General features: G+C 67.0%; 54 protein-coding genes and 1 pseudogene (2 of these 55 running past the window's edge). 30 read left to right on the top strand and 25 right to left on the bottom strand.

What is annotated here, in order from left to right:
* The 3 genes in view from QCD75_RS08765 to QCD75_RS08755 are tightly spaced (each overlapping or abutting the next) and all read left to right on the top strand, a layout consistent with a single transcriptional unit that may run on beyond the window.
* Positions 1–355 carry the 3' portion of a universal stress protein gene (locus QCD75_RS08765; protein ID WP_301227680.1) on the top strand. Its footprint begins 209 nt before the window's first position, so the window shows 355 of its 564 coding nt (coding positions 210–564); its start codon lies beyond the left edge, outside the window; the stop codon is at positions 353–355.
* Positions 355–981 carry a fluoride efflux transporter FluC gene (locus QCD75_RS08760; protein WP_301227678.1) on the top strand — a complete coding sequence of 209 codons (627 nt, stop codon included), beginning with the start codon at positions 355–357 and terminating at the stop codon, positions 979–981. The genes QCD75_RS08765 and QCD75_RS08760 overlap by 1 nt, the downstream gene beginning before the upstream one ends.
* On the top strand, positions 978–1,355 hold the full coding sequence (locus QCD75_RS08755; protein ID WP_301227676.1) for a fluoride efflux transporter FluC: 378 nt from the start codon (positions 978–980) through the stop codon (positions 1,353–1,355). Before QCD75_RS08760 ends, QCD75_RS08755 begins: the two co-directional genes overlap by 4 nt.
* A gap of 73 nt (positions 1,356–1,428) precedes the next feature.
* On the opposite strand, the gene QCD75_RS08750 is transcribed toward QCD75_RS08755, so the two are convergent.
* From QCD75_RS08750 to QCD75_RS08740, 3 genes are all read right to left on the bottom strand, one after another.
* A complete protein-coding gene (locus QCD75_RS08750; RefSeq protein ID WP_301227674.1) occupies positions 1,429–2,193 on the bottom strand; it encodes a sulfite exporter TauE/SafE family protein in 765 nt (254 codons plus the stop codon).
* The gene (locus tag QCD75_RS08745) at positions 2,190–2,795 is read right to left on the bottom strand and encodes a rhodanese-like domain-containing protein (protein ID WP_301227672.1); all 606 of its coding nucleotides are present in this window, start codon (positions 2,793–2,795) and stop codon (positions 2,190–2,192) included. Before QCD75_RS08745 ends, QCD75_RS08750 begins: the two co-directional genes overlap by 4 nt.
* Before the next feature lie 179 nt (positions 2,796–2,974).
* Positions 2,975–3,277: a rhodanese-like domain-containing protein gene (locus QCD75_RS08740; RefSeq protein ID WP_301227670.1), complete on the bottom strand. Its 303-nt coding sequence runs from the start codon at positions 3,275–3,277 to the stop codon at positions 2,975–2,977.
* Between the two features lie 152 nt (positions 3,278–3,429).
* Between QCD75_RS08740 and trxA the strand changes: the two genes are divergently transcribed.
* From trxA to QCD75_RS08710, 6 genes are all read left to right on the top strand, one after another.
* Entirely contained in the window at positions 3,430–3,795 is a 366-nt protein-coding gene (gene trxA / locus QCD75_RS08735; RefSeq protein ID WP_301227668.1) for a thioredoxin, read from the top strand.
* 70 nt (positions 3,796–3,865) lie between these two features.
* On the top strand, positions 3,866–4,366 hold the full coding sequence (locus QCD75_RS08730; protein WP_301227666.1) for an OsmC family protein: 501 nt from the start codon (positions 3,866–3,868) through the stop codon (positions 4,364–4,366).
* A 395-nt stretch (positions 4,367–4,761) separates the two neighbouring features.
* Positions 4,762–7,275 (top strand): molybdopterin oxidoreductase family protein, encoded by a 2,514-nt coding sequence (locus QCD75_RS08725; RefSeq protein ID WP_301227664.1) that lies wholly within the window; start codon positions 4,762–4,764, stop codon positions 7,273–7,275.
* Entirely contained in the window at positions 7,272–7,763 is a 492-nt protein-coding gene (locus QCD75_RS08720) for a hypothetical protein (protein WP_301227663.1), read from the top strand. The genes QCD75_RS08725 and QCD75_RS08720 overlap by 4 nt, the downstream gene beginning before the upstream one ends.
* A gap of 195 nt (positions 7,764–7,958) precedes the next feature.
* A complete protein-coding gene (locus QCD75_RS08715; RefSeq protein ID WP_301227662.1) occupies positions 7,959–8,216 on the top strand; it encodes a hypothetical protein in 258 nt (85 codons plus the stop codon).
* A 53-nt stretch (positions 8,217–8,269) separates the two neighbouring features.
* Positions 8,270–9,403 carry a phytase gene (locus tag QCD75_RS08710; RefSeq protein WP_301227660.1) on the top strand — a complete coding sequence of 378 codons (1,134 nt, stop codon included), beginning with the start codon at positions 8,270–8,272 and terminating at the stop codon, positions 9,401–9,403.
* A gap of 40 nt (positions 9,404–9,443) precedes the next feature.
* Here the strand turns inward: QCD75_RS08710 and QCD75_RS08705 are convergent, their stop codons facing one another.
* Complete coding sequence (locus QCD75_RS08705; protein WP_301227658.1) at positions 9,444–11,624, bottom strand: elongation factor G-like protein EF-G2; 2,181 nt, start codon at positions 11,622–11,624, stop codon at positions 9,444–9,446.
* A gap of 187 nt (positions 11,625–11,811) precedes the next feature.
* Here QCD75_RS08705 and QCD75_RS08700 point away from each other — a divergent pair, with 187 nt between their 5' ends.
* Positions 11,812–12,249, top strand: coding sequence for a DUF3054 domain-containing protein (locus tag QCD75_RS08700; protein WP_301227656.1), 438 nt, complete (start codon positions 11,812–11,814; stop codon positions 12,247–12,249).
* A gap of 99 nt (positions 12,250–12,348) precedes the next feature.
* Complete coding sequence (locus QCD75_RS08695; protein ID WP_024368097.1) at positions 12,349–12,630, top strand: Lrp/AsnC family transcriptional regulator; 282 nt, start codon at positions 12,349–12,351, stop codon at positions 12,628–12,630.
* 93 nt (positions 12,631–12,723) lie between these two features.
* Here QCD75_RS08695 and trpD read toward each other — a convergent pair whose 3' ends face one another.
* Complete coding sequence (gene trpD, locus QCD75_RS08690; RefSeq protein WP_301227652.1) at positions 12,724–13,782, bottom strand: anthranilate phosphoribosyltransferase; 1,059 nt, start codon at positions 13,780–13,782, stop codon at positions 12,724–12,726.
* Positions 13,783–13,894: 112 nt separating this feature from the next.
* Between trpD and ctaE the strand changes: the two genes are divergently transcribed.
* The 4 genes from ctaE (at position 13,895) to qcrB (ending at position 18,268) form a co-directional block, all read left to right on the top strand.
* Entirely contained in the window at positions 13,895–14,569 is a 675-nt protein-coding gene (gene ctaE / locus QCD75_RS08685; RefSeq protein ID WP_441005454.1) for an aa3-type cytochrome oxidase subunit III, read from the top strand.
* Between the two features lie 86 nt (positions 14,570–14,655).
* Positions 14,656–15,441, top strand: a complete 786-nt coding sequence (qcrC, locus tag QCD75_RS08680; protein ID WP_301227648.1) for a cytochrome bc1 complex diheme cytochrome c subunit — start codon at positions 14,656–14,658, stop codon at positions 15,439–15,441.
* A gap of 102 nt (positions 15,442–15,543) precedes the next feature.
* The gene (gene qcrA / locus QCD75_RS08675; RefSeq protein WP_301227646.1) at positions 15,544–16,614 is read left to right on the top strand and encodes a cytochrome bc1 complex Rieske iron-sulfur subunit; all 1,071 of its coding nucleotides are present in this window, start codon (positions 15,544–15,546) and stop codon (positions 16,612–16,614) included.
* Positions 16,592–18,268: a cytochrome bc1 complex cytochrome b subunit gene (gene qcrB, locus QCD75_RS08670; RefSeq protein WP_301227644.1), complete on the top strand. Its 1,677-nt coding sequence runs from the start codon at positions 16,592–16,594 to the stop codon at positions 18,266–18,268. The genes qcrA and qcrB overlap by 23 nt, the downstream gene beginning before the upstream one ends.
* A gap of 139 nt (positions 18,269–18,407) precedes the next feature.
* Here the strand turns inward: qcrB and QCD75_RS08665 are convergent, their stop codons facing one another.
* Entirely contained in the window at positions 18,408–19,175 is a 768-nt protein-coding gene (locus QCD75_RS08665; protein ID WP_301227709.1) for a GntR family transcriptional regulator, read from the bottom strand.
* A 188-nt stretch (positions 19,176–19,363) separates the two neighbouring features.
* Between QCD75_RS08665 and QCD75_RS08660 the strand changes: the two genes are divergently transcribed.
* Positions 19,364–19,657 (top strand): HPr family phosphocarrier protein, encoded by a 294-nt coding sequence (locus QCD75_RS08660; protein ID WP_301227642.1) that lies wholly within the window; start codon positions 19,364–19,366, stop codon positions 19,655–19,657.
* Positions 19,658–19,799: 142 nt separating this feature from the next.
* Here the strand turns inward: QCD75_RS08660 and QCD75_RS08655 are convergent, their stop codons facing one another.
* The 5 genes from QCD75_RS08655 to QCD75_RS08635 all read right to left on the bottom strand — a co-directional run bounded on the left by QCD75_RS08655 (position 19,800) and on the right by QCD75_RS08635 (position 24,998).
* Complete coding sequence (locus tag QCD75_RS08655; protein ID WP_301227640.1) at positions 19,800–20,201, bottom strand: cytochrome c oxidase subunit 4; 402 nt, start codon at positions 20,199–20,201, stop codon at positions 19,800–19,802.
* The gene (gene ctaD, locus QCD75_RS08650) at positions 20,198–21,922 is read right to left on the bottom strand and encodes an aa3-type cytochrome oxidase subunit I (protein ID WP_301227638.1); all 1,725 of its coding nucleotides are present in this window, start codon (positions 21,920–21,922) and stop codon (positions 20,198–20,200) included. The genes QCD75_RS08655 and ctaD overlap by 4 nt, the downstream gene beginning before the upstream one ends.
* A 10-nt stretch (positions 21,923–21,932) precedes the next feature.
* Entirely contained in the window at positions 21,933–22,805 is an 873-nt protein-coding gene (ctaC, locus tag QCD75_RS08645; protein WP_301227636.1) for an aa3-type cytochrome oxidase subunit II, read from the bottom strand.
* A 200-nt stretch (positions 22,806–23,005) separates the two neighbouring features.
* A complete protein-coding gene (locus QCD75_RS08640; RefSeq protein WP_024368088.1) occupies positions 23,006–23,395 on the bottom strand; it encodes a HesB/IscA family protein in 390 nt (129 codons plus the stop codon).
* Positions 23,396–23,567: 172 nt separating this feature from the next.
* Complete coding sequence (locus QCD75_RS08635) at positions 23,568–24,998, bottom strand: dipeptidase (protein WP_301227633.1); 1,431 nt, start codon at positions 24,996–24,998, stop codon at positions 23,568–23,570.
* A 106-nt stretch (positions 24,999–25,104) separates the two neighbouring features.
* Here QCD75_RS08635 and QCD75_RS08630 point away from each other — a divergent pair, with 106 nt between their 5' ends.
* Positions 25,105–25,704, top strand: coding sequence for a DUF3043 domain-containing protein (locus QCD75_RS08630; protein WP_301227631.1), 600 nt, complete (start codon positions 25,105–25,107; stop codon positions 25,702–25,704).
* 93 nt (positions 25,705–25,797) lie between these two features.
* Here the strand turns inward: QCD75_RS08630 and QCD75_RS08625 are convergent, their stop codons facing one another.
* The gene (locus QCD75_RS08625; protein WP_301227629.1) at positions 25,798–26,871 is read right to left on the bottom strand and encodes a quinone-dependent dihydroorotate dehydrogenase; all 1,074 of its coding nucleotides are present in this window, start codon (positions 26,869–26,871) and stop codon (positions 25,798–25,800) included.
* A gap of 67 nt (positions 26,872–26,938) precedes the next feature.
* On the opposite strand from QCD75_RS08625, the gene QCD75_RS08620 reads away from it, so the two are divergent.
* From QCD75_RS08620 to QCD75_RS08610, 3 genes are read left to right on the top strand one after another with little or no spacing between them, the layout of a single operon-like run.
* Positions 26,939–28,636: an FAD-binding dehydrogenase gene (locus tag QCD75_RS08620; RefSeq protein ID WP_301227627.1), complete on the top strand. Its 1,698-nt coding sequence runs from the start codon at positions 26,939–26,941 to the stop codon at positions 28,634–28,636.
* Between the two features lie 9 nt (positions 28,637–28,645).
* Positions 28,646–29,638: an alpha/beta hydrolase gene (locus QCD75_RS08615; RefSeq protein WP_301227606.1), complete on the top strand. Its 993-nt coding sequence runs from the start codon at positions 28,646–28,648 to the stop codon at positions 29,636–29,638.
* Complete coding sequence (locus QCD75_RS08610; protein WP_301227604.1) at positions 29,635–30,672, top strand: alpha/beta hydrolase; 1,038 nt, start codon at positions 29,635–29,637, stop codon at positions 30,670–30,672. The genes QCD75_RS08615 and QCD75_RS08610 overlap by 4 nt, the downstream gene beginning before the upstream one ends.
* A gap of 115 nt (positions 30,673–30,787) precedes the next feature.
* Here the strand turns inward: QCD75_RS08610 and QCD75_RS08605 are convergent, their stop codons facing one another.
* From QCD75_RS08605 to leuA, 3 genes are all read right to left on the bottom strand, one after another.
* Positions 30,788–31,615: an isoprenyl transferase gene (locus QCD75_RS08605; protein WP_301227602.1), complete on the bottom strand. Its 828-nt coding sequence runs from the start codon at positions 31,613–31,615 to the stop codon at positions 30,788–30,790.
* Positions 31,616–31,617: 2 nt separating this feature from the next.
* A complete protein-coding gene (recO, locus tag QCD75_RS08600; protein WP_301227600.1) occupies positions 31,618–32,373 on the bottom strand; it encodes a DNA repair protein RecO in 756 nt (251 codons plus the stop codon).
* A 92-nt stretch (positions 32,374–32,465) separates the two neighbouring features.
* A complete protein-coding gene (gene leuA / locus QCD75_RS08595; RefSeq protein ID WP_301227598.1) occupies positions 32,466–34,205 on the bottom strand; it encodes a 2-isopropylmalate synthase in 1,740 nt (579 codons plus the stop codon).
* 252 nt (positions 34,206–34,457) lie between these two features.
* Between leuA and QCD75_RS08590 the strand changes: the two genes are divergently transcribed.
* Complete coding sequence (locus QCD75_RS08590; RefSeq protein ID WP_301227596.1) at positions 34,458–36,410, top strand: M13 family metallopeptidase; 1,953 nt, start codon at positions 34,458–34,460, stop codon at positions 36,408–36,410.
* A 129-nt stretch (positions 36,411–36,539) separates the two neighbouring features.
* On the opposite strand, the gene QCD75_RS08585 is transcribed toward QCD75_RS08590, so the two are convergent.
* From QCD75_RS08585 to QCD75_RS08565, 5 genes are all read right to left on the bottom strand, one after another.
* Positions 36,540–38,120, bottom strand: coding sequence for an LCP family protein (locus QCD75_RS08585; protein ID WP_301227594.1), 1,581 nt, complete (start codon positions 38,118–38,120; stop codon positions 36,540–36,542).
* Between the two features lie 116 nt (positions 38,121–38,236).
* Complete coding sequence (era, locus tag QCD75_RS08580; RefSeq protein ID WP_301227592.1) at positions 38,237–39,196, bottom strand: GTPase Era; 960 nt, start codon at positions 39,194–39,196, stop codon at positions 38,237–38,239.
* On the bottom strand, positions 39,180–40,511 hold the full coding sequence (locus QCD75_RS08575; protein WP_301227590.1) for a hemolysin family protein: 1,332 nt from the start codon (positions 40,509–40,511) through the stop codon (positions 39,180–39,182). Before QCD75_RS08575 ends, era begins: the two co-directional genes overlap by 17 nt.
* On the bottom strand, positions 40,508–40,981 hold the full coding sequence (gene ybeY, locus QCD75_RS08570; RefSeq protein WP_301227588.1) for an rRNA maturation RNase YbeY: 474 nt from the start codon (positions 40,979–40,981) through the stop codon (positions 40,508–40,510). The genes QCD75_RS08575 and ybeY overlap by 4 nt, the downstream gene beginning before the upstream one ends.
* On the bottom strand, positions 40,978–42,066 hold the full coding sequence (locus tag QCD75_RS08565) for a PhoH family protein (protein ID WP_301227586.1): 1,089 nt from the start codon (positions 42,064–42,066) through the stop codon (positions 40,978–40,980). The genes ybeY and QCD75_RS08565 overlap by 4 nt, the downstream gene beginning before the upstream one ends.
* Positions 42,067–42,345: 279 nt before the next feature.
* On the opposite strand from QCD75_RS08565, the gene QCD75_RS08560 reads away from it, so the two are divergent.
* Positions 42,346–43,374: a GerMN domain-containing protein gene (locus QCD75_RS08560; protein ID WP_301227584.1), complete on the top strand. Its 1,029-nt coding sequence runs from the start codon at positions 42,346–42,348 to the stop codon at positions 43,372–43,374.
* 51 nt (positions 43,375–43,425) lie between these two features.
* Here the strand turns inward: QCD75_RS08560 and QCD75_RS08555 are convergent, their stop codons facing one another.
* From QCD75_RS08555 to hrcA, 3 genes are all read right to left on the bottom strand, one after another.
* Positions 43,426–44,205 (bottom strand): 16S rRNA (uracil(1498)-N(3))-methyltransferase, encoded by a 780-nt coding sequence (locus QCD75_RS08555; RefSeq protein WP_301227582.1) that lies wholly within the window; start codon positions 44,203–44,205, stop codon positions 43,426–43,428.
* 2 nt (positions 44,206–44,207) lie between these two features.
* Entirely contained in the window at positions 44,208–45,335 is a 1,128-nt protein-coding gene (gene dnaJ / locus QCD75_RS08550) for a molecular chaperone DnaJ (protein ID WP_301227580.1), read from the bottom strand.
* 104 nt (positions 45,336–45,439) lie between these two features.
* On the bottom strand, positions 45,440–46,453 hold the full coding sequence (gene hrcA, locus QCD75_RS08545; RefSeq protein WP_301227578.1) for a heat-inducible transcriptional repressor HrcA: 1,014 nt from the start codon (positions 46,451–46,453) through the stop codon (positions 45,440–45,442).
* 213 nt (positions 46,454–46,666) lie between these two features.
* Here hrcA and QCD75_RS08540 point away from each other — a divergent pair, with 213 nt between their 5' ends.
* The 4 genes from QCD75_RS08540 to QCD75_RS08525 all read left to right on the top strand — a co-directional run bounded on the left by QCD75_RS08540 (position 46,667) and on the right by QCD75_RS08525 (position 51,038).
* Positions 46,667–47,515 carry a DUF3097 domain-containing protein gene (locus QCD75_RS08540; RefSeq protein WP_301227576.1) on the top strand — a complete coding sequence of 283 codons (849 nt, stop codon included), beginning with the start codon at positions 46,667–46,669 and terminating at the stop codon, positions 47,513–47,515.
* A 144-nt stretch (positions 47,516–47,659) separates the two neighbouring features.
* Positions 47,660–48,079 carry a DUF4870 domain-containing protein gene (locus tag QCD75_RS08535; protein WP_226761841.1) on the top strand — a complete coding sequence of 140 codons (420 nt, stop codon included), beginning with the start codon at positions 47,660–47,662 and terminating at the stop codon, positions 48,077–48,079.
* A gap of 241 nt (positions 48,080–48,320) precedes the next feature.
* Positions 48,321–49,394: a DNA polymerase IV gene (locus QCD75_RS08530; RefSeq protein WP_441005453.1), complete on the top strand. Its 1,074-nt coding sequence runs from the start codon at positions 48,321–48,323 to the stop codon at positions 49,392–49,394.
* A gap of 960 nt (positions 49,395–50,354) precedes the next feature.
* A complete protein-coding gene (locus QCD75_RS08525; RefSeq protein WP_301227573.1) occupies positions 50,355–51,038 on the top strand; it encodes a DUF4166 domain-containing protein in 684 nt (227 codons plus the stop codon).
* A gap of 238 nt (positions 51,039–51,276) precedes the next feature.
* On the opposite strand, the pseudogene QCD75_RS08520 reads toward QCD75_RS08525, so the two are convergent.
* Positions 51,277–52,414: pseudogene (locus QCD75_RS08520) on the bottom strand (transposase).
* Positions 52,415–52,473: 59 nt separating this feature from the next.
* Between QCD75_RS08520 and QCD75_RS08515 the strand changes: the two are divergent.
* On the top strand, positions 52,474–53,055 hold the full coding sequence (locus tag QCD75_RS08515) for a dihydrofolate reductase family protein (protein WP_301227571.1): 582 nt from the start codon (positions 52,474–52,476) through the stop codon (positions 53,053–53,055).
* A 238-nt stretch (positions 53,056–53,293) separates the two neighbouring features.
* Positions 53,294–55,048 (top strand): HNH endonuclease signature motif containing protein, encoded by a 1,755-nt coding sequence (locus QCD75_RS08510; protein WP_301227569.1) that lies wholly within the window; start codon positions 53,294–53,296, stop codon positions 55,046–55,048.
* 85 nt (positions 55,049–55,133) lie between these two features.
* Here QCD75_RS08510 and QCD75_RS08505 read toward each other — a convergent pair whose 3' ends face one another.
* Positions 55,134–55,853 (bottom strand): IclR family transcriptional regulator, encoded by a 720-nt coding sequence (locus QCD75_RS08505; RefSeq protein ID WP_056426387.1) that lies wholly within the window; start codon positions 55,851–55,853, stop codon positions 55,134–55,136.
* A 124-nt stretch (positions 55,854–55,977) separates the two neighbouring features.
* Between QCD75_RS08505 and leuC the strand changes: the two genes are divergently transcribed.
* Both leuC and leuD read left to right on the top strand, forming a co-directional pair.
* Positions 55,978–57,417, top strand: coding sequence for a 3-isopropylmalate dehydratase large subunit (gene leuC, locus QCD75_RS08500; RefSeq protein WP_301227566.1), 1,440 nt, complete (start codon positions 55,978–55,980; stop codon positions 57,415–57,417).
* 42 nt (positions 57,418–57,459) lie between these two features.
* Positions 57,460–57,545, top strand: partial view of a 3-isopropylmalate dehydratase small subunit gene (leuD, locus tag QCD75_RS08495; RefSeq protein WP_301227564.1) — the beginning only. The gene runs 517 nt beyond the window's last position; the window shows 86 of its 603 coding nt (coding positions 1–86); it begins with the start codon at positions 57,460–57,462; the stop codon falls past the right edge of the window.

Raw genomic sequence — 57,545 nt, 5'->3', positions numbered from 1 at the left:
AGAGCCGGACGGCCGGGCCGGAGCACTGCCGATTGATCCGGACGGGATCGACGACGACATCGAAGGGATCAGCGCAGGCATCAAAGAACGCCTGCAGGATGCCCTGGACGGAAGCGGGGTCCACTGGTCCTTCGTGACACTCGCCGGGGATCCGGCCCGGGCCCTCGGACAGCTGGCAGAGTCCGCCGACGCTTCCGTGATTGTGGTGGGCACCCGCGAACGCGGACTCGGAGCCCGGCTGGAGGAAATGCTCGTCGGCTCCGTGGCGGTCCACCTTACCCACCGCCAGCACCGGCCGGTCCTGGTCGTCCCGCTCGCCCCGCACCGCAAACAACATCGGCAGGAGGGCAGCTGATGGAACCGCCCTCCCCCGAGTCCACAGCCACCGCCCGTCCTTCCGAGACCCGTCCTTCCGAAAAGTCCGGCACGGCAGGCGCCGGAAGGCCGCCCGCCGACGCTGATGCGGCGCCGACCGGCAGTGCCGAAACGGATGCGGGCACCCTGGGCGAGGCCCGTGCCCATCGCCCAGTGCACCTGCACCCCGGCTTCGTGCTGGTCGTGATCACCGGAGGGGTGTTTGGCGCCCTGGCCCGGTATGGTCTCAGCATCGTCCTGCCGTCCCCGGGAGGCTGGCCGCTGCCGACCCTGATCATCAACCTGGCCGGGGCATTCCTCCTCGGCGTTCTGCTGGAGGCACTGGTCCGGCGCGGTCCGGACGCCGGACGGCTGAGAGCGATCCGCCTGCTCGCCGGCACCGGCTTTATGGGGGCCTTCACCACTTACAGCACCCTGGCTCTGGAAACGAATACCCTGCTCGGGGCAGGACGCCCTGCCGACGCCCTGGTCTATCTCGGCGCCACGCTGCTCGGCGGCGCCGTTGCAACAGTGGCCGGTATCCGGGTCGCCGTCGGGCATCACCGCGGGAACGCCAGACGCCGGGAAGCGGCCGTCCGCTCCGGGAGTGCGGAGGGCAGCCGGTGAGCGTCCTGACCATAGTTTTGCTCGGCATCGCCGGCGGCCTCGGCGCCGGAACCCGCTTTGTCGTCGACGGTCTGGTCCGTTCCAGAGTCCGCACGGCACTGCCCATCGGAACCATCGCCATCAACGTCACCGGCTCCTTCCTGCTTGGCTTGGTCGCCGGGGCCGTGATTGTCCACGCGGCACCCGTCGAGCTGCAGGCCATCGCCGGCACCGGCTTCCTGGGCGGTTACACGACCTTCAGTACCTCCAGCTTCGAGACCGTTCGGCTCATCCAGTCCCGCCGCACCGGGCTGGCGCTCCTGAACGGAATCGGCACCGCCGTCGCCGCCGTGGGCGCCGCAGCCGCAGGCCTGGCCCTGGCAACCCTGCTGTAGGTGCAGCCCGCGTCCCGCCGGTCCGCGGCGCCCGTCCGGCCCCGGTGTTTTCCTCATCCCCTCACGGGCGCCGTCAGGACAGGAGTGCCTGCACTGCGACGTAGGCGGCGATGACGAGGACGAGGATGCCGAAGCCGCGTTTGAGTGTCTTGTCCGGGATGCGGGTGCCGATCCGCCCGGCCGCGAGGGAGGTGGCCATCGCGGCCCCGGCGAAGGCTGCGGTGACGGCCCAGTCGATCTGCAGGTCGCCCAGGTGGGCGGCGAAGCCGGCGGCGGAGTTGATGACGATGATCACCAGGGAGGTCCCGACGGTCACCGCCATAGGGAGCCCCAGGACCAGGGTCAGTGCGGGGACGATCAGGAAGCCGCCGCCGACGCCGAGCAGGCCGGTGAGGAACCCGACCACGGCGCCGGTGGCGATCGCCTTGGGCAGGCAGCTGCGCCAGTTGACCCCGCCGCCGGGCAGCGCGCAGGAGCCGCCGGCGGAGGTGGAGGGCAGCAGCATCCGGATGCCGGCGAAGACCATGATCGCGGCGAAGGCCAGGAGCAGGATCTTCGGGTCCAGGAGCCGGTTGACCATCGCGCCGAGGTAGGCGGTGGCGGTTCCTGCGGCGCCGATGATCAGCGCGAGCCGCCAGTTCACCCCGGCACGCAGCCGGGGCAGCACCGCGACGGCGGAGGACGCGCCGACGACGACCAGCGACGTCGGGATGGCCGCGGCCAGCGGCAGCCCCACGCCGTAGACCAGGGCGGGGACGGCGAGGATGGATCCGCCGCCTCCGACCAGGCCCAGCAGGCCGCCGACGATCAGCCCGAACGCCGCCGCGGTGAGGATCATGCCCGGGCGTCCAGGTTCTGCAGGGCCTGGTGCGCGGTGGGCTCGTTCGCGGAGCGGTTCCACGGCATCTTGGAGAGGACCTGGCCCATGGCGCAGCTGTTGGTGGCGGCGGAGAACGTCAGCCCGGCGCCGATGCCCCCGGCGACCAGTCCCAGCTTCGGTGAGAGAAATTTCGCGGCGACGATGCTGGCGAGGACCAGGGAGCCTGCGGTCATCCGGACCTGGCGCTCCAGGGCCCAGGGTCCGCGGCCGCGGACCACGGTGCCGCCGGCGGCGGCGTAGGCGGGGACTCCCCCGGTCAGGACGCTGGCACTGGCCAGGCCCACGGAGTCCAGGTGTTTGCGGGCCTGCTCGGCACGGTTGCCGGACTGGCAGACCAGGACCACGCGGGTGCCCATTTTTGCCGCGAATTCCTCGGTGTGCTCACTGAGCATGGGAAGGGGCACATGGTAGGAACCCTTGATGTGCAGGGAATCGAATTCCGCGCCGCCGCGCACGTCGATGATCATCAGATCATCGTGGTTGTCTTCCCAGGCCTTCAGGGTCGAGGCATCGATGGACTGCGGGGCGGATTCAACGGGGGTGGTCGTCAAGGAAGTCATAATCTCTTTCGGTATATCCTGGAACATTTTCGGTATATCTTGGAGCATTTCTGCTGGCGGCCCCGCGTTTGCGGGGAGCCGGCGTCCACTGCCCGGGTCCCCGTGTCAGGGACCGGGTCCGGGCAGGTGGAAGCCCGGGCGGCAACTGGGGGGCATGCCGCCCGGGAACTCTGGTGGGCTCAGCTGACGGGGAAGCCCGCAGCCGTCCAATCAAGCATTCCGCCGGGCACGGTGTAGGCGGTGAAGCCTGCGGCCGTGAGCTGGTCCGCGGCCGCAGCGCTGCGCCGTCCGCTGCGGCAAATGGCGATGACGGGCCGGGCCTTGTCCAGGTCATCGAGGCGCCCGGCCAGTTCGCCCAGGGCAATGTGCCTCGCGCCGGGGATCATGCCCTCGGCAACTTCCGCTGTTTCGCGGACATCGACGATCTGGGCATCGCTGCCGCTCTTGAGCTGCTCCGCGAGCTGCTGCGGGGTGATTTCCATGTACTGGACCTTTCGGTAGGACGGGGCAGATGTTCTGGAAGAAAGTACTAACGGACCCCTTCCATCATGATACCCCAGGGGGTATTAATGCAAACTGGCGCGGAGCCGACCGCCCTGTTGCTCCAATACCCCTAGGGGTATATTGTTTCACTATGGCAACCATCGACATTTCCGAAAAGACTTTCAACGACACCATCACCGGCAATGACATCGTCCTGGTGGACTTCTGGGCAGCCTGGTGCGGGCCCTGCCGGATGTTCGCCCCCACCTTCAGCAAAGCCTCCGAGAACCACACGGACGTCGTCTTCGCGAAGGTGGACACCGAGGCTGAACCCGGCCTCTCCGCTGCCGCCCGCATCAGCTCCATCCCCACCCTGATGGCCTTCCGGGAAGGGATCCTGGTCTTCTCCCAGCCGGGGGCGATGAACGCAACCGGACTGGAACAGCTCATCACGGGCATCAAAGAGCTGGACATGGAAGAGGTCCGGGCGAAAATGGCAGCCACCCCGGCCTCCTAAGAAGTCACCCGGACCCCAGCTCCAGCCCGGGGCCCCCGGGGCACGCCCCACCGACGGATCGAGAAACACCTTGAGCAGCGAACCAGTCATCACAGCCGCAGGCAGTGCCACGGCCGCCGGAGGCCCCGCGTCCGGGGGAAGCCAGCCGGTCCGGGTCGCGCACCTGGGCGGTGACCGCTTCGACATCAACATCCGCGGCCACCTCATCCGCACCGACCAGCCGGCCGGCGACGGCGGGGAGGACACCGGCCCCACCCCCACGGAACTGTTCATCGCAAGCCTCGCCGGCTGCGTCGCATTCTACGCCCGCCGCTACCTGGAACGGCACGCCCTGCCCACCCAGGGCCTGGCCGTGGAGGCCGATTTCCGCATGGGCTCACGCCCCGCCCGCATCGCCCGCATCGAGGTGCACCTCACCATCCCCGACGGCGTGCCCGCCGAACGCCGCGAAGCCCTGCTCGCCGTCGCCTCCCACTGCACCGTGCACAACTCACTGACAACACCCCCCGAAATCTCGGTCGCCTTCGCCGGCGACTCCGGACAGCCGGGCAATCCGGGCAATCCGGGGTAACGCCTGGATGATGGAGCCGGCATTCGCCGAGTGGGCGCCGCACGCTGACCGACAAGGGCTCCGCATCTGACTTTCGCAGGTCGGTCCGGCATATCCGCTGCCTCTGCTGGCCACTCATTTTCTTCCTCCGCGGGAGAGCCTTCCCCGGCAGGTACTCCCCCGCCGGAATCCGCCTGGCCGACGCGGCCGGCACGGAGCGCCGCCAATTTTTCGCGATACGGAAGGGTCCGCCTCTAGGGCCCAAGCTGCTCATCCGACCCAACTTCCGCACCCGCTTCCTATGGACTATTGGTAAGCATGCTGATATTTCTAGTGCTGTCAGGCCCGGCACGAAGCGCCATCAGCGTCCACTCCCCCGGGGCGCCAAACCCGCCGGCGGGTGCTTAGTAAGGAGGATGACCGTGGTTGACCGGATCGCCGATATTTGGGGCACCAGGACCCCGTATCCGAAGGACGGGCTGTGGCCGGTCCGGGTGGACCAAGCCCTGCAGGAGGGCGTCACCGAGGCCGACGTCGACCGCTGGGTGCAGTCCGCCTGTGTGCTGTGCAGCAACGGCTGCGCGTGCGACATCGCGGTGAAGGATGGAGCCATGGTCGGCATCCGCGGCCGGGCCGGCGATCTGGTCAATCACGGCCGGATGGGGCCCAAGGGCCTCTTCGCCAGCTGGCAGGGCGTGTCCAGCGGGGAACGGCTCCAGCGACCGCTAATCCGGGAGCACGGCCGGCTCGTCGAATGCGACTGGGACACCGCCATGGACCGGATCACGGAACGGAGCCGGCAGCTGCTGCACGACCGCGGGCCGCTCAGCCACGGCTTCTATACCAGCGGCCAGCTCTTCCTCGAGGAGTACTACGCCCTGGCTGTCATCGGGAAGGCCGGGATCGGCACGCCGCATATGGACGGGAACACCCGTCTCTGCACCGCGACGGCAGCGGCGGCACTAAAGGAATCATTCGGAGCTGACGGGCAGCCCGGCGACTACACCGACATCGACAGCTGCGACGCGATCTTCCTTTACGGACACAACATGGCCGAAACCCAGACTGTGCTGTGGTCACGGGTGCTGGACCGCATCGCCGGACCGGACCGGCCCAGACTCGTCTGTGTCGATCCGCGCGATACGGAGGTCGCCCGCTACGCGGACGTCCACCTGGCCGTCCGGCCAGGGACCAACCTCGCCCTGATGAATGCCCTGGTCCGCGAGATCCTGGCGAACGGCTGGCTCGACGAGGCGTACGTCCGGGACCATACACTCGGGCTGGATGAACTCAGGGCGACGGTCGAGCCGTGGACGGCGGAAGCTGCCGCGGCGATCTGCGACGTCCCCGCCGCCGACATCAGGGAAGCGGCCCGGATCTTCGGCACCTCCGGACGGGTGCTCTCCACGGTACTGCAGGGCTTCTACCAGTCCGCCCAGGCCACCGCATCGTCCTGCCAGGTGAACAACCTGCACCTGCTGCGCGGGCTGCTGGGGCGGCCCGGCTGCGGAATTCTGCAGATGAACGGCCAGCCGACCGCCCAGAACAACCGCGAATGCGGCGCCGACGGCGACCTTCCGGGCTTCCGCAACTGGGAAAATCCGGAACACATCGACGAGCTCGCAAGGCTCTGGAACGTGGACCCCCTGACCATCCCACACTGGTCGCCGCCCACCCATGCAATGCAGATCTTCCGCTACGCCGAACAGGGTTCCATCGAATTCCTGTGGATTTCGGCAACCAACCCGGCTGTTTCGATGCCCGATCTCCCCCGCATCCGGAACATCCTGGCCACGCCTGGCCTTTTCCTGGTGGTTCAGGACCTTTACCTCACCGAGACGGCGCTAGCCGCCGACGTCGTGCTGCCGGCAGCGGGGTGGGGTGAAAAGACCGGGACCTTCACGAACGTCAACCGGACCGTCCACCTCTCTGACAAAGCGGTCGAACCGCCCGGGGAGGCGCGCAGTGACCTGGAGATCTTCCTCGATTACGCGCGCAGGATGGAGTTCACCACACTGGAGGGCGGACCCCTGCTGTCCTGGGCCGGTCCTGAGGACGGCTTTGAGGCGTGGAAAGAATGCTCCCGCGGCCGTCCGTGCGACTACACCGGCGTCAGCTATGAGCGGCTCCGCGGCGGGAGCGGCATTCCGTGGCCCTGCAACGACGAGAACCCGGATGGCAGGGTGAGGCTCTACGGGGACGGGGTGTTCCCCACTGACCCGGAGTACTGCGAGAGCTACGGTCACGATCTGCTGACCGGGGCCACGGTGGGACCGGAGGCTTTCCGCGCCCGCGCCCCGAGCGGGCGCGCCATCCTGAAGGCCGCGGACTACCATCCCCCGCACGAGGAGCCCGACCGCGAATACCCGCTGCGGTACACCACCGGCCGCACGGCCTACCACTTCCACACCCGGACCAAGACCGGGAGATCACGCCCGCTGACGCGCGCCGCACCCAGCGCCTGGGTCGAGCTCTCCCCGCACGACGCCGGGCGGCTGGGGATCGGGGAAGGCGACCTTGTCCGGGTGACGTCGCGGCGCGGCCGGATCGAGGTCCCGGCCCGCATCAGTGATATCCGAAGCGGCACCATTTTCGCACCGTTCCACTACGGCTACTGGGACCGGGACGGCTCACCCGGCGAACAACCGACGGCCGCCAACGAACTGACCATCACGGAATGGGACCCGGTTTCCAAGCAGCCCGTCTTCAAGAATGCCGCCGTGAAAGTGGAAAAGATCGGCGACGCCACCGGTCCCGCCCCGGCGCCCAGCACCACTGCGTCCCGGCCGTCGGCCGCAGCAGCAGGGCCGCGGTCCGTACAGCCCACAGCCGGCGGGAGGCAAGGTCAAGCCACGGAATGGGTCGGCGCGGCCCCGCCGCCCCGCTTCCCCGAAGCCATCGGCCGCAGCGGACAGGACGGCAGGCCATGAGCCTGAACATATATCTCGGCATGCTCCATCAGGCCGAACAAACCCTGGCTGAATCATTCCGCCAGGTGGCGGAGGGCCACGCAGCCGAACCCGACGTCCACCATCTGTGCCACGCGCTGGCACAGCAGTGCGACGAGCACAGCCGCGTGCTGCTCCCCGTTGTTCAGCGGTACGGCGAGGACCGTTCCGACGGCGAACCCGAACGGCTCCACGCGGAAGGCCTTTCCACCACACGCCAGGGCCCGGTGGGGCTCCTGCGGGACCTGCAGGATCTCTACCTCCTGGCGAGCTTCGTCGACGTCACCTGGACCATGGTCAAACAAGCCGGCTCGGCCCTGCGCGACCGCGGACTGCTCGACGTCGTCACCCGGTGTGACGGCGAAACCGCCACTCAGTTGCGCTGGCTTCAGACCCGGATGAAACAGGCAGCCCCGCAGGCGCTGGTCGCAGCCTGCGCCTCGCCGGCAGCGGACCGGGCTGCCCCCTAGACAGCCCTGATGCCCGGCATTAGGTTGGGCCTCCTGACCGGATGAATCGCGCGGGCCTTGAGCACCGTGCCGGGCAGGCGCAAGAATGGTCAAGAGCTTTTGGCGCACTTCCGGCACCGGTATCTGCATCCTTGAAGGCCGTCGCCGGGCCGGTCCGGGATTCCTGGCTTCCGGTCATCCCCAATTGGAGGAACAGTGAGCAATCCGATCTTAGAGAACCTGTGGGACGAGCTGGATTCCACGACCCAGGAATGGCTGCGCGCCAATCCTGGCAGTGTCATCCTTCCACGCAGTTTGACCGAGGCGCTCGTTCGGGCGAGCGGCCCGGACGGCAGCCTGGGAGAAGTGGACCGAAAGGGCCAGCTCACCCTCGCCCCCCAGGATCAGGCCTTCATCAAATCAGTGGCCGCTGCTGCGCCGGTCGGCCATCCGGTGGCCCCGGGGACGCCTTGACCGTGCGGAGGCGGGCGTCCGGTCTCCGGCCCACCTCCCTCCGGTCATCGGCGATGTTGCTCGCGGTGGCTGCACTGGCCGTCCCGGCCCTGGTCGGTTGCGGATCCACGCGCCCTTCCTCCACGACGCCGCCCTCCCCACCCGCCTCCACTGCTCCACAGACGCCGGTCACAACCGCAGCCCCCGCGCCCGCGCAACCCGCCACACCCGCGCTGACTGTTCCGAGTGCTTTGCCCGCTCTTGAGACGGAGGAATTTTCGGGTTCGGGCGACATCTCAGATGACTCTGCGATTTGGGTTGATCCGGCCGCCCCCGCCAACAGCGTTGTCATAGCTGACGACAAGGCGAACTCGGGCGGGGGCATCGGTGTCTTCGATATGAACGGCAAACTCCTCCAGTTCAGACCGGACGGAAAGATCGGCAACGTGGACCTGAGGTCGGGTTTCCCGCTGTCCGGGAAATCCACGGTCCTGGTCGGTGCCAACAACAGGTCAGACAACACGCTGGCATTGTGGACACTGGATACAACCACCAGAACCCTGTCACCAGTGGCGGCACGCAGCATCGCCACCTTCGCCCCCAACTACGGCTTCTGCAGTTACCACAGCAAGGGGAGCGGAAAGTTCTACGCTTTCGTGACGCCCAACGGGCCCGGGTCGGTACAACAATTCGAACTCTCCGACAACGGAGCCGGAAAAGTGGACGCCACCCTCGTGCGAACACTGCCGATAGACAGCATCAGCGAAAGCTGCGTCGCTGACGATGAGCTTGGACACCTGTACCTCGGCCAGGAGGACGTCGGTATCTGGAAATACGGCGCCGAACCTGACGCCGGCGCCGACCGGAGTTCAGTGGATACGGTGGGGGCGGGCCATCTGGAAGCCGACATCGAGGGGATGAGCATCGCCTACGGCGCAGACGGTGCCGGTTACCTCTTCGTATCCAGCCAGGGCAACTCCACCATCGCCATCTACGACCGGTCCGGCAACAACACTTTCCGCAAAAGCTTCTCCGTGGGGGCCGGCGGGGCAGTCGATGCCGCGACAGGCACGGACGGGCTGGACGTGACCACCAACAACGCCGGCCCGGGGTTCGAGCAGGGCCTTCTGGTGGTCCACGACGAGTCCAACTCCGGCGGCAACGCATCCAACCTGAAGTACGTCCCCCTCAGCTCCGTCCTCAAATAGGACGCCCCGGGAAGTGCGGCCACGCGCCCCGGACTTGCCGTCAGCCCTTCGCAGCGGCGCGGGCGGCGGCCGCCGGCACGGGCTCATGACGAAGGTATCGCCTGACGAACCGGCCACTGCCCGAGGTCAGTGCGCGCAGCTCGATCGCATAGCGCAGGAGTTCCTGGTCGGGCACTTCTGCAGTGATTTCGGTCAGGTCTCCCCCGGCCGACGTCGTTCCGGTCAGTCGCGCCCGGCGCGAGGAGAGGTCGCTCATCACCGCACCCACGTGCTCGTCGGAAACACTGATTGTCACGGCCGAGACAGGCTCCAGCAGTTGGATGCGCCCGGCTGCTGCGGCCTCCCGCAAAGCCAGTGCCCCGGCAGCCTGAAAGGCGGCGTCCGAAGAGTCCACGCTGTGTGCCTTGCCACCAAACAGGGTCACCCGGATATCCACCACCGGGAAGCCGGCGGAGACGCCCTTCTGCATCTGTGCCCGCACACCCTTCTCCACCGAGGTGATGAAGGGCCCCGGGATGACTCCGCCGACGGTCTTGTCGACAAATTCGAATCCGCTGCCACGCGCCAGCGGTTCAACCTCGATGTCGCAGACGGCGTATTGGCCGTGGCCTCCTGATTGTTTGACATGCCGGCCGTGGCCCGCCGCGGGCGCCGCGAACGTCTCCCGCAGCGGCGTGACCACATCGACCGTCTGCAGCTTGACGCCCTGCTCGCGCAGCCTGCCGAGGACAACGTCCGCGTGGGCCTCACCCATGCACCAGAGGATCAGTTGATGGGTTTCGGCGTTCCGTTCCACGCGGAGCGCCGGGTCCCCGGCCGCAACCTTTCCCAGGCTCCGGGCCAGCACATCCTCGTCGCCGTGCGAGGCAGCCTCGATCGCGACAGGCAACAGCGGATCCGGCATCTCCCACGGCTGGATCAGCAGCGGCAGCTCCCTGGCCGACACCGTGTCCCCGGTCTCGGCGGGCCCGAGCTTGGTGAGGGCGCAGATGTCGCCAGCCACGCTGTACGGCACCGGCCGTAAGCCGGCGCCCAGCGGGGAAAACAGGTGGGTGACCCGCTCGTCACTGTCGTGGTCGGCATGTCCCCGGTCCGCCAGGCCGCGGCCGGCCACATGGACGGACGAGTCCTCCCGCAAAGTGCCGGAGAAGAGGCGGACGAGGCAGACCCGGCCCAGAAACGGGTCGATCGTAGTGCGCACCACCTCGCCAAGCAGCGGCCCCGCCGGGTCGCAGTCAGGGATCGTGGCGGGGGTTCCGTCGAGGTGGGAGACCGCTGGCCGCCGGCCCTTGTTTGGCGGCGGGAAGGCCCGTGTCAGCGTTTCCAGGAGTTCCGCCATCCCAACCCCGGTCTCGGCTGAGGTCGCAATCACCGGGTGGAAGGATCCCCTGGCGACTGCCGTCTCCAAATCGCTGACCAGGACCTCAAAGGGGATTTCCTCTCCGTCCAGATACCGCTCCATCAGCGTTTCATCCTCGCTCTCAGCGATGATGCCTTCGATCAGCGCACCCCGTGCGGCCTCCGAGGAGGCGCGTTCGACGTCGTTGGCGTCCCGATACGCGGGCTGTGCGCCATCCGTAAGTTGCTCGGAAACGGTGCCCGAGAGAAGCCCCAGCAATCCGCCGCCCCCGGCCACGAACCCGACCGGCAGGTAGAGCGGCAGGACGGTGTCGCCGAAAGCCCGCTGGCACCTCGCCAGGGCGGCATCGAAGTCCGCCCGGGGGTGGTCCAGCCGGCTGAACGCCACCGCACGGGGCACCCCGACGCGCTGGCACTCAGCCCAGAGGGCCGTCGTGGCAGCATCGATATCGTCAACCGCAGAGACGACGAACAGCGCCGCATCGGCCGCGCGCAGCCCGGCGCGCAGTTCGCCGACGAAGTCCGGGTAGCCCGGCGTATCGAACAGATTCACCTTGATGCCGCCGGCCAGCACGGGCACCACCGAGAGAGCGACGGAGCGCTGCTGGTGGACCGCGGCCGGCTCCGAGTCACTGACGGTGGTGCCGTCGGCGATCGAGCCCATCCTCGAAATTGCGCCGGTTGCGGCCAGCAGCGCCTCGGCCAGCATTGTCTTTCCCGCTCCGGAATGACCAACCAGTGCCACGTTCCGGATCTGGTCCGGCTGTTCGGGCGGCAGTGCTTCGGCGGCGTCGGCCCGCCGGAGTTCAGCCGCTCCCCGGGCGGCGGTCTTCGCCGGAACCTTGGCATCTTTCGCAGGCATGTGGACCTCCCGGTAGGCATCCGCCGGTCTGCATAACCCGCCGGCCTCAGGCGGGCGTGCGGCCGTCTATTTGGATTTGACACCCTGCGACGAACTGACGGCAAGATGCAACGCCCAAACTCCGCCTCACGCTCCCGGCAGGTCGGGCACGACCGCCCCCGCTCCCTGCGCGGCTAGGCTTGGAGGTATGCCTTCTTCAACGCCACTTCCCCGCCCCGTATCAACCGGATCTGCGGAAACGACGGCGGCCAGGCGGACCACCGTGTTCGCCCTCTGCGCCGACGCCGCCCTGATTCTGGTTTTTGCCGCCATAGGCCGCGACGCCCATCAGCGCGGGGACGTAATCACCGGCGTTCTTGCCACTGCCTGGCCGTTCCTCGCCGGCGCGGCACTGTCTTGGCTGGTGCTGCGGCTGTGGCGCTCACCCCTGTCCCTCTGGCCCGCCGGAGTCAGTGTCTGGCTCGGCGCGGTCACCGGTGGCATGCTCCTGCGGGCGGTCACCGGACAGACCGTGGTTCTGCCGTTCGTCATCGTGGCCCTGCTCAGCCTGGGACTCTTCCTGCTCGGATATCGTCTTCTGGCCGCGGTTCTCCGGCGGCGCAAGTCACGCCGCCGCGGGGCTTGATGGACTAGGCTTGCAGGGACATGGCCAAGGCCCCCTGGAGTACCACCAGGGCGGCTCTGCTTGGCCGGCAACGGCGCAACAGATCCGGAAAGGTCACACGTGGTCACCGCATTCGTCCTGATTAAGACAGACGCTTCCCGCATCCCGGAGACCGCGGAAGAAATCTCCGCCATTCAGGGCATCAGCGAGGTCTACTCCGTGACCGGCGAGTGGGACCTCATTGCGATCGCACGGGTCCCCAAGCATGAAGATCTCGCGGACGTCATCGCGGACAAGCTTTCCAAGGTACCCGGCGTTGTCCACACCACCACGCAGATTGCTTTCCGCGCATATTCCCAGCACGACCTGGACGCGGCCTTCGCCCTCGGCTTCGAACAGTAGCGTTCAGCCGCAGGGTTCAGGAATAGGGATCAGCCGTCGGTCTCAGGGCTCAGCGGGCGGCCCGGCTGTGGCAGCGTCACGCTGCCGCGGCATTCAGCTGCGCGAAAGCGCGACCCAGCGGTCGAGCACGGCCGCGGCCGACCCCGACTCGATGGACTCTTCCGCACGCTTGAACGCGGCGGCCATCCGTTCACGCAACGGGCCGACCGCATCCAGGTCAAACGCAACGAGTCCGGCCGCCGCGTTCAGCAGGGCGGCATCGCGGGCGGAACCCCGTCCGCCGGCCAGTACGGACCGGACGACGGCGGCGTTGGCCGCAGCGTCCCCGCCGCGCAGCTCTTCCAGGGTGGCCCGGCGGATGCCCAGATCGCCCGGGTCGAACATTTCCTCGTTCACCGCGCCGTTCCGGATTTCCCACACGCGGGACGGACCCGTCGTCGTCAGTTCATCAAGTCCGTCTTCCCCTCGGAACACCAGCCCGCGGCTGCCGCGTTTGGCCAGCACCCCGGCCACGAGCGGAGCCATCCGCTCATTGGCGACACCCACCGCCGAGGCCTGCACGTGCGCCGGGTTGATCATCGGACCCAGGAAGTTGAAGGCCGTCGGTACGCCCAGTTCACGGCGGGCGACAGCGGCGTGGCGCATCGAGGGATGGAACACCTGCGCGAAGCAGAACGTGATGCCCGCCTCTTCCGCGTTGAGGGCCACACGCGGCACGGGCAGGTCCAGCCGGACCCCCAGGGCCTCGAGAACGTCCGCGGAACCGGAGGTGGAGGAAGCTGCGCGGTTGCCGTGCTTCACCACCTTGGCGCCGGCGCCGGCGGCGATCAGCGCGGCCATGGTGGAAATGTTGACCGTGTTCTGCTGGTCGCCGCCGGTTCCGACGATGTCCAGTTTCTGGCCTGCTATCTCAATGGGGCTCGCGTTTTCGATCATTGCCGCGACGAGTCCGACAAGTTCGTCCACGGTCTCGCCTTTGGACCGCAGTGCCACGAGGAAACCGGCAACCTGGACGGGCGTGGCCTCACCAGACATGATCGAGTTCATCGCCCACTCCGTATTGCCGGTGGTGAGATCCGTACCGTTAATGAGTGCGTTGATGAGCCGCGGCCAGGTGTTGCCTGCCGCCTGTGCAGATGCCTGAGAAGTCACCTTCTGATGCTATCGAGGTGCGCAGTGCAATGACCAATGTGAACGGGGCCGGGAACTTTTCCGCGCGAATTCGCGTCTTTGTAGAAAAAGTCCCCCAAAAACGCGGTTTGCGTTGGGCACCGGCGAGTTTTATAGACATAATGTCTATGTGACATCTGCGACCCATGCCCCCAGTACCCCGGCGCACCCGACGCTGAATCGCCCGAACATGGTTTCTGTTGGAACCGTAGTCTGGCTGTCCAGTGAGTTGATGTTCTTCGCCGGTCTCTTTGCCATGTACTTCACACTCCGTTCGACTTCCGGACAGATGTGGGCCGAAGAGACAGCCAAGCTCAACTTTCCCTTTGCGCTCGTAAACACGATCGTCCTCGTGGCAAGTTCCTTTACTTGCCAGATGGGCGTCTTCGCTGCTGAGCGGCTTCAGCCGCGTCGAAGCGGCGGCCGCCTCAGCTTCACCCGCTGGGGAATGAACGAATGGTTCACCCTGACTTTCATCATGGGTTCCTTCTTCGTGGCCGGCCAGGCGACTGAGTACACCATGCTCGTTTCCGAGCATGTCTCGCTCTCCTCCAACGCCTATGGTTCGGCGTTCTACATCACCACCGGCTTCCACGGCCTGCACGTTATAGGTGGTCTGGTTGCCTTCCTCCTCATCATGGGCCGATCCTTCGCAGCAAAGAAGTTCGGCCACTTTGAAGCAACTTCAGCGATTGTCACCTCGTACTACTGGCACTTCGTCGACGTCGTCTGGATCGGCCTCTTCCTGGTCATCTACGTCCTCAAGTAGCAAGACTTGACTCTTTTTCTACAAGAGGCAGAATTTCAAGAAGCGGCTCCCGGAGCCAACGCAGGATCGAAAAAAGGAACCACCACGTGAAGGCACTCTCGCAGAAGCGACGTCACCCTCTGGCAGCAATTGCGCTGCTGCTGATGGGCCTCCTGGTCACTGGTGGGCTGTACGCCGTTGCCAGCACCGTCAACCAGGCCAAAGCCACCACCAGCACCAACGCAAATGACGCAGAGGAAGGCGGCAAACTCTTTGCTGCCAACTGCGCCACCTGCCACGGCATGGGCGCCAGCGGCTCCCAGTCCGGCCCCTCCCTGGTTGGCGTCGGCGCCGCTGCCGTTGACTTCCAGGTCGGCACCGGCCGCATGCCGATGCAGATGAACGGCCCGCAGGCCTACAAGAAGCCGGCACAGTTCAACGAGGAGCAGACGCGCCAGCTCGCAGCCTACGTTGCTTCGCTCGGCCCCGGCCCGTCCATCCCCGAGGCAGGTCTTCTCGACGAGAAGGGCGACGCCGCTGCCGGTGGCGAGCTGTTCCGCACGAACTGCGCCATGTGCCACAACGCTGCCGCTGCCGGCGGTGCGCTGACCCGGGGTAAATTTGCTCCGGCGCTGGCGGGCGTGTCCGGCCAGCACATCTATGAAGCGATGGTTACCGGACCGCAGAACATGCCGGTCTTCAGCGACGCCAACATTTCCCCCGAGGGCAAGCGCGACATCATCACTTTCCTGAAGCAGATCGAAGCCAACGGTTCACCCGGCGGCGCGGATCTGGGCTCCCTGGGCCCGGTCTCCGAAGGTCTGTTCATCTGGATCGCCGGCTTGGGCGTCATCATTGCCTTCACCATCTGGCTTACGTCCCGGACGTCCTAAGCCCACCTGCTGCACCTGTAAAAGTTTTCTGCTGACCCGTCAGCAGTCTGAATTGAAAGCTAACTCGGCACTCGCCGAGACGAGAGAGGGATGAGGCGAATTATGGGCAACCATAGTGACGGCAGTCCGAACCACTCGGGCACCGTAGCTACGGCTGGTCAGAATGAGGTGGAGAAGTTCCAGGATCCTGGAATTCCCCCGCATCGTTTGCGCCTGGCTGACACGGACCCGAAGGCCGCAAAGCGAGCAGAACGGCAGGTAGCCCTTCTTTTCGGGAGCTCGGTCGTTGGCACGCTGATATTCCTGGTGGCGTACTTTGCCATCGATCTGGGGGATGACACGTCGATCGCGACGATCCGGCTGCAGAATGCGCTGCTGGGCATCGGCACCGCGTTCGCCATGCTTGGGATCGGCACCGGAATCGTGCACTGGGCCAAGGCCCTCATGCCGGACCATGAAGTCTCGGAAGAGCGCCATGCCATCCGCACCGAGGAAGACCGTCTGGCCGCTGTCCGGATCGTCGACGACATCGTCGAGGAAACCGGCATCAAGCGCCGGCCGCTGATCCGCAACACCCTTCTGGGCGCCGTGGCGCTGGCTCCCCTGCCGGCCCTCGCCGTCTTCGGAGACTTGGGTCCGCGTCCAGACAACACACTGGCACACACCATGTGGGCACCCCAGGACGGCAAGCTCAAGCGGCTCACCCGTGACCCTGACGGCACCCCCATCAAGGCCGCCGATGTCACCATCGGCTCAGCTTTCCACGTTATTCCGGAAGGCCTGAACGAGTTGCACGAAGGCAAGTTGAACGAAAAGGCCAAGGCCGTCGTTCTGCTGATGCGCCTCAACCCCGAGTCCCTCAACCCGTCCCCCGGCCGCGAAAACTGGGGCTACAACGGAATTGTCGCGTACTCGAAAATCTGTACCCATGTTGGTTGCCCTGTTGCCCTGTACGAGCAGCAGACCCACCACCTGCTGTGCCCGTGCCACCAGTCAACCTTCGATCTGACCCAGGAATGCAAGGTCATCTTTGGCCCGGCCAGCCGGCCTCTCCCCCAGCTGCCAATCGCAGTTGATTCCGAGGGCTACCTGGTCGCCACGAGCGACTTCAAAGAACCTGTAGGACCTAGCTATTGGGAGCGTGATGAGCATGAGCGCAACCGCAACGCCTGATGCCCCCGCCTTCGTCGCCAAGACCAAGGGCGGCCGCATTACCAACTTCGTTGACGAGCGTGTAGGCGGCTCCGGGATCCTCCGTGAATTTGGCCGCAAGGTCTTCCCGGACCACTGGTCGTTCATGTTCGGTGAAGTGGCCCTGTATTCCTTCGTCATCCTGCTGCTCTCGGGCACGTTCCTGACCTTCTTCTTTGATCCCTCCATGGCGGAGACGCGTTACGCGGGCTCCTACATGCCCCTGAAGAACGTTGAAATGTCCGTGGCCTACAGCTCCTCGCTGAACATCTCCTTCGATGTCCGCGGCGGTCTGTTCATGCGCCAGGTCCACCACTGGTCGGCCCTGCTGTTCGTGGCTTCGGTGTCCGTGCACATGCTCCGTGTGTTCTTCACCGGCGCTTTCCGCAAGCCCCGCGAAATGAACTGGGTGGTGGGCGGCGTGCTGCTCATCCTCTCGATGGCTGCCGGCTTCACCGGCTACTCCCTCCCCGATGACCTGCTCTCCGGCAACGGCCTGCGCATCATCGACGGCGTGATCAAGTCCATCCCGGTGATCGGAACGTACATCTCGTTCTTCCTCTTCGGTGGGGAATTCCCCGGCACGGCCATCATCGGCCGCCTGTACATGCTCCACATCCTGCTGGTTCCCGCGCTCATCCTCCTGATGATCGTGATGCACCTCTTTATGGTGGTCGTGCACAAGCACACCCAGTACCCCGGTCCGGGACGCAACGACGGCAACGTCGTCGGCTACCCCCTCGGCCCGGTTTACGCGGCCAAGGCCGGCGGCTTCTTCTTCATCGTGTTCGGTGTCATCGCCCTCATGGCGGGCTTCTTCACCATCAACCCGATCTGGAACTACGGCCCCTACGACCCCTCCCCCGTTTCGGCGGGCACCCAGCCTGACTGGTACATCGGTTTCGTGGACGGCGCCCTGCGCCTGATGCCGGGCATCATCGGTGACTGGAAAGTCGAACAGATCTGGTTCGGGCATGTCTTCACCTTCAACGTGCTGCTCCCGGCCCTGGTCCCTGCGGGCATCATCTTCACCGTTCTCTTCACCTACCCGTGGATCGAACGCTGGATCACCAAGGACACCCGCGAGCACCACGTGCTGGACCGTCCGCGGAACGCGCCGACCCGGACCGCCATCGGCATGGCCGGCTTCGTCTGGTACTGCGTGATGTGGGCAGCTGCCGGCTCGGACCTTATCGCCACGCACTTCCACGTGTCGCTGAACGATGTGACGTACTGGCTTCGTGCACTGTTCTTCGTCGGCCCGGTCATCGCGTTCGTCGTCACGAAGCGCATCGCCTTGGCCCTGCAGCGCAAGGACCGCGAAATTGCACTGCACGGCCGCGAAACCGGCCGCATCGTGCGGCTGCCGCACGGTGAATTCATCGAGGTCCACGCCCCGCTCGACGAGTACAAGCGCTACAAGCTCGTCGGCTTTGAATCGCCGTCTCCGCTGCCTGCAGAGCCGAACGCCAATGGCGTCGTCGACAGCAAGGAAAAGCGCCGTGCGAAGCTTTCCCGGTGGTTCTTCGAGGACCGGGTTGCGCCGGCAACGCCCGCGGAGCTCGCGGCGGCCCATGGCCACGGCGACCACGAGGCTATTGAATCTGGCGAGACCCAGAAGACGCTCAGCCACTAACCGGCTGCAGTAGACACCAGAAAGGCCCGGTCCCTTAGGACCGGGCCTTTCTGCATCCCCTGGCACGACACACCAACGCGGGGTCACATCGCGCCCATCGGAGATTCCGGGATGGGCGCGATGTGACCCCGCGTTGGTGTCAGGGGCGGTATCCGGAGGCGTAGTTTCGTGTCGGGCGGACGCCGGGCCGCTGCAGGGGCACCCAGAGCTTGTACCGGTCGGCCCGGTAATAGGACACCGAATAGTCCACCATGGCCCGGGCGACGAAGGCGTGGCGCTGGATCTTCAGCAGCGGCGACCCCACCTCGACGTTGAGCAGGCGCGCCGTCGACGGCGACGCAGCGGTCGCCTCGATCATGTCCTCGCCCCACTCCATCACCAGCCCGAACCGTTCGCTCAGGACGTTGTAGAGCGACGTCGGCGGCTCACCATCGAGCAGCCCGGGCACCCGGTGGGCGGGGATGAAGTTCTCGTCCACACTCATGGGTTCGTTGTCCGCCAGCAGGAGGCGGCGGAACCGCACCAGCGGCGTCCCCTCCTCCAGCTGGAGTTCCCGGGCCAGGAAAGCGCTGGCACCGATCTGCTCGAAGCTCAGGACTTTGGCGGCCGGGACCATGCCGCGGCGCTGCATTTCCTCGCTGTAGGAGGTCAGCTTGACCTGCAGATCGAGTTTGGGTTTGCGGACGAACGTCCCCAGGCCCACTACGCGCTCGATGACCTCTTCGCCGACGAGCGCATCGATGGCCTGGCGCACCGTCATCCGGGCCAGCCCGAACCGCTCGGCGAGGTCCCGCTCCGAGGGCAGCGCCGAGCCCGGCGGGCACGCACTCGCAATGTGGGCCCGGAGGATTTCCCTCAATTGGATGTAGATGGGCGTCCCGTTGTGCCGGTCGATTTCGCCCGCCATGGCTGCCGCGTCAGAGGGCGCCACTGCGCTGCCTTCCGGAATGAGTCATATCTCTAGGTTAAGCCACGCGGCGGAGAGGTCTAGACCACGCGGCCGTCCTGGTTCGCACGTGAACGCGGGCCCGGCTAGGCTTAAATCTGCCGGTGTCCCGCCGGCAGTCGAACCCCATGAGAGACGAGGGAGTCCCGTTGCCAGTTCGGAACGCAATCGTGCAGGCCGCCATCGGGCTGCACGCACGGCCTGCGGCACTGTTTGTCCGCGCCGTCCATGAAACCGGGCTGCCCGTCACGATCAGCAAGGACGGCCAGCAGGGTGTGGACGCCCGCTCCCTGCTCGAGGTCATGACCGAGGACTTCCACTTCGGCTGCGTGGTGAAACTCGCCGTCGCCCCCGAGGCCGTCCCGGCCCGCTACAGCCCTGACGACGTCGAGAACGCCCTGGACGGACTGAGAGACCTGCTGGAGTCCGCCCGCTCCCGTTGAGCGCCCTCCGGGTGCTCTGGTGCGGTGGCCGCCCGCTCCCCGACAGACGTTTGCACCACTCCCTGCAGCAGCAACGACGGCGGGCCCCACCATTTGGTGGGGCCCGCCGTCGTTGCTGACTCGTCTTGTGTCCTTGCAGACGTTAGTGCGCGTGGTCTCCGCGGCTGTATTCGTATACCCAGCCGACCAAGCCGACGACGGCAAGACCGCCCGCGATGTAGACGATCCAGAATCCTATGGCCAGGCCGAGGAATCCGGCCGCGCAGGCCAGTCCGAGGACCAGCGGCCACCAGCTCCAGGGGCTGAAATGGCCCTGCTCGCCGGCGCCCTCGTGGATCTCCGCATCGCTGCGGTCCTCCGGGCGCATTCCGACGCGCTTCGCCGTGAAGGCGAGGTAGGCGCCAACCATGCCGGCGAGGCCGCCAAGCAGAAGGATGCCGAGGGCACCGACCCATTCAGTCCAGCCGGTCAGGAATCCGTAGACCGCTGCCACCGGGATGAAGAAGAAGGCTCCGAATCCGAAAAGTCTTGATTCGATTTTCACTTGGCTTGATCCTTCTGTTCGGCGTTACCGAGCGCTGCCGCTGCCGGGGCAGGCGAGTCGATGGTGTAGGACTGGGACAGTTCGGGGTGGTGCAGGTCCAGGGCGGGACGCTCCGACCGGATCCGCGGCAGCGACGTGAAGTTGTGGCGCGGCGGCGGGCAGGAGGTTGCCCATTCAAGCGAGGCTCCGAAGCCCCACGGGTCATCAACCGTGACCCGTTCGTTGCTGCGCCAGGTGATGTAGACGTTCCAGAAGAACGGGATCAGCGACGCACCCAGGAGGAACGATGAGTACGTGGAGAACTGGTTCATCCAGGTGAAGTTGTCCTCCGGCAGGTAATCCGCGTAGCGGCGCGGCATGCCCTCGACGCCCAGCCAGTGCTGGATGAGGAAGGTGCCATGGAAGCCGAGGAACAGCATCCAGAAGTGGATCTTGCCAAGGCGCTCATTGAGCATCTTGCCGGTCCATTTCGGCCACCAGAAGTAGAATCCGGCGAACATCGCGAACACCACGGTGCCGAAGACCACGTAGTGGAAGTGGGCGACCACGAAGTAGGAGTCCGAGACGTGGAAGTCCAGCGGCGGGGAAGCCAGGATGATGCCGGTCAGTCCGCCGAAGAGGAACGTCGCCAGGAAGCCGATGCTCCACAGCATGGGGGTTTCGAAGGTGATGGAACCGCGCCACATGGTGCCGATCCAGTTGAAGAACTTCACGCCGGTCGGAACGGCGATCAGCATCGTCATGAAGGAGAAGAACGGCAGCAGGACTGAGCCGGTGACGTACATGTGGTGGGCCCACACGGTCACGGACAGCGCGGCGATGGAGATCGTGGCGTAGACCAGGCCCTTGTAGCCGAAGATCGGCTTGCGGCTGAACACCGGGAAGATTTCCGAGACGATGCCGAAGAACGGCAGCGCGATGATGTAGACCTCAGGGTGCCCGAAGAACCAGAACAGGTGCTGCCAGAGGACGGCGCCGCCGTTCTCCGGGTCGAAGATGTGCGCTCCGAAGCGGCGGTCCGCGCCGAGGGCGAAGAGGGCTGCGGCCAGCGGCGGGAACGCCATCAGAACCAGGATGGAGGTCACGAGGATGTTCCAGGTGAAGATCGGCATCCGCCACATGGTCATGCCGGGGGCACGCATGCAGATGATCGTGGTGATGAAGTTGACCGCACCGAGGATGGTGCCGAAGCCGGTGAGCGCCAGGCCAAAGACCCAGAGGTCCCCACCCACGCCAGGGCTGAACGTCGTGTTGGACAGCGGCGCGTACGCGAACCAGCCAAACGACGCCGCACCCTGCGGGGTGATGAAGCCGGAGACGGCGATGGTGGAGCCGAAGAGGAAGAACCAGAAGGCCAGTGCGTTCAGCCGCGGGAAGGCGACGTCGGGGGCGCCGATCTGCAGCGGCATCATGACGTTGGCGAAACCGGCGAACAGCGGCGTTGCAAACATCAGCAGCATCACGGTGCCATGCATGGTGAACAGCTGGTTGTACTGCTCTTTGGTCTGCAGGATCTGCATTCCGGGTTCGAACAGTTCGGCGCGGATCAGCAGCGCCATGACTCCGCCGAAGCAGAAGAACACGAAGGACGCGATCAGGTACATGTACCCGATGGTCTTGTGGTCGGTCGTGGTAATCCAGTTGACGACGATGCGCCCCTTGGATTTCGGTACTACGGGAGCCTCAAGGATCCCGGTGGGCTGGGAATAGGTAGTTGCCACGTCGCTCCCCTTACTTGTTTTCGGTCGGGGCCGGGTTGCGGTCGTACTCTTCGCCGAGCAGGCCGGTGTTGCCGTCCTGGCGCAGCTTTTCCAGGTGCGCCTGGAACTCGGCGTCGGAGACGATCTTTACGCGGAACAGCATTTCGGAGTGGTACTCGCCACAGAGTTCGGCGCACTTGCCGTCGTAGGTCCCCTCCTTGGTGGGGGTGAACCTGATGTAGTTGGTCTTTCCGGGGATCATGTCGCGCTTCTGCAGGAAGGCGGGAACCCAGAAGGAGTGGATGACGTCGCGGGCGTTCAGCTCGAGGTCAACCGACTTGTTGACCGGCAGGTAGAGCGTGGGCAGCTTTTCCTTGTCGATGTCGTTGCCGGTGAGGTGCGCCTGGACGCCGGCTTCGTGGACATCCGTGGGGATCACGTCGCCCTGCTTGTAATTGAAGTCCCAGGCCCACTGCTTGCCGCGGACGTCGACGACGACGTCGGCCGGCTGGGAACGGTTGTCAATCGCCTGCTGGTCCTGGTCGGTGAAGTAGAAGAACACCAGGACCATAAACAGCGGAATCGTCAGATAGAAGACCTCAAGCGGCAGGTTGAAGCTGTTCTGCCGGGGGAAACCCACGGTGCCTTTGCGGCGCCGGTAGGCGACGATGCACCAGATCATCAGGCCCCAGGTAATGACGCCCACGACCAGCGCGGCAATCCATGAGTTGACCCAGAGGTCCATGATGCGGTCAGTATGGTTGGTGGTGCCACGCTCGGTGGGCAGCCACCCTTTCTGTACCTCTGGTGAACATCCAGTCAAAGCCAACGCGCCGGCGAGTGCCAAGCCAGTGATCGTAGTGATCTGTTTGCGTCGGCTGCCGGTTCGGTTCTGCGAACTCACAGACGGCCCTTCCTACTTGTTGCTGTCGCCCCGGGCCGGAAACTGGCTGTCAGGGCACACTAAAAGTTTTACTACTCGGTGTAGAGCTTACCGCTCCGCGCGAGTTTTCGCCCACATGTCCGCGCCGTGCGTCGGGACCTTTTTGCGGCGTCCGTTCGTTGGGCATCCTGCGGCACTAAGGCCGGGCAGTTTGCCCGGCCTTAGTGGAAGGAATCGCCGCAGGCGCAGGAGCCGCCAGCGTTGGGGTTGTCGATCGTGAAACCCTGCTTGGAGATGGTGTCCTCGAAGTCGATGCTGGCACCGCTGAGGTACGGGACGCTCATCTTGTCGACAACAACTTCCACCCCGTCGTAGTCGCGGACGGCGTCTCCGTCGAGGAGCCTCTCGTCAAAGTAGAGCTGGTAGATGAGGCCGGAGCAACCGCCTGGTTGGACGGCGACGCGGAGGCGCAGATCGGTGCGGCCTTCCTGCTCGAGCAGGCTGCGGACCTTGCCGGCCGCGACGTCGGTCAGTTTGACCTCGTGCGTGGCCAGTTCCTCGCCCGCCGTGGCGGTGGTGTCGGCGCTGTTTTCATTGGTTGTAGTGCTCATGGCCTACCTTCTGACGACGGTGGTGGCGGCGCCGCTCCCGCGGCACCCGCCCCTACTTTAACGGTACGGGCTATAGCTACATGCTACGTCGATCGGCACTGTAGCTCTAACTCCTGGCGTAACCGTCCCGGCCGGCTGGATGTTCCCTGCGGAACAGGGCCGGCCCGGCCGTTCAGGCCCGCCCTTCCTCATTCAGCCGGGCCAGCATCAGCGCCTCCGCCACGATGGCGTTGCGGAAGTCCCCGAGGTGGAGGGATTCGTTGGCGCTGTGCGCCCGCGAATCGGGGTCCTCGACGCCCGTGACGAGAATCTGCACGTCCGGGTACAGCTCGGTCAGGTCGGCGATGAAGGGGATGGAGCCGCCGATGCCCGTCTCCACGGCCGGGACGCCCCACGCTTCGCCGAGCGCCCACATCGCAACGCCGGCGGCCGTGGACGAGGTGTCGGTGCGGAAGGAGTTGCCGCTCTCCCCCGGGGTGAAGACTATGTGGGCGCCAAACGGCGCATTGGCTTCCACATGCCTGCGGACAGCCTCCATGGCCTCCGCCGGATCCTGGCCCGGAGCGAGCCGCATGCTGAACTTGGCCCGCGCCCGGGGCAGGAGGGTGTTGGACGCGACGTCCACGGCCGGGGCATCGAAGCCGATGATCGACAGTGCCGGTTTGGTCCACATCCGCGAGGCGATGGTGCCGGTGCCGGCGAGCCGGACGCCGTCGAGCACCGAGGCGTCGGCGCGGTATTCCTCCTCCGGCAGGTCGACCGAGACCTCGTCCCGGCTGACCAGGCCGGCAATCGCGACGTTGCCTTCGTCGTCGTGCAGGGTGGCGATGAGCCGGCACAGCAGGGTCGGCGCGTCCAGCACGGGGCCGCCGAACATGCCGGAGTGGACGGCGTGGTCCAGGACCTTGACCTCGATGGTGCCGTCGACCAGGCCACGGAGGCTGGTGGTCAGCGCGGGGATGCCGACCTTCCAGTTGCTGGAGTCGGCCACCACGATCACATCGGCGCTCAACAGCTCGCGGTGGATTTCCAGGAAGGTGCGGAAGGTCGGGGAGCCAGCTTCCTCCTCGCCCTCAAAGAAAAAGGTCACCCCGAGGCCAAGATCGTCCCCCAGCACCCGGGTCACGGCCGCGTACGCAGCGATGTGGGCGAGGATTCCGGCTTTGTCGTCGGCCGCGCCGCGCCCGTAGAGGCGCCCGTCGCGCTCGACGGCGGTGAACGGCTCCGTCTCCCACAGGGCCAGGTCGCCGGTGGGCTGCACGTCGTGGTGCGCGTAGAGCAGGATCGTCGGTTTGCCGGCGGCGGCCGGACGGCGTGCGACGACGGCGGGACCGCCGGGCGTCCCGTCCTCCTTGTCGCAGCGCAGGATCCGGACGTCGTTGAAGCCGCTGCCGCGCACCAGTTCCGCGACGGCCTCGGCGCTGGCATTCAGCGGGGCGGGGTCGAAACTGGGCCATGCGATGCCCGGAATGGCAACGAGCTCTTTCAACTGGGCGATCGTGGTGTCGAAGGATTCGGAGACGGCCTGGCGGAGGGCCTCGGTGGAGACGTTTCCAACACGGCCTGCAGCGGTTTGCGGGTTCCCCGCGGGTGATGAAGTCATGGCCAGAACACTACCCGTGTCGCGGATCACCTCAAACAGGGCCACCGCGTCTTCTGCCCTGTATGGGCCGGGTCTCTCGCACGCCGCCCCGGGGTATTCTTTAGGGGTGTTTGGACGTAAAAAAGAAGCGCCAGCGGCGCAGGACAGTGTTGACCAGCAGGCGGTCGGGGCAACAGCCCGGGACTCCGCCACCGGCAAGGGCGCGCCCACGCCCAAGCGCAGCGCGCAAGTGGCTGCCCGGAAGCGCCCGCTTGTGCCGGAGGACCGCAAGGCCTCCAAAGCCGCAGAGCGCGCAGCGGTCCAGGAGCAGCGGCTCAAGATGCGCCATGCGATGGATACCGGCGACGAGAAGTTCCTGCCGCTGCGGGACAAGGGCCCGCAGAAGCGCTTCGCCCGTGACTTTGTGGACGCGCGCTTCAGCCTCGGCGAGTACCTGATGTTCGGCGCCCTGCTCTTCGTGGTCGTCTCACTCCTCGTCCCCGCGTCCAGTCCCCAGATGGTTTACGTCCTGGGCGGATTCTGGGTGATGTTCCTGGCCGTCTTCGTCGACGTCTTCATCCTGTCCCGGAAGCTCAAGAAACGCCTGGAGCAGAAGTTCGGCGACGTGGAACGCGGCACCATCTGGTACGGCTCCATGCGCTCACTCCAGTACCGCCGGCTGCGTCTTCCCAAGCCCCTCGTCAAGCGCGGCGAATACCCCGCCTGATTCACGCATTCAACAAGGAGAGCCCCCGGCAGCAGGACTGCCGGGGGCTCTGTCGTGCCACGTCGCGGTGCCGGAGCCCTGGGGCTGCTGGGCCTAGCGCCGGGAGGGGTGTTTCGCGAGCAGCCGGTTGATGCGGGCCGCCCAGAACGGGCCTTCGTAGAGGAACGCAGTGTAGCCCTGCACCAGGGTGGCGCCGGCGTCGAGGCGCTGCTGGACGTCCTGCGCCGTCTCGACGCCGCCCACCGAGACCAGGGTCAGCCTGCCGCCGGTTGCTTCCTTCAGCCGGGCCAGCACTTCCAGCGACCGCTGCTTCAAGGGGGCCCCGGAAAGCCCGCCGGCGCCGCAGGCGGCCACTTTCTCCTGGCTGGACGAGAGTCCGGTGCGGGCGATAGTGGTGTTGGTGGCGATGATTCCATCGAGTTTCAGGTCCAGGGCCAGGCGCGCGACGTCGTCGATGTCGTCGTTGCTCAGGTCCGGGGCGATCTTGACCAGCAGCGGTACGTGGCGTCCGGAAGCTTTGTCCGCTTCCTGCCCCACCGCGGTCAGCAGCGGGCGCAGTGTTTCCACATCCTGCAGCAGCCGCAGGCCCGGGGTGTTGGGGGAGCTGACGTTGACCACGAGGTAGTCGGCGGCGGGGGCCAGGCTGCGGGCGCTGATGAGGTAGTCGGCCGCCGCGTCCTCAAGTTCCACGGCCTTGCTCTTGCCGATGTTGACCCCGATCACGGGGCGGACCCCCGGGTGACGGCGCTGCAGGGCCGCCCGGGCGGACTTCAGGCGGGGCGCCACCGCGGCGGCCCCATCGTTGTTGAAGCCCATCCGGTTGATGACGGCCCGGTCCTCGACCAGGCGGAAGAGCCGCGGGGCGGGGTTGCCGGGCTGGGCCTGGCCGGTGATGGTGCCGACCTCCACGTGGCCGAAGCCCAACTCGGTCAGGGCCTCGATGCCGTGGCCTTCCTTGTCGAAGCCGGCCGCCAGGCCGAACGGCGAGGGGAACGTCAGGCCGAACGCCTGGGTCTGCAGTGACGCCGCCGGCGCGGTGAGCTTTTGCAGCACCCGTCCGGCGCCGCAGGAGTGAACGAGCCGGATGGCTTTGAAGCCGATTTTGTGGGCGCGTTCGGCGTCCATCCATGAGAAGGCCAGGCGGAAGAAAGTCGGATATACGCGCATGGCTCTAGTTTTCCGGTTCCGGCGGTCCAGACCAAACCCGGGTCCCTGCGGGCGCTAGCATGAAGCCATGACCAGCGACGGCGGAACCCCCGGCACGGCGGCCATACGGGCTGCCGGATCAGTGATCAACGCTGACGTGGTGGTGGTGGGGGCTGGACTGGCCGGACTCGTTGCCGCGGCACAGGCCTACGCGGCCGGCCGCCGGGTGGCTGTGCTCGACCAGGAGCCCGAGGCTTCGGCCGGGGGCCAGGCGCACTGGTCCTTCGGCGGGCTCTTCCTGGTCAACTCCCCCGAACAGCGACGGCTGGGCGTCAGGGACAGCGCCGGACTTGCCCTGGCCGACTGGATGTCCTCCGCCGCCTTCGACCGGCCCGGGGACGCCCTCGCCCGGGACTGGGCATGCGCCTACGTGGACTTCGCGGCCGGGGAAAAGCGTGCCTGGCTCGCCTCCCTTGGCGTGCGGCTGTTCCCCCTCGTGCAGTGGGCGGAACGGGGCGGTTACGGCCCCGACGGCCATGGCAACACCGTCCCGCGCTTCCACGTCGCCTGGGGAACCGGTCCCGCGCTGGTGGCGCCGTTCCTGGCGAAGCTGCGCGAGGGCGAGGCCACGGGCCGGGTGACGTTCCACTTCCGGCACCGCGCGGCAAATCTCGTCACGGCAGCGGGGCGGGTCACGGGGGTGCAGGGCGAGATCCTGGAGCCCAGCGGCGCGGCCCGCGGCGAGGCCTCCTCGCGGACCGCCGTCGGCAGCTTCGAAGCGGCCGGCGCTGCCGTGGTGGTGACCACCGGCGGAATCGGCGGCAACCACGCCACCGTCCGCCAGCAGTGGGCCGGGGGCCCCGCGCCCCGGACGATGCTGAGCGGTGTGCCGGCCTCGGTCGACGGCGAGTTCCTGGCCGCGGCTGCGCGTGCCGGCGGCAGCCTCATCAACGGGGACCGGATGTGGCATTACCCCGAAGGCATCCACAACCATTCGCCGGTCTGGCCCAGGCACGGGATCCGGATCCTGCCCGGACCATCGTCCCTGTGGCTGGACGCCACCGGAAGCATGCTCCCCGCTCCCCTGTTCCCTGGTTTCGACTCGCTGGGGGCGCTGCGCCATATCCTCGGCACAGGCCACGACCACTCCTGGTTCGTGCTCAACAGGACCATCGCCCTCAAGGAGTTTGCCCTCTCCGGCTCGGAACAGAATCCCGACCTCACCGGCAAGGACGTCCGGCTCCTGGTTTCCCGGCTGAAGCCCGGCAGCGACGGCCCCCTGCAGCACTTCCTGGACCACGGAGTCGACTTCCTGCAGGCCGGCACCCCCGCCGGACTCGCCGCCGCAATGAACTCCCTCACCGGCCGGCGGCTGATTGACCCCGACGGACTGGACCGGCTGATCCGGTCCCGGGACCGGCAATTCGACAGCGGCCTGGGCAAAGACCCGCAGCTCGCCGCGATCCGCGCCGCCCGCCGTTTCGCCACCGACAGGATCATGCGGGTGGCGCCCCCGCACCGGATGCTGGACCCCAAGCACGGGCCACTGCTGGCGGTGCGGCTCTCGGTGCTCACGCGCAAGAGCCTGGGCGGGCTCCACACCGACCTGCAGTCCCGGGTTCTTGACGGATCCGGCCAGCCCGTCCCCGGCCTCTTCGCCGCCGGGGAAGCTGCCGGCTTCGGCGGCGGCGGGATCCACGGCTACCGCGCCCTCGAGGGAACCTTCCTCGGCGGCTGCCTCTTTTCCGGGCGCTCGGCCGGCCGCGCCGCGGCCTCGTCAGTCTAGGAGCCTGCCATGGAATGGGTGCCCGATATCCTCGGCGACGACTTCGAGGCCTGCGCCTTCCCGGCGGCCGGCCCGGACGGCGTCGAGCGGACCGCCACCCTGGTCCGGCACGTTCCCGGCGCCGGTGCCGGCATGTCCGGTGAGCGCCGGGCCCGGGCGGTGTTGTTCCTGCATGGCTGGAGTGATTACTTCTTCAACGCGGAACTCGCCGAATTCTGGACCGGCCAGGGCTTCGCGTTCTTCGCGCTGGATATGCACAACCACGGGAGAAGCCTCCGCGCGGACACACACGGCGGCTACGTGGCCGACCTGGACGACTACGACGCCGAGATCACCGCGGCGATCGGCATCATCGCTTCCCTGCACGCGGGGGACGCACCACCCTCTGTGGCGCTGATGGGGCATTCCACCGGCGGGCTGATCGCCGCACTCTGGGCCAGCCGGCATCCCGGGGTGGTCTCGCAGCTGATCCTGGACAGCCCGTGGCTGGAAATGCACGGCAGCCCGGCCTTGCGCCGCGCCGCCCGGACCATGGTGGAACCGCTGGCGCGGTTCTGGCCCGAGGCCATCATCCGCCTCCCCGAACGCACCTTCTACTGGCGCAGCATCAGCAGCGCGGCCGAAGGCGAATGGACGCTCGATGACACGTACCGCCCGCCCCGGGCGTTCCCCGTCCGCGCCGGCTGGCTGAGCGCCGTCCTCATCGGCCAGTCCCGGGTGGCGCGGGGGCTGAACATCGATGTCCCCATCCTCGTGCTGATCTCCGGGGCGAGCGCCAACGGGATGTTCTGGAAGGAATCGATGCGGCGCACCGACGCGGTCCTGGACGTCAACACCATTGCCCTGCGCGCCCTCAGCCTGGGCCGCACCGTCACGCTGGAACGGATCGACGGCGCCCTGCATGACGTGTTCCTGTCCGCCCCGCGCGTCCGCGCCGACGCCTACGCCCGGCTGGCCCGCTGGCTCCGTGCCTATGTGCTGGACGACGGCGGCACTGCATGAGGATTCCCGTGGTACTGCCGCTGTGGCGGGAAGACGCACTGGGCGACCGCTTTGAGAGCCTGGAACTGCCTCTGGCCGCCGACGACGAAGGCCCCGTTGCCGCGACCCTGGTGCGGCATACCGGCCCGGGCCGGGACCTTGCCGGGACTGCAGCGGCGGCCCAGGCCGCCCGGGACACACGTGCCCCGGAGAAGGTGGTCCTCTACCTGCACGGCTGGGCGGACTATTTCCTGCAGGCCGAACTCGCCGATCACCTCGTTGCCAGCGGATTCCACTTCTACGCCCTGGACCTGCGGAAGTTCGGGCGCAGCCTCCGCGAGTGGCAGACCCCCGGCTACACGGCCGACCTGGCCGTCTATGACGAGGACATCGCGGCGGCGCTGGCGGCGATCGGCTCCGACATCGCCGGCCGCACCGGCGGCTCCACGGCCCCGACCGTGCACCTGCTGGCGCACTCCCTCGGCGGCCTGGTGGCAGCGCTGTGGGCAGACCGGAACCCGGGGAAGCTGGGCACCCTGATCCTCAATGCGCCCTGGCTCGAACTGCAGGGCAGCAGCCTGATCCGGAACATCGCAATGCACCTGGTGGAACCGTTGGCGCGGACCGACCCGCGCCGGCCGCTCCTGCTGCCCAGCATGCCCGGATACTGGGACAGCGTGAGCGGCACGGCGCACGGGGAATGGGTGCTGGATCCCGTGTGGCGGCCGCGGGAGGCGTTCCCCGTCAGGCCCGGCTGGACGAAGGCTGTCATGGCCGGGCACGCTGCCGTGGCGCAGCGGCTCGACGTCAAGGCGCCGGTGCTGGTGATGCTGTCCGGACGCACCCGGATCCAGGCCGAGTGGTCCGAGGAACTCATGGACGTCGACGCCGTGATCGATGTCGAGGAAACGGCGCGGCGGGCGCTCGGGCTGGGCCGCCGGGCGGCCGTCTTCCGGTACCCGGGGGCCATCCACGACATCTTCCTGTCCCGCCGCGCGGTGCGGCAGGAAGCCTACGACGATCTCGTCCTCTGGCTGAGCCTCTACCCCGGCTGACCGGCCCCGCACCCGGACCGGGGCGGGCGCCCCTGAGACCAGGCAGGAATCATGCAGGAATCAAGCCCGGATCTGACCGGAACCAGGCCGTGGTCAGGCCGGAATCAGGCAGTGGTCAGGCCGGGCCGGCGGGGGCCGCGTCGACCGCCCCGCCGTAGCGGCGGTCCCGCTGGGCATAAATCTCAACGGCATCCCACAGCGTGCGCCGGTCCACATCGGGCCACAGCGTGTCCATAAAGACGAATTCGGCGTAGGCCGACTGCCAGAGCATGAAGTTGGAGAGCCGCTGTTCCCCGGAGCTGCGCAGGAACAGGTCGACGTCCGGCAGGTCCGGCTCGTCGAGGTATTTCTGGATCGTCTTCTCGGTGATGGCGCCCGGCTTGAGCCGTCCCGCTGCCACCTCTTCCGCGATCGCAGAGACGGCATCCGCGATCTCGGCCCGGCCCCCGTAGTTAACACACATGTTCAATGTGCAGGTGCTGTTGCCGCGGGTGAAGTCCTCGGCTTCCTCCAGCTCCCGGATCACCGAGCCCCACAGCCTCGGCCGCCGGCCGGACCAGCGGATCCGGACGCCCCACTCATCCAGCTGGTTGCGCTGCCGTCGTAGCACGTCCTTGTTAAATCCCATCAGGAAGCGGACCTCCTCGGGTGAGCGGCGCCAGTTTTCCGTGGAGAAGGCGTAGACACTGACATGCTCAATGCCGAGTTCGATCGCTCCGGCCACCACGTCCAGCAGGGCGGGCTCCCCCGCCTTGTGGCCCTCGATCCGCGGCAGGCCGCGCTGGTTGGCCCAGCGCCCGTTGCCGTCCATCACGATCGCGACGTGCCGCGGGATGAACTCCGCCGGGATGGCCGGCGGGACGGCCCCGGAGGGGTGCGGGTACGGGCTCACCACGGGGGTGCTCCGCTGCCGGAGGGGACTCTTCTTCTTACCCAACGCCACAGTTACGTTCGCTCCACATGCTTGAGGGATTTAAGGACACGTTCCAGATGCCACTGCAGGTAGCTGGCCACCAGGCCGGCGGCCTCTCGGCGGTGCACCGGGACGGAGGCGTCCGCCGTCGTCCAGTCCCCGGTCAGCAGAGCGCCGAGCAGCAGGACCGTTGCCGCGGCCGGCGCAGGGGACCCGGGCGGCCGGCAGTCGGCGCAGACCATGCCGCCGAGCGGTGCCGAAAACGCGGTGTGCGGCCCGCGGGCCCCGCAGCGGGCACAGCCGGTAAAGCTTGGCGCCCAGCCGCCGGTGGCGAGGGCGCGCAGAAGGTAGGAATCGAGGATGAGTTCGGGGGTGTGGTCGCCGCGGCTCAGCGACGCCAGGGCTCCGACGAGGAGGTTGTATTGTGCGGTGCCCGCTTCACCGTCGACGTCGGTGAGTTTTTCCGCCGTCTCCGTCATGGCGGCAGCCACGGTGTACCGGCCGTAGTCCGCGGCGATGTTGCCGCCGTAGGCGCCCTTGGCGACAGCCTGCGTGACCACGTCCAGGGTCCGGCCGGAAATCAGCTGGAGGTCCGCGACCATAAAGGGCTCGAGCCGGGCGCCGAAGCGGCTGCTGGTACGCCGGACGCCCTTGGCCACCGCGCGGACCTGGCCGTGGTGTTTGGTCAGGATGGTGATGATGCGGTCCGCTTCGCCCAGCTTGTGGGTACGCAGCACGACGCCGTCATCGCGGTAGGCGCGGGAGGCATAGGAGGAAGGTTGGGCCACGGTTAATCTTCGCACTGTCTATCGGGAAACGCCGCCATTGCGGAAAGCAGCACTGCGCCGCCGGAGGATCCGGCGGCGCAGTGACCGGCTGCTTAGGCGCGGGCGTCCCGGATGGCCCGGTTCACGGCCGAGATAACGGCCTTGAGCGAGGACGTGCTCGTGTTGGCGTCGATCCCGACGCCCCACAGCACCCGTTCCCCCACGGCGCATTCAACATAGGCCGCGGCGAGGGCGCTGCCGCCTTCGGACAGGGCGTGCTCGCTGTAGTCCAGCACCCGGACGTCGACGCCGTCCTCGCGCAGGATGCTCAGGAGGGCAGCAATCGGACCGTTGCCCGTCCCGGTGCGCTGGACCGGGGTGCCGTCGACCTTGAGCGCGGCGTGCAGCGTCATGGAGCCGTCCTCGTCCGTCTCGGTGCTGAACGGGCCGAGGGCGTAGCGTCCCCACTGCGCGTCAGCCGTGCCGGAGGGCAGGTACTCATCCTGGAAAGCCTGCCAGAGCTGGGCGCCGCTGACTTCCCCGCCCATGGTGTCGGTCTGCTTCTGGATGACCCCGGAGAACTCGATCTGGGCTCGCCGAGGCAGGTCCAGGTTGTGCTCGTTCTTGAGCAGGTATGCCACGCCGCCCTTGCCTGACTGCGAGTTGACCCGGATGACGGCCTCGTAGCTGCGGCCGAGGTCCTTCGGGTCGACCGGCAGGTACGGGACCTGCCAGGGGTAGTCGGCGACGTCCTTGCCGGCGGCGGCTGCATCCTTCTCGAGCGCTTCCAGGCCCTTTTTGATGGCGTCCTGGTGCGAGCCGGAGAAAGCGGTGAACACGAGGTCCCCGCCGTACGGTGCGCGCTCGGCCACAGGCAGCTGGTTGCAATACTCCACGGTGCGGCGTACCTCGTCGATGTCGGAGAAGTCGATCATCGGGTCCACGCCCTGGACAAACATGTTCAGGCCCAGCGTCACCAGGTCCACGTTGCCGGTCCGCTCGCCGTTGCCGAACAGGCAGCCCTCGATCCGGTCGGCGCCGGCCAGGTAGCCCAGCTCCGCGGCCGCCACACCCGTGCCGCGGTCATTGTGCGGGTGCAGGGACAGGATGATGCCCTCCCGCGGGTGCAGGTTCCGGCTCATCCACTCTATGGAGTCGGCGTACACGTTGGGGGTGGCCATTTCCACGGTGGCCGGCAGGTTGATGATGACCTGGCTGTCCGCGGACGCCTCAAACACGTCGGCGATGGCGTTGCAGACCCGGACGGCGTACTCCAGCTCGGTCCCGGTGAAGGATTCCGGCGAGTACTCATACGTGATGTGGGTGTCCTGGAGGGTCTCTTCGTACTTCTTGCACAACCGGGCGCCCTGCAGGGCGATGTCCAGGATGCCGTCTTCGTCCTGGTTGAAGACGACCCGGCGCTGCAGGACCGACGTCGAGTTGTACAGGTGCACGATGGCCTGCCGGGCGCCGACCAGGGACTCGTAGGTCCGCTCGATCAGGTGCTCGCGCGCCTGGGTCAGCACCTGGATGGTGACGTCGTCCGGGATGTGGTTGCCCTCGATCAGCTGCCGGACGAAGTCGAAGTCCGTCTGCGACGCGGACGGGAACCCGACTTCGATTTCCTTGTAGCCCATCCGGACCAGCAGCTGGAACATCTTCAGCTTGCGTGCCGGGCTCATCGGGTCGATCAGGGCCTGGTTGCCGTCACGCAGATCCACGGCGCACCAGCGCGGGGCCTTGGTGATGACCTTGTCCGGCCAGGTGCGGTCCGGCAGTTCAACCCTGATCAGGTCCTGGAACGGGACGTAGCGGTGGACGGGCATTCCTGAGGATTTCTGTGCGTTTCGCATTACAATCGGGGCCTTTTCTGTGATTCCTGGTGAAAGGGTGGCCGGGCAACACAAACTCCGCAGCGAGGGTGGGCCTTGCGCTAGATCGCGTCTGAGGCCTCGCCGCGGCAGCTAAGAAGAAGCAGTTCTGCGCGCACCTTTTCACAGTAACACGGGTGCGTAAGATGAAGGAGCCATACCTTCGTAACGTCCACCATGCAGACCGGTAACCCGTAACAAGGCTGCGCCGGGCTGCCTCTCAAAGGAGCATCCGTGCCACTTTCGGGCATCGCCCTGTCCAACATCGACTTCTCTGTCCGGCCGCAGGATGACCTGTACCAGCACGTCAACGGCACCTGGCTCAAGAACACCGGGATTCCGGATGACCGGCCCCTGGAGGGTACGTTCACGGCTCTGCGGGACGGTTCGGAACTCGCGGTGAAGGAGATCATCGAGGATGCGGCCGCCCGCGGCGCGGAGTCCACCGGGATCGAGCAGAAGATTGGGGACCTCTACAACAGCTTCATGGACGAGGCCGCGGTGGAAGCCAAGGGCCTGGACCCGATCAGGGCGCGGCTTGACGAAGTGTTTTCCACGACGTCGGTCGCCGGGCTCGTGGCGCTGGCCGGGCGGCTGTTCCGCGCGGACGTGGGCGGCCTCTTCTACATCTATCCCGCCCCCGACGCCGGGAACCCGGACCGGGTCCTGCTGTACACCGGCCAGGGCGGCCTGGGCCTGCCGGACGAGTCGTACTACCGTGAGGAGAAGTTCGCGCCGGTGGTCCAGGCCTACACGGACCACGTGAAAACGGTCCTCGGCCTCGCCGGAGTCGCCGACGCCGAGGGGGCGGCCGGCCGGGTGGTTACGCTGGAGACGGCGCTGGCCTCCCACCACTGGGACAAAGTCACCATGCGGGATCCGCAGAAGACCTACAACCTGAAATCCGCCGATGAGGCGACGCAGCTCTTCCCGCTGCTCACCACCTGGTTCGACGCCGCGGGCATCGCACCGGACAAGCGCACCGAACTTATTGTGAGCACCCCCGACTTCTTCGCCGGGGCGGCGTCGCTGCTGGAATCCGTGCCGCTGAACGTCTGGCAGGAATGGCTCGCCCTGCGCGTCGTCGGCGCCGCCGCACCGTATCTCTCCACCGCGTTCGTGGATGCGAACTTCGCCTTCTACGGCACCACGCTGAGCGGCACACCGCGGAACAAGGACCGGTGGAAGCGCGGGGTAGCCGTCGTCGAGAACGCCCTCGGCGAGGCCGTCGGCCAGATCTACGTGGCCCGGCACTTCCCGGAGACCCACAAGGCGCGTATGGAGTCGCTGGTCGCGAACCTGATCGAGGCGTACCGCGAATCCATCACCGGCCTGGCCTGGATGGGCGAGGAAACCAAACATGAGGCGCTCAAGAAGCTCGATTCCTTCCGCGCCAAGATCGGCTACCCGGACAAGTGGATCGACTATTCCGCGGTGGGAATAGACCCCTCGGACCTGCTGGGCAATGTGGAGCGCGCGCACAGCGCCGACGTCGACCGGCACCTCGACGAGGTAGGCAAGCCCGTGGACCGGGAGAAGTGGCTGATGACGCCGCAGACGGTGAACGCGTACTACCACCCGTTGCTCAACGAGATCGTCTTCCCCGCGGCCATCCTGCAGCCGCCGTTCTTCACGGCCGACGCCGACGATGCCGTCAATTATGGCGGCATCGGCGCCGTCATCGGCCACGAAATCGGCCACGGCTTCGACGACCAGGGCTCCCAGTACGACGGCAGCGGCCTGCTCCGCAACTGGTGGACGGAGGGTGACCGCACGGCCTTCGAGGCGCTGACGTCCAGGCTGGTGGCCCAGTTCGATGCGCTCTCCCCCACCGCAGCGCCGGGACACAACGTCAACGGCAAACTGACCCTGGGTGAAAACATCGGCGACCTCGGCGGCCTGACTATCGCCTACAAGGCGTACCTGATCAGCCTGGACGGTCAGGAACCGCCGGTGCTGGACGGCCTGACGGGCGTACAGCGCTTCTTTGCCTCCTGGGCTGCCGGCTGGCGGCAGGTGATGCGGAACGAGGAAGCGATCCGCAGGCTCGCCACCGATCCGCATTCGCCCAACGAGTTCCGCACCAACCAGATTGCCAGGAACCTCGACGCCTTCCACGAGGCGTTCGGCACAGCGGAGCAGGATGGCATGTGGATGCCCGCTGCCGAGCGTGTCAGCATCTGGTAGGCGCCCCGGGCCGCGGAAACAGTCAGGCAACGCGCCGGCAACGAATAGCCGGCAACGAAGAACGGCCGGCCGCGGGAGAGTTCCCGCAGCCGGCCGTTCTTCGGATCAAGAGGGCCCTGGTCATGGACCCTAGCGGACGATGAGCTCCGGGTTGGCCTGCTGGCAGACGACGTCCCCGGCGGTCTGGTTGACGATGTCCGAGGGCAGTTCCACCGGGGCGTCCCCGCTCGGGGTGCCTCCCACGAGGTCGCTGCCCAGGTAGACCTGGACACCGGCGACACCGGCGGCCGGCAGCACCTGCGCCGCCGGAATCCCCAGCAGCGCGGCCACGTCGGCGGCAACATCGTCGAAGCCCGCACCGTAGTAGACCGCGGTGGCCGTGACCGGCCGGGCGGCCAGCTGCGCGAGCTGGGTGAAACCGCCGGCGGTCAGGGCCTGCATGATCTCCTGGGTCCGCGCCGGCGCCCCGGAACCGTTCGCCACCGTGATGGGCTGCAGCGTCTTATCGTAGGCGGGCGCCGTCTCGCTGGGTGCCGGCGCGGCGCTGGCACTGGCGCTGGCGTCCGGGGAGGCGGACGGGCTCGGCGTCGCCGTCGGGTCCGTCAGGTCAATGTCCTTGCGCATCGCGGCGAACAGCTGGGACGCTGCGGGCTCCGCCACCTGCAGGCGGTTCGGGTCGCTGGCCGCCGGGACCGTCGGCACCGCCACGAAGGCGACCTTGCCGAGGTCGATGTTCTTCAGCCGGTTCCCGACCGTCAGCAGGGTCGGGATGGAGGCGAGCCCGTCGTCGATGGTCAGGTTCTTGGTGACGACGTCGGCGATTTCCAGCATCTTGCCGGGGTTGGACATCGTCCCGTCATCCTTCATCTTGCGCGTCAGGGCGGACAGGAACCCCTGTTGTGCCTTGATCCTGCCAAGGTCGCCGCCGTCGGCAAAGGCGTGCCGGGTGCGCAGGAACGCCAGCGCCTGCTCGCCCTGGACCGTGGAGGTTCCCTTGGGCAGACGCAGCTTCGAGTCCGGGTCATACACGGCGTCGCTGATGCAGACCTCGACGCCGCCCACGGCGTTTGAGAGTTCCTTGACGGCGTTGAAGTCCGCCATCATGAAGTGGTCGATCTCCAGGCCGGTGAGTTTGTTGACCGTGTCCACGGCGCAGCCAATGCCGGCTTCCGACATCGCCGCGTTGATCATGACGTTGCTCTGCGCCGGGAACTCCCGCCTGGTCTTCTGGTCCGTGCATTTCGGGGTGTCCACGAGCAGGTCGCGGGGGAAACTGACCACGTTGACGCGCTTGTTGTCCGCCGAGATGTCCAGCAGCATCATGACGTCGGAGTGCCCGTAACCGGTGGCGTCGTCGGACGTGCCGTACTGGGAGTTCTTCCCGTCACGGGTATCCGAGCCCAGAATCAGGATCTGCATCCGGTCCCGCGAGTCGTCCACCGCACCTTCACTCTTGCCGCTGCCGGCCGAGAGTGCCTCCTTGCTGATATTGCCCTGCAGGCGGATAACCCAGTAGGCACCGAAGGCAAGGACAGCAACGAGCAGGATGGATACAACGGCCGCGCCAATCTTCAGCCACCCGGGCATGCCCCGGAGCGCACCCAGATGCCGGGCCGGGCCGAGAGCCGGATCATCCGTGTGCCGGGCAGCAGAACCTGACCGAACCGGGTTTCCGGTTCCGTCTGCACGGTCTTCACGGGGTCGAGACACAGTTGAGCCTTCTTTCACGAAAGGGGTCCGCCCATTTTAGAGGCCGAATCTGGGAATTCCCCGATGGCGGCGCTCCATCGGAGCGGCGCAGGCACGGCCTGCGGCTGGCGGCGGGCCTAGAATCCGAGCTTCACAAGCTGCTTCGGGTCACGCTGCCAGTCCTTGGCGACCTTCACGTGCAGGTCAAGGTAGATGCGGGCGCCGAGCAGCGCCTCGATCGCCTTGCGGGCGGTGGTGCCGACGTCGCGGAGCCGGGCGCCGCCCTTGCCGATGATGATGGCCTTCTGCGAGGGGCGTTCCACGTACAGGTTGACCCGGACGTCGAGGAAGGGCCGGTCCTCGGGCCGGCCTTCCCGCGGGACGATCTCATCGACGACGACCGCGAGGGAGTGCGGCAGTTCATCGCGGACGCCTTCGAGGGCCGCCTCGCGGATGAGCTCGGCGATCATGATGGCTTCCGGCTCGTCCGTGAGGTGACCGTCCGGGTACAGCGGCGGCGACGGCGGCATGTGGCCGATCAGCACATCGGCGAGGGTGCCGACCTGGAATCCGTCGGTGGCGGAGACCGGGACGATGTCCTTCCAGCCCGCCTCGCCGAGGACCTCGCGGCCCAGGGTGTCGACGGCGAGCAGCTGCTCGGTGAGGGCCTGCCGGTCCACCGTGTCGGACTTCGTCACGATGGCGATGATCGGCTTGTTGCCGAGGGCGGCGAGCTGGGCGGCGATGAACTTGTCGCCCGGGCCGATTTTCTCGTTGGCCGGCAGGCAGAAGCCGATCGCGTCGACCTCCGCGAGGGTGTCGGCGACGAGTTCGTTCAGCCGCTTCCCCAGCAGGGTGCGCGGACGGTGCAGCCCCGGGGTGTCCACCAGGATCAGCTGCGCGTCGTCCCGGTGCACGATGCCGCGGATGGTGTGGCGCGTGGTCTGCGGCTTGGCTGAGGTGATCGCCACCTTCTGGCCGACCAGGGCGTTAGTCAAGGTGGATTTGCCGGCGTTGGGCCGCCCAACCAGCACCGCGAAACCTGCCCGGTAGCCGCCGTAGGCCGCTTCGCCGTCGGACTTATTCTGCTTGCTCACGTGAGACTCCCTGTTGGATTGGTGCGGCCTCGTCGAGTAGGTCTTCAAGGTCAGTTTCTTCTTTTGGTACGGCGGACGCAATGATGTGGCTGACGCGGTTCCGCCGGCCCTCGAGCCGGTCGGCGCGGAGGGACAGCCCGTGGACCTCGACAGTGCTGCCGACGATCGGCACCCGGCCGAGGGCCTTCGCGAGCAGGCCGCCCACGGTGTCCACTTCGTCGTCGTCGAGCTCCAGGTCGAAGAGTTCGCCGAGGTCATCGATGCTCATCCGCGCGCTGACCCGGTAGCTTCCGTCACCGAGTTCCACCGCCTCCGCGCTTTCGGTGTCGTACTCGTCGACGATCTCACCGACGATTTCCTCGATCAGGTCCTCGAGCGTGACGAGCCCGGCGGTGCCGCCGTACTCGTCGATCACGATGGCGACGTGGGTCGATTCCTTCTGCAGTTCACGCAGCAGTTCACTCACCGGCTTGGAGTCCGGCACGTAGCGCACCTCGCGGGCGAGTTCGTCAACGACCGGGGGCTCCTCGCCGGGGCCGAGGTTGTGAATGGCCGCCGCGACGTCCTTGAGGTAGACGATGCCGAGGACCTGGTCCGTGTTCTCGCCGATGACGGGGATCCGGGAATAGCCCGAGCGCAGGAACAGCGACATCGCCCGGTGCAGGCTCGATCCCGAGTCGATGCTGAGGATGTCGGTCCGCGGCACCATGACGGAGCGGACCAGGGTGTCACCGAAATCGAACACCGACTGGATCAGCTCGGCCTCGTTGTCCTCGATCACGTCCGACTCCGTGGCGCGGTCCACGAGTTCCCGGAATTCCTCTTCACTGAAGAAGGCCTCGTTGTCGGCCGGGGCGCCCGGGGCCACGGCGCTGCCGAGGTTGACAAGCCAGCCGGGAATCGGTCCCAGCACCCAGCACAGCCAGCGGATCAGCGGGGCGCTGAAGCGGACCAGGCCGGCCGGATGCACCCGGCCGATCTGCCGCGGGGACACGCCAACGATCACGAAGCCGAGCAGCGCCATGATTCCGGTCGCGATCAGCCCCGAGACCCAGACGTTGTCGAGCAGGCTGTTCAGCAGCACCGTTACGGCGACGGCGGAGGCCATTTCGAACCAGATGCGCCAGAACCGCAGGGACCGCATGTGCGCCACGGGCTGGGCCATGATGCGCTTCAGCGCGTTGCCGCGGCTGTGCAGGATCGCGGCTTCGGCATCATGCCGGGACAGATAGTTGAAAGCTGATTCAGCCGCGGTCAGGAAAGCGGCAAAGCTAAGAAACACCAGCGCCATGCCGGCAAGGATCAGTGGCGTCACTGAATCGTCTCGGACGGGGCGTCCCTGCCGGTGAAGGCGGAGAGTAGTTCGCGCTGCAGGCCGAACATCTCCTCCTTCTCCTCCGGCTCGGCGTGGTCAAAGCCGAGCAGGTGCAGGATGCCGTGGGTGGTGAGCAGCAACATTTCGTCCTGGGTGGAGTGGCCGGCATTAACAGCCTGGACCTCCGCGACCTGCGGGCAGATGGCGATGTCGCCGAGCATGCCCTGGGGTGTGGGCTTGTCCGGGGTGCCCGGAGTCAGCTCGTCCATGGGCACCGAGAGCACGTCGGTGGAACCGGGCTCGTCCATCAGTTCAAGGTGCAGCTTCTCCATGGCCGGCTCGTCCACGAGCAGGATCGACAGCTCGGCCTGCGGGTGGATGAAGAGCCGCTCGAAAATGAACCGGGAGAGTTGCACCAGCTGGGCCTCATCGACCGTGACGCCGGATTCGTTGTTGACCTCGATGCTCACGCGCGCTCTCCCCGCTTGTCGCGGGCCACGGAATGCTTGACCCGGTTCCGCTGGATCTCGTCCCAGACGCTGTAGGCGTTGACGATGTCGCCCACCAGGCGGTGCCGGACGACGTCGGACGCGTCCAGGATGGTGAAGTTGACGTCCTCAATTCCTTGCAGGATGTCTTCCACGATCCGCAGGCCCGACCGGGTCCCGAAGGGCAGGTCCACCTGCGTGACGTCGCCGGTGACCACCATCTTGGAGCCGAAGCCCAGACGGGTGAGGAACATCTTCATCTGCTCCGGCGTGGTGTTCTGGGCCTCGTCCAGGATGATGAAGGCGTCGTTGAGTGTGCGCCCGCGCATGTAGGCCAGGGGGGCGACCTCAATGGTGCCGGCCGCGATCAGCCGCGGGATGGATTCGGGGTCCATCATTTCGTGCAGCGCGTCATAGAGCGGGCGCAGGTACGGGTCGATCTTGTCGCTGAGGGTGCCGGGCAGGAATCCCAGCCGCTCCCCCGCCTCGACGGCGGGACGGGTCAGGATGATCCGTGTGACTTCCTTTTGCTGCAGGGCCTGGACGGCCTTGGCCATCGCCAGGTACGTCTTGCCGGTACCGGCCGGGCCGATCCCGAAGATCACCGTGTTGTCATCAATTGCGTCCACGTAGTTCTTCTGGTTCAGCGTCTTCGGCCGGATGGTCTTGCCGCGGCTCGAAAGGATGTTGTGGGTGAGCACCTCGACCGGGTTCTGCAGCGACTGGCTCCGGAGCATGGACACGAGCTGCTGCAGGACGGCGGGCGTGATGATGGTGCCCCGGGCGACGAGGCCCCGGACCTCGTTGAGCAGGCGCATGATCCGCGGCACGTCCGCGGCCGGCCCGCTGATGGCGAGCTCGTTGCCGCGGACATGGAAGTCGACGGACGGGAACTGGGTCTCGATGAAACGCAGCGCTTCGTCATGACTGCCGAGGGACTGGACCATCTGATCGGAGCTGTCGAACAGGACTACCTCCGTCCGCAGCCCTGGTAGGGAGTGGGGGAATTCCCCTGCGGAGCGCTCTCCGGCGCTGATCCGGGCCTTGCCGTTCGCTGCTTCAGTCATGGTGGTGGCCCGCGGGCCTCTGGTCCCCTCCAGTAAAGGAAATGGTCTGTCCCGTGATCCGGCCCGACGGCGGTGCTCGCCTTCTGGTTCCGGTGTCAGCGGGTCCTCTTATCCTACGCCAGTGGGGGCCTCCGCACGCCGCGGTGCCGGCGGCCTTTTGACCCGCCACATGACGGGATTCCCGCATTTAGGTATCAACTTCGCATCGGCCTCATATCGTTCCCGTTGCAGTTCCGGTCTGCCGGCTGAATCCACGGTTTGGCGCAGGGGCCGTGTGCCATGCTGGAAATCGGGCTTCGGCATGGGATTTCCAGCCAGCCGGCACACAGTTGGGCCAGAGGAAAACCAAGCCGAAAGGGCAGCGCAATCAGGCACCGCGGGGTTGACCAGATCACAGCAGGCAGGCGGCTCCGTCCGGGCCTGCTGCTGCTGGTGCTGCCCGCCGCGCTGACCCTGTCCGGCTGCGTGGCCACTCCCCAGCCCGGCATCACGGACGCCAGCTCTCCTTCACAGGTGCTGTCCGCCCAGGCGCCGACCAAGAGCGCGCCGCTGGAAACCACGCAGGCGTCCAACAAGGCTCCGGTCTACTGGATCGGGCGCAGCAACGACAAAACGTTCCTTTACCGGGAGTTCCGTGATGTTCCGGAACAGGACAACCCGGTCACGAGGGCACTGCGCGTCATGATGTCCCAGAAACCCCTTGACCCGGATTTCTTCACTCCGTGGCAGAACCCGAAAAAGCTGGCGAGCTCCATCTCGGGCAAGAACGTCATCACGGTGGACCTCTCGGCGGACGCTTTCAACAGCAACGTCGATCCCGCCATGGCCGAGCGCGCGGTGCAGCAGCTCGTCTATACCGCCACGGCGGCAGCCGCCAGTGCGGGACTGATCGACTCCGGCCAGCAGATCCAGGTGGTGGTGCTGGTGGACGGGCATACCGACTTTGTTGCCTTCAACCACGTCCGCCTCGGCTCCCCGACCGCACGCAGCGCCGGGATGGTCGCCCCGGTGTGGATCATCGACCCTCAGGAAGGGACTTCGGTGGCGGACGGCGCGGTCAAGATCTCCGGCCGCAGTACCGCCGCGGGCGGCAAGCTTCGGTGGGAGATCCTGCGCATCGACGGCAGCGCCAAGACCTCGTACCTGAACGGGACGATGACCGCCTCGGCTGAGGCCGGACAATCGGGTGCCTTCAGCCTGCCGGTCAATCTGGGGCCGGGCAACTACGAGGTGCGGGTTTCCCAGCTTGAGGACGGCAACCCGGCCGAGGATTTGAACGTCGACACCCGCGGGTTCACGGTTAAGTAAGCGGTTGGCCGCCCGGCCCGCTTCGCGGCCGCACGGCCGGCACGGCAGCTGCTACCAGCGGCCCAGGACGTCGCTGGCGAGGACAGCTGCCGCCGGACCGGCCGTGGACGAGCGCAGCACGTGGTGCCCCAGCAGGGCCGTCACTGCACCGGCGTCGCAGAGCCTGGTGACTTCCCGCGGACTGATGCCGCCCTCAGGGCCCACGATCAGCAGCACCTCGCGTCCCCCCGCTGCTGTTTCACCGGCCGGCAGGGCGCCCTGCCAGGCCTCCAGCACCTGCCGCAGGGGCCGCACGGCGTCCTCGTGCAGGATGACGGCGAGATCGGCAGCGGCCACTGCCGCCTGCAGCCCGGCACCGTCAACGGCCGGGCGGACCTCCGGGATCCAGGCCCGGCGGGCCTGCTTGGCGGCCGCCGTGACAACGGACTGCCACTTGGCGTGTGCCTTGGCCGCACGCTCCGCCTTCCAGCGGACAATCGACCGTTCCGCCTGCCAGGGCACGACGGCGTCGATCCCCAGCTCGGTGGCGGTTTCGGCGGCGAGTTCGTCCCGGTCCCCTTTCGCGAGGGCCTGGACCAGGACAAGCCGGACCCCGGGCCGGGGCTCCTCGGAAAGCCCGGAGCATTCCACCGTCAGCTCGCTGGGGGCGACGGCGGCTATGGTGCCGGTCAGCCTCTTGCCGGCACCGTCGGCGATGTCCACGCCCTCCCCCACGGCGAGGCGCTTGACCGTGACAGCGTGGCGGGCCTCGGGTCCGTCAAGGACGAAGACGTCACCGGGGGCCAGCCCGTCCAGGCTGCCGGGGGAAGCGAAGAAGACCGGGTTGCTCACCGCTACAGGTTACCGAGCCGGTCCCGCAGCTTCGAGAAGACCCCGCCGCTCGCGGCGAGCTTCCCCTCTGTGAACTGTTCGCCGCGGAGCTTCGCGAGCTGGCGGAGCAGGTCCTCCTGGGCTGCGTCGAGCTTGGCGGGAGTGTCCACCTGCAGGTGGACCTTGAGGTCGCCGCGGCCGTAGCCGCGCAGGTGGGTGACGCCCAGACCGCGGAGGGTGATGACCTCCCCGGACTGCGTGCCGGCCTTGACGTCGATCTCCTGCCGGCCGTCGAAGGTTTCGAGGGTGACCTCGGTACCGAGTGCGGCGGCTGTCATGGGGATGTTGAGGCTGGCGTGCAGGTCATCGCCGTCGCGGACGTAGGTGGCGTCGCTGTTGACCCGGATCTCCACATAAAGGTCGCCCGCGGGTCCGCCGGCGGGTCCGGCCTCACCCTGGCCGGAGAGCTGGATGCGGGTGCCGGTGGCGACGCCGGCGGGAACCTTGACCGTCAGGGAACGACGGCTGCGGATCCGGCCCTGTCCGGCGCATTCGTTGCAGGGATCCTTGATGACGGTGCCGAAGCCACCGCAGGAACCGCAGGGGGCCGCCGTCATGACCTGGCCGAGGATGGAGCGCACGGCGCGCTGGACCTGGCCGCTGCCGCCGCAGATGTCGCAACGTTCCGGGTGGCTGCCTTCCTGGCAACAGGAGCCCTCGCAGGTGGGGCAGGTGACGGCCGTGTCGACTTCGAGTTTCTTGTTGACCCCGAAGACGGCGTCGCGCAACTCGATCCGGACGCTGATCAGGGCGTCCTGGCCGCGGCGGACCCTGGAGGCCGGGCCGGACTGGCCGCCGGCGCCGAAGAATGTGTCGAAAATATCCTGGAATGCGAAGCCCTGGCCGGCGTAGCTGCCGCCGCCGAAGCCGTTGTCGGTGCCGTTCTCGTTGCCCGTGGTGTCGTAGATCCGCCGCTTCTGCGGATCGGACAGCACCTCGTAGGCGTGCGTGACCGCCTTGAAACGGTCCGAGGCGTCATCCCCGGGATTGACATCCGGGTGCAGGTTCCGTGCCAGTTTGCGGTAGGCCTTCTTGATCTCTTCGCCCGTGGCTTCACGGGAGACTCCAAGAACGTCGTAATGGCTGCTCAAAGTTTGTATCTCTTCCTGGTTGTACTGCCGGTTAGGGGCAAGAAGTCTTTTGGGGTGGGCGTGCGGTGCTTAGCTGCCGGTACCGGACGGTTAGCCGCGGTCCGTCACGGGCCCAGAATCCTGGACAGGTACCTGGCCACTGCCCGGACGGCGGCCATGGTGGTCGGATAGTCCATCCGGGTGGGGCCGAGGACACCGACTTTCGCCGTGGCGTCCGGTCCGTAGCCGGTCGCGACCACCGAGGCCTCCGCGAGACCGTCGTACGGGTTCTCGCGGCCGATGCTGACCGTCACGCCCCTCGGGTCCGCGGCCATGTCGCCCAGCAGGCGGAGCATGACCACCTGCTCCTCGAGGGCTTCCAGGACCGGGCCGATGCTCAGCGGGAAGTCCACGTTGGAGCGGGCCAGGTTGGCGGTGCCGGCCATGACCATACGCTCCTCGCGGCTGCTGGCGGCCAGCGCTTCCAGGCCGCGGGCCAGCGCCTGGGCGTCGGCGCGCCGGGCCGGCGGGCAGGTGGCAAGGACGGACTTCAGCGATTGCCCCAACAGGTTCAGGGGTGTCCCGGAGAGGCCGCCGAGGAACCGAGTCCGCAGATCGGACAGCGCTTCCTCGGGAAGGTCCTGTCCTACGTCAATGACCCGCTGTTCCACCTTGCCGGTATCCGCAATCAGCACCGCGAGCACCTTGCGCGGCGCCAGCAGGACGAATTCGATGTGCCGCACCCTGGCCCGGCTGAGGTGGGGATACTGCACGACGGCGACCTGGTGGGTCAGCTGCGACAGCAGCCGGACCGTCCTGTCCAGGACGTCGTCGAGATCGTCGGAGCCCTCCAGCAGGGCCTGGATGGCGCGGCGTTCCGCCGGTGAGAGCGGCTTGACCGCCGAAATCTGGTCCACGAAGAGCCGGTAGCCCTTGTCGGTGGGAATTCGTCCGGCGCTGGTATGCGGCGCCGTAATGAGGCCCTCATCTTCCAGGGCCGCCATGTCGTTGCGGATCGTGGCGCTGGACACGCCAAGGTGGTGCCGCTCGACGAGGGCCTTGGAGCCGACGGGTTCCCGCGAATGGACGTAGTCCTCCACGATGGCGCGCAGCACTTCAAGTTTGCGCGGTTCGCTCACGTTCCACCTCCATTCGACTGTCCGCATCCGATGCTGCCGTTCGCCGGCCGTTCCGGACACGCTTTGTTAGCACTCGACATGCCTAAGTGCTAACCAGTCTAATATGAGTCGCCGCGTTGTTAGCATTGGATTCGCTCCGGGCGTTCTTCCCGGGGCTGGTGTTTTCGGGCACAGCCCGCCGCAGCAATCCGAGTGCAAAGCAGTGTGTAACCGATGTCGTACCAGAACTGGGGCCCGCAGGACCTGTCCGCCCCTGCCAAGGCCCAACTGCCCGAGGTGCCCGTGGAGCGCGGAATGGTGCTCGAGGATGTGCAGTCCGGCTGGGTCGGTGCCGTCACCCGGGTGGAGAAGTCCGGCGGCATGCACGTCGTCGCCCTGGAGGACCGCCGCGGCAAGTCCCGGTCCTTCCGGCTCGGCTTCGGTTTCCTGCTGGAGGGACAGCCGATCCGGCTGATGCCGCCGGCACCCCGGGCCGCCGCGGCGGCCGCAGGAACACGCACCGCCTCCGGTTCTGTCCGGGTGGAGGGCCAGCGCGCGCAGGTCGCCAAGGCAAGCCGGATCTGGGTGGAAGGCAAACACGACGCTGAACTCGTCGAGAGGGTCTGGGGTGACGATCTCCGGGTGGAGGGCATCGTCGTCGAGCCGCTGCACGGCATTGACGACCTCGCCGGCGCTGTGGCCGCATTCCGGCCCGGACCCGGACGCCGGCTCGGCGTGCTGGTGGACCACCTCGTGCCGGATTCCAAGGAGTCCCGGATTGCCCAGGCCGTGATGGCCTCCCCCGGGGCGGCCGGGAACGTGCTGATCGTGGGCCACCCCTACGTTGACGTCTGGCAGGCGATCCGGCCCGCCGTGCTGGGAATCGAGAAGTGGCCGGTCATCCCGCGTGGCGTGGACTGGAAGACCGGCATCCTGACGGCGTTCGGCTGGCCGCACAGCACCAAGGAGGACATCGGCCTGGGCTGGCAGAAGCTCCTGGGTGCGGTGCGCAGCTATGCGGATCTGGAGCCCTCCCTGCTGGGTCGGGTGGAAGAGGTCATCGACTTCCTGACCGTTCCCTGAGGCTGGCATCCGCGGTCCGCCCGCCAGCGGGCCGATCCCTGATTCCGCGCCCGAGCAAGTATTCTTGGTACGGCGGCTGTGCTCCAGGCGCAGCCCTGGCAATTCCAGGCACCAACGCACCAGCGCAATCCGAAGGACGACACCGTGGCAGATGACGCACGCGAACACACTGGCAACCAGGCCGGCCATGGCCAGCCTCCGTACCACGGCGTTCCCGCAAATGCACTGCCGCTGACAGCAAACGAGGACCGGCAGTGGGCCACGCTGGCACACTTCGGCGGCATCCTGGGCTGCGTTCCGTCGCTGCTGATTTACCTGATCTTCAAAGACCGCGGCCCGTTCACGGCGCAGGAGTCCAAGGAAGCCCTCAACTTCACGCTGCCGCCCACGATTGCGGCCCTGCTGTGCAACCTGCTGGTCTTCGTCCCTGTGGTGGGCAACATCTTCGCCGTCCTGGCCACGGTCATCTGGATTGCCGTGACGTGCTTCTCGGTGGCGGCAGGCATCCACGTCAACCGCGGCCAGCCGCACCGCTACGAGTTCAACCTTCGCTGGATCAAGTAGGGCAGCACGAGCCGGGACGCCGCCGGTGAGCTGGTCCCCTTCCGTGCCAGGAAGCTCGTTGTCAGTGACGGCGTGACTGTCCAGGCAGTTCGGTGCCACACAGGCCGAAACGCCCGCTCCGCCTGACTACATCAATCGCGCTTCCGGGAGTTCAACGAAGGTCATGAGAGGCCGCAGGCCCAGCGGCCAATCCCGGTGGAGAGCCGGTGCTTGCCGGGGATGTTTAGGGCAGACTGGGGGCGTGAACGGAATCCGGTGGGTGCTGCACGTCGATCTCGACCAGTTCATCGCGGCGGTCGAAGTGCTCCGGCGGCCGGAGCTTGCGGGCAAGCCGATCATTGTCGGCGGTCGGGGCGGCCCCATGGAACGGGCTGTGGTTTCGACCGCATCCTATGAAGCCAGGGCGTTCGGTGTGGGTTCCGGAATGCCCTTACGCATTGCGGCCCGGAAAGTGCCCGACGCTGTGATCCTTCCCGTCGATCATGAGGCCTACCTCGCGGCGTCCGAAACAGTGATGGCTACCCTGCGCGCGCAGCCCGGCGCCACCGTGCAGGTACTGGGATGGGATGAGGCTTTTGTAGGCATTGAGACAGAGAATCCGGAAGCCTACGCCCGGCAGGTGCAGGCCGCCGTCCTGGAGCGGACGCGCCTGCACTGCAGCGTGGGCATCGGCGACACCCTGGTCCGGGCCAAGGTCGCCACCGGGTTCGGCAAGCCGGCCGGCGTCTTCCGTCTCACGGCCGGGAACTGGCTCGACGTCATGGGCAGCCGGCCCACCAGGGAACTGTGGGGCGTCGGAACCAAGGTGTCGGCCCGGCTGGCCAAACTCGGCATCAAAACAGTCGCCGAGCTCGCCGCGGCCGACCCCCAGGACCTGGTCCCTGAGTTCGGCCCCAGGATGGGTCCCTGGTACGCGGAACTCGGACGCGGGGACGGCGCCAGCGTTGTGGACGCCACCCCGTGGGTTGCCCGCGGGCACAGCCGGGAGACCACCTTCCTGCGGGACCTGACCGAGCCCGCCCAGGTGGACGACGCCGTGCGGGAGTTGACGGCGCGTGTCGTTGAGGATGTTGTGGCCGAAGGACGGCCCGTGGTGGGGCTGACCCTCAAGGTCCGGTACGCACCGTTCGTCACCACAACCCACGCGAGGAAGATTCCCGAGACATCCGACCGGAACGAAATCCTCGCGCAGGCCTTGGACCTCGCCGCCGGAATCGATGCGGGCCGTCCCATCCGGCTCCTGGGCCTGCGCGCCGAAATGGCAATGCCCGACGATGCCCGAAAGGGACATACGCCGACGCGTGGCGGTTGGTGACGGCGTCACTCGTCTTGAACGTCCATCCCGTCCGGGGAAAGTTCGACGGGACGGTCAAGGTTCGCTGCGTCCAAGCCGGGAGCGAACTGGCAAACGAGGGCGTGGTATGCATCGTGCGGACCTTGTTGCGGCTGAGCGCCGGGCTGCACATTATGATGCTGCCATGGGGGAAAACTTGGGCAGGAAAGACTCTGCTACACGCAGGCCGATCTACGTTGAGATCGGTATTCGGGCCCCCATGGAACGGGTATGGAACTACAGTCAGGATCCAGCGCTGCACCCCCGCTGGGATCTTCGATTCTCCCGGATTATCCCCACCGAGCGAAACGATCAGGGATTCCTCCACTTCCGCTACGAGTTCCGTCTTCCTTTACATGTCATCCAAGGGACCGGGATATCCCTGGGGCACCGGTATCGATCCGATGGCCAAGCCACGTCGGTGCTGAAATTTGACACCGCTGACCCGGTATCGCCCATAGGGCATGGATCCGGATACTGGCGCTACATCCCGGCAGAGGATGGTGTTCGGTTTATCACGGGGTACAACTATCAGCCGGGAATGGGCTTTCTCGGAAAGGCCCTGGATTCCTGGGTGTTCCGCCCGGCTTTGGGGTGGGCGACTGCAATAAGCTTTGACCGCCTGAGGATGTGGGCGGAGGCGGACCTTGATCCCAAAGACTCCCGGAATCGGTGGTTCATGGACGCCATGGCCAGGGCGGCCGCCGTTCTGACCGGCTGCATCCTGCTCCGCCGAGCTCTGGCAGCCCGAACCCCTGGCCCCGCCGCCCTGGGCCTGACGGCCGCTGCGGCCTCGTGGATTCTCCCGGCTCACTGGACGGTACCCAGGGCAGCCCGATGCCTGCGGCGGTCGCCGGACCCACGCTCCGGACGTGCTCCATCCGCTCTTGCTGGGCTGGCTGGACCGGGTCTGAGCGCCGAGTCGGGAGTGCAGGAGTAGCCGTGACATCAATTTTTGAGTCGGCGATGGGAAGCGACTTTCACAGGCTGCACCCAATGCTGCAGAAGCGCTTCGGTGTGGACACGACTGCCGGGTACGCGTGTGTGGGACGCGGGATCTTTTCCGAAGTCCGTCGCGGGGCTTGGTGGACAGTCCCGTTTCTCCAATTGGGGGGCCACCGCAACATCCTCTTTCCAGACCAAGGAAAGGACATCCCGTTCACGATCGAGAATTACCCCTACATTGATGGGTACGGCCGGCCTACGGTCACCTTCGTCAGAACCCTTGAACTGCCCGGATCAAAGCGACGGCGCTTCGACGCCACCATGGTGCAGAGTACGCACCATGGTGGAATCGTCGATTATCTCGGCACCCATCAGCACCTTGCGACTGACCTCGCCCTGGAGGTTTTGGCCGATGGATCGCTGCATCTGCAATCAGGGGCTCAACGGTTCCACGAAGGCTTCGCGGCATTCGAGTTTCCTGCCATCTGGACAGGCACGGCAGAACTTTATGAGAACTTCGATGATGCCCGTGGGGTGTTCACGATCCAGATGCAGGTCCGGAACCCCATCCTCGGATTTCTTTTCGGATACCGGGGCGAGTTCACGTGCACGTATCCGGCCCTCAACGGCGAAGCAGTCCCGGAACATCTCAAACCCCTGAGGGAAGAAAGCCGTGAATAGAACCCGCCGTTCACCGAACCCCGGCTAAGTCGGCGGCCCAAGTGGTGGTCCCACAGCAAATAGACTCGCCTCGCGCGTGTTCGGTACGGGGCACTCGGAATGGGGGGCCGGCACCGTCCCGTGACGGTGTCCTGTTTAGAACCGTCAAATTGCACGTGTGCGAATACGCGGATGAAGGCTCAGGCCGGCGTCGGCGGACCGTTCGCCCGGCACCTCGGTCGCCACCGGCGGGGCCTCCTTATTTTGCAGACAACGAGAACCGGAACCACCGAATCCTGAGGTGGCTAAGGGTTGGGACCGCACTCGCCGCAAGTGCCACGCCCGAAGGCAAAGGGGACCTGCAGAAGACCGGCTCTTCATAATCCGGGTGTAGCAGCGGCCTGAACCCGCCGGTCTCGAGTAGCGATCTGGCGATGTAATTGGTGAGGTTGCGGAACCCGGGGGCGGAGCCGCGGAGGTGTTCGAGTCGTCCGTTGATCGCCTCGGTTGTGCCGTTGCTGGTGCCGGGTCGGTCGAAGTAGGCCAGCACCTCGACGGCGCGCTTCTTCAGCGTTCAGCCCAGCGTGATGACCTCGCCAGCCCAGCGGGAACGCCTGCGCTGACCGACCCGATCAGGTTCTGCATCAGCTCGCGCCCCTTCGTTCGATCCGGGTGAGGCTAGGCGGCGATCATCCGCTGGTGGATCACCCAAGTCGCCTCGACTTGGACATGCTCTTCGGCGGCGAGGGCGGTGAGTCGGTCCTTCTGCTTGTCGGTGAGTCGGTTGGCACCGGTGTGCAGGGCTTGAACGCCAGCTTCGAGCGTCCCTCGACCATGTCCAGCAGTCGTGCTGGGCCGGTGCCGGCCCGGATGGGTGTGAGGTCGATGATCACGGTGACGTACTTGTCCCCGCGCCGGGTGTGCCTCCAGACGTGCTAGTCGACGCCGAGAACCTGGACGCCGTCGAGCCGGTCCGGATCGTCAATCAGGACCCGCTTACCCTCGGCCAGGACGGCGTCGTTGGCGGTCTTCCGGGCGACTCCGAGTCCTTCAGCGACACGGGCGACGGTCAGGTGCTGGCGCACGATGCCTTCGAGCGCCCACCGCAGACCGCACCGCGAGAGCTTCGCCCGCGGCTCAGCAGCCAGGCTGGTGTCCTGGCGTCACAAATGCCCGCAGCCGGAGCACCGATAGCGACGGATCGTCACCACCAGCGTGGTCGGCCGCCAACCCAGCGGCTCGTACGCCGAACGCCGGGTCACTGTGTCGCGCGGCGATCCCTCGCATCCGCAGCGACGAGTCGAGGTCTTCCGGATGGGCAGTATGAGAAATTCCATCTTCGGGAGACCTCGACCCCACCCGGCCACCGACGCGCCGACCACCGCCGCGGACGACATCACACGCCCGCTACTCACGACTCGCTAATATGGGGTACCCCGAAGCAAAGGAGAGCCCCGTGGGCAAGGTGGTTATGTACAGCTCGGTGTCGGTAGACGGCTTCGTCGCTGACGAGAACGACCAGCCCGGACCGCTGTTCGACTGGTTGTCCACCGGTGACGTCCCGTTGGACGAGAGCGGCCAGGTGAAGGTGTCGCAGACGTCCTACGACTACACCCGGCCGTACTGGGACCAGATCGGGGCGACAATCGTCGGCCGCCACGTCTTCGACATGACGGACGGCTGGGACGGGAAGCCTCCGGGCGGGGTCGACCACGTGGTCGTCGTGACGCACCGGCCGATGCCCGAGGGCTGGGACCCCGAGGCGCCGTTTCACTTCGTCGACGGCGTCGAGGCAGCCGTGGCCAAGGCGCAGGAGCTCGCGGGTGACCGGATCGTCGAGGTCGCCGCTGGCGACGTCGGTGGCCAGGTGCTTGCCGCGGGCCTGGTCGACGAGGTGCGGATGGACGTCGTACCCGTCGTGTTCGGGTCCGGCAAGCGCTACTTCGGGTCGGTCCACGCACAGCACCTGTTGGAGGATCCCGACGTGGTGATTCAGGGCAACCGGGTGCTTCACCTGCGCTATCGGGTGCGCCGTTGACCGATCTGAGCGGGTACGCGAAGAAGTCCACTGCGAACGGTGACACAAGATCGGGCCTCCGGCTGCTTTTGCGCATCGCTGCCCCGGGACCGACGCGCCAGCCAACATCCGGCCAGCGATTACACAGGTATCGCCTCGAACATCCCCGCTGACGGCCTCAGCACGCTCGCCGACGCCGGACTACTAACCCGTGACGATGGTCCATCTTTTTGTCGGAGCCCAGATTTACGCTTGGGGTATGGAAAGCAGCACATCCTGGAGTGTGGAGAGCAGGGCGGCCCTGGCAGCTGTCGCCGCGTCCACGGCTGCGCTTGCTGAGTTCATCGGCGCGGACGCGGACGGCACGCATCTGCGGGACACGGATCCGTTCCGGGGGATCGATCCGTTGCGGGATCTGGCGGATGATTGCCTGGATGCGTTGGCCGGGGTGGCCCGGTTGGAGGCGGGTGTGGCGGCGTTGAAGGTGCGGCTTGCCGCGGAGTACGTGCAGGCCACCAGGGCCCTGGCGTCCCCGGGGTCGTTGCGGGACTCCTGTCAGGAGATGGCCATGACCGCGGAGGTCGCGTGTGTCCTGACCGTCAGCGAGCGGACCGCGGACGGGTTCCTGTGCGACTGCCAGGCACTGACCACGTCGCTGCCGCTGACCCTGGCGGCGCTGGAGGCCGGAACAATTTCCTGGCAGCACGCCCGGGTCATGGTGGCGGAAACCACCGACCTGGACCGGGCCGGGGCGGCCGGGCTGGAGGCGCACTTCCTGGACCCTGACGCGCCCGGCGCGGCCCGGGGGTGCCCGGCCGGGGACCTTGTCCCGGGACGGTTCCGGACCAAAGCACGTGGTTGGCGGGAACGCCACCACCCCGCCAGCATCGAGAAACGACACACCAGGGGCGCCGCGGACCGGCGGGTGGAGTTCCTCCCGGACCGGGACGGCATGGCCTGGTTCTCGGCGTACCTGCCGGCGGACACCGCCGCGGGGATCTGGGACCGGACCACCGCCGCTGCCCGGGCCCTGCAGGGCCCCGGCGAGGCCCGCACCCTCACCCAGTTGCGCGCCGACATCGCCGCCACCCTGCTTCTGAGCGGCACCGCCACCGGAACGACCGGGGAAACGGCCGGCGGCGGCACGGGGATGGCCGGGTGCGGGGATGTTCCGTCGCCCCGGGCGCAGGTCCTGGTCACGGTCCCGGTCCTGTCGCTGCTGGGTGTGAGCGGGGAGCCGGCGGTCCTGGATGGGTACGGGCCGATCCCGCCCTCGATGGCCCGGCGCCTGATCGCGGAGGGTGCCGGGTCGTTTTACCGGGTCCTGATCGACCCGCGGGACGGGGCGCCGCTGGAAATCGGCCGGACCCGCTACCGCCTCACCAAAGCCCAGCGCCGGTGGTTGCGCCTGCGCGACGGGAAGTGCCCGTTCCCGGGCTGCAACAACGCCTCGCTGGATAACGACGCGGACCATCTCCTGGCCTGGGCCGACGGAGGGACCACCGGGATCTCCAACCTCGGCCAGCCCTGCCCGAAACACCACAGACTGAAACACGGCTCCGCGTGGACACCCTCCGGGGCCAGTAAAGACAAACCACCCGGATGGACCTCACCCTCGGGCCGGTACTACCCCAGCGAAGAACAGGACTGGGAACCACCCCACTGGCCCGACGGCCTGCTGACCACACCCACCGACGCGTTCCCAGATATCGACGTGTTCACGGACGGGGATACGGACGCGGGCCTGGACCACGGCCCGCCGACGGATCCGGGCTATCACCCCGAGCCGCCGCCCGCCGGGCCATTCGGCCTGGACCCCGGCCCGGATCCCGACCAGGAACTCCCCGCGGACCCCTTCCCGGACTGGCACCTCTTCACGGCCGCACATCCATGGCCGGAACCAGATCCGGAAGATCCGGTGTATCCGGAGGACCTTTACTGGCCAGAGCCACTCGACGACGCCCACCCCGAATCCACCCTGCGCAAAATTCCTGACTGGGTCGGGCGTGTCTGACGTTGAAGGGCTGCTCGAGAACTGAGCGGTCTTTGTGGGCTTGGTGTCGATGTCCAGGCGGCGGCGGCCGCTGTGGGCCGGACCTTTAGTCGTTGGTCTTCCGCAGGGCCTCGGTCAGCACGCGGGCCGCGTTGCAGACCACTTCGGCGTGCAGCCGGCCGGGCTGGCGGGTCAGCCGCTCAATCGGACCGGAAATCGACACCGCGGCGATGACGCGGCCGGACGGACCGCGCACGGGGGCCGAAACGGACGCAACCCCCGGCTCGCGTTCGCCGAGGCTCTGGCCCCAGCCCCGCCGTCGTACTCCGGCCAGGACGGTGGGGGTGAAGCGGGCGGCCTGCAAACCTTCCAGGAGCCGGTCGTGGTCCTCCCAGGCGAGCAGCACCTGGGCGGCGGAGCCGGCCTTCATAGACAACTGGGTGCCGACGGGAATGGTGTCGCGCAGGCCGATGGGGCGTTCGGCGGACGCCACGCAGACGCGCCAGTCGCCCTGCCTGCGGAAGATCTGGGCGCTTTCGCCCGTGGCGTCGCGCAGCTGCATAAGGACCGGGCCGGCGGAGGCGATCAGGCGGTCCTCGCCGGCCGCGGAGGCGAGCTCCACGAGGCGGCTGCCGAGCACAAAACGGCCCTGGATGTCACGGCTGACCAGCCGGTGATGGACCAGCGCCAGTGCCAGCCGGTGCACGGTGGGCCTCGCCAGTCCGGTGGCAGCAACAAGCTGCGCCAGGGTGGTTGGGCCGGCCTCAAGTGCGTCAAGCACATGGGCCGCTTTATCGATGACACCGACTCCACTAGAATTGTCCATGTAATGATATTGCCGTCTCATTATCTGAGATGCAAGTCAACTCGCTGGCGCATTGCGCGGGAGTGCTGATTCAGTGGAGACAACAAGCCGGCAAGAACGAACACCGCAGTGAAGGGAGAAGGCCGTGGCAAAGACACTGGCCGAGAAGGTCTGGGATGCGCACGTGGTGCGCAAAGGCGACGGCGAAGGAGCCAACGCCCAGCCGGACCTTCTTTTCATCGACCTCCACCTGGTGCACGAGGTGACCTCGCCGCAGGCCTTTGAGGGACTGCGGCTGGCCGGGCGCAAGCTGCGCCGGCCGGACCTCACCATCGCAACCGAGGACCACAACACTCCCACGCTGGACATCGACAAGCCAATTGCCGATCTCACCAGCCGCACGCAGATCCAGACGCTGCGCAACAACTGCCAGGAATTCGGTGTCCGGCTGCACTCGCTCGGCGACGCCGAGCAGGGGATCGTCCACGTCGTGGGCCCACAGCTTGGCCTCACCCAGCCCGGCATGACGGTGGTTTGCGGTGACTCGCATACCTCCACCCACGGCGCCTTCGGTGCCCTCGCGATGGGCATCGGGACCTCCGAGGTGGAACACGTCATGGCCACCCAGACGCTGTCGCTGAAGCCCTTCAAGACGATGGCCATCAACGTCGATGGCACCCTGCGGCCCGGCGTTTCCGCCAAGGACATCATCCTGGCCGTCATCGCCAAGATCGGCACCGGCGGGGGACAGGGTTACGTGCTCGAGTACCGCGGTTCCGCGATCCGGGCGCTGTCCATGGAAGCCCGGATGACGATCTGCAACATGTCCATCGAAGCGGGCGCCCGCGCCGGGCTCGTAGCACCGGACCAGACCACGTACGACTACATGTTCGGCCGTCCGCACGCGCCGCAGGGCGAAGAGTGGGATGCCGCCGTCGAGTACTGGAACACGCTGCGCACCGATGACGACGCGACGTTCGACGTCGCGGTGGACCTCGACGCCGACACGCTGGAACCGTTCGTGACCTGGGGGACCAACCCCGGCCAGGGCGTGTCCCTGTCCGCCAGGGTGCCCTCACCCGAGGACTTCGGCGACGAGAATGCCAAGGCGGCGGCGGAACGTGCGCTGACGTACATGGGCCTTGAAGCCGGCACCCCGATGAAGGACATCCGGGTGGACACCGTCTTCCTGGGCTCCTGCACCAACTCCCGGATGGAGGACCTCCGCGCCGCCGCGGACATCATCCGCGGCCGCAGCAAGGATCCCAACATCCGGATGCTCGTCGTGCCGGGCTCGGCCCGCGTCCGGCTCGAGGCCGAGGCCGAAGGCCTGGACCGGGTCTTCAAGGACTTCGGCGCAGAATGGCGCTTCGCCGGCTGTTCCATGTGCCTGGGGATGAACCCGGACCAGCTGGAGCCGGGGGAGCGCTGCGCCTCCACGTCGAACCGCAACTTTGAGGGCCGCCAGGGCAAGGGCGGACGCACCCACCTGGTCTCCCCGGTCGTGGCGGCGGCGACGGCGGTGCGCGGCACCCTGAGTTCGCCGTCGGACCTGGACCCCGTTCCCGGGTCCGCCGCCGCCTAGCTTCCGACAGCCACCGATCCACACAGCCCAGAAGGATCCGCAATGGAAAAATTCACCACCCACACCGGAATCGGCGTTCCGCTCCGCCAGAGCAACGTAGACACGGACCAGATCATCCCGGCCGTCTA

The sequence above is a fragment of the Arthrobacter sp. PsM3 genome (assembly GCF_030433895.1).
In the GTDB taxonomy this organism is placed as follows: domain Bacteria; phylum Actinomycetota; class Actinomycetes; order Actinomycetales; family Micrococcaceae; genus Arthrobacter.
The sequence above is the reverse complement of the archived record's forward strand: the minus strand, read 5'-3'. Positions and strand labels throughout refer to the sequence as shown.

Excerpts from the sequence above, each read along its gene's own strand:
- QCD75_RS08760 (WP_301227678.1), top strand. The coding sequence starts at position 355 with ATGGAACCGCCCTCCCCCGAGTCCACAGCCACCGCCCGTCCTTCCGAG.
- QCD75_RS08750 (WP_301227674.1), bottom strand. The coding sequence starts at position 2,193 with ATGATCCTCACCGCGGCGGCGTTCGGGCTGATCGTCGGCGGCCTGCTG.
- QCD75_RS08745 (WP_301227672.1), bottom strand. The coding sequence starts at position 2,795 with ATGACTTCCTTGACGACCACCCCCGTTGAATCCGCCCCGCAGTCCATC.
- QCD75_RS08740 (WP_301227670.1), bottom strand. The coding sequence starts at position 3,277 with ATGGAAATCACCCCGCAGCAGCTCGCGGAGCAGCTCAAGAGCGGCAGC.
- trxA (WP_301227668.1), top strand. The coding sequence starts at position 3,430 with ATGGCAACCATCGACATTTCCGAAAAGACTTTCAACGACACCATCACC.
- QCD75_RS08725 (WP_301227664.1), top strand. The coding sequence starts at position 4,762 with ATGACCGTGGTTGACCGGATCGCCGATATTTGGGGCACCAGGACCCCG.
- QCD75_RS08720 (WP_301227663.1), top strand. The coding sequence starts at position 7,272 with ATGAGCCTGAACATATATCTCGGCATGCTCCATCAGGCCGAACAAACC.
- QCD75_RS08710 (WP_301227660.1), top strand. The coding sequence starts at position 8,270 with ATGTTGCTCGCGGTGGCTGCACTGGCCGTCCCGGCCCTGGTCGGTTGC.
- QCD75_RS08705 (WP_301227658.1), bottom strand. The coding sequence starts at position 11,624 with ATGCCTGCGAAAGATGCCAAGGTTCCGGCGAAGACCGCCGCCCGGGGA.
- QCD75_RS08700 (WP_301227656.1), top strand. The coding sequence starts at position 11,812 with ATGCCTTCTTCAACGCCACTTCCCCGCCCCGTATCAACCGGATCTGCG.
- qcrA (WP_301227646.1), top strand. The coding sequence starts at position 15,544 with ATGGGCAACCATAGTGACGGCAGTCCGAACCACTCGGGCACCGTAGCT.
- qcrB (WP_301227644.1), top strand. The coding sequence starts at position 16,592 with ATGAGCGCAACCGCAACGCCTGATGCCCCCGCCTTCGTCGCCAAGACC.
- QCD75_RS08665 (WP_301227709.1), bottom strand. The coding sequence starts at position 19,175 with ATGGCGGGCGAAATCGACCGGCACAACGGGACGCCCATCTACATCCAA.
- QCD75_RS08640 (WP_024368088.1), bottom strand. The coding sequence starts at position 23,395 with ATGAGCACTACAACCAATGAAAACAGCGCCGACACCACCGCCACGGCG.
- QCD75_RS08635 (WP_301227633.1), bottom strand. The coding sequence starts at position 24,998 with ATGACTTCATCACCCGCGGGGAACCCGCAAACCGCTGCAGGCCGTGTT.
- QCD75_RS08625 (WP_301227629.1), bottom strand. The coding sequence starts at position 26,871 with ATGCGCGTATATCCGACTTTCTTCCGCCTGGCCTTCTCATGGATGGAC.
- QCD75_RS08620 (WP_301227627.1), top strand. The coding sequence starts at position 26,939 with ATGACCAGCGACGGCGGAACCCCCGGCACGGCGGCCATACGGGCTGCC.
- QCD75_RS08615 (WP_301227606.1), top strand. The coding sequence starts at position 28,646 with ATGGAATGGGTGCCCGATATCCTCGGCGACGACTTCGAGGCCTGCGCC.
- QCD75_RS08610 (WP_301227604.1), top strand. The coding sequence starts at position 29,635 with ATGAGGATTCCCGTGGTACTGCCGCTGTGGCGGGAAGACGCACTGGGC.
- leuA (WP_301227598.1), bottom strand. The coding sequence starts at position 34,205 with ATGCGAAACGCACAGAAATCCTCAGGAATGCCCGTCCACCGCTACGTC.
- QCD75_RS08565 (WP_301227586.1), bottom strand. The coding sequence starts at position 42,066 with ATGACTGAAGCAGCGAACGGCAAGGCCCGGATCAGCGCCGGAGAGCGC.
- QCD75_RS08560 (WP_301227584.1), top strand. The coding sequence starts at position 42,346 with ATGCTGGAAATCGGGCTTCGGCATGGGATTTCCAGCCAGCCGGCACAC.
- QCD75_RS08540 (WP_301227576.1), top strand. The coding sequence starts at position 46,667 with ATGTCGTACCAGAACTGGGGCCCGCAGGACCTGTCCGCCCCTGCCAAG.
- QCD75_RS08510 (WP_301227569.1), top strand. The coding sequence starts at position 53,294 with ATGGAAAGCAGCACATCCTGGAGTGTGGAGAGCAGGGCGGCCCTGGCA.
- QCD75_RS08505 (WP_056426387.1), bottom strand. The coding sequence starts at position 55,853 with ATGGACAATTCTAGTGGAGTCGGTGTCATCGATAAAGCGGCCCATGTG.